Source organism: Pirellulaceae bacterium (genome assembly GCA_029243025.1).
GTDB lineage: Bacteria > Planctomycetota > Planctomycetia > Pirellulales > Pirellulaceae.
The window spans coordinates 115,343-163,542 of the sequence record JAQWSU010000053.1; the positions used below are offsets into that span (position 1 = coordinate 115,343).

The 48,200-nt window shown below is 50.5% G+C and carries 35 protein-coding genes (1 of these 35 cut by a window edge); 15 read left to right on the forward strand and 20 right to left on the reverse strand.

The window, feature by feature from the left end; all coding sequences use genetic code 11:
- A protein-coding gene (locus tag P8N76_26055; GenBank protein ID MDG2385161.1) for an alpha/beta hydrolase crosses the window boundary here: on the reverse strand, window positions 1-238 show its 5' portion. 464 nt of this gene lie to the left of the window's left edge; only the first 238 of its 702 coding nucleotides appear in the window; its start codon is at window positions 236-238; its stop codon lies beyond the left edge, outside the window.
- Between the two features lie 173 nt (window positions 239-411).
- Window positions 412-1,200, reverse strand: a complete 789-nt coding sequence (locus tag P8N76_26060; GenBank protein MDG2385162.1) for an SDR family NAD(P)-dependent oxidoreductase — start codon at window positions 1,198-1,200, stop codon at window positions 412-414.
- 369 nt (window positions 1,201-1,569) lie between these two features.
- Between P8N76_26060 and P8N76_26065 the strand changes: the two genes are divergently transcribed.
- The 5 genes from P8N76_26065 to P8N76_26085 all read left to right on the forward strand — a co-directional run bounded on the left by P8N76_26065 (window position 1,570) and on the right by P8N76_26085 (window position 7,541).
- A complete protein-coding gene (locus tag P8N76_26065; GenBank protein ID MDG2385163.1) occupies window positions 1,570-2,727 on the forward strand; it encodes a nucleotidyltransferase family protein in 1,158 nt (385 codons plus the stop codon).
- A 385-nt stretch (window positions 2,728-3,112) separates the two neighbouring features.
- Window positions 3,113-3,295: a hypothetical protein gene (locus tag P8N76_26070; GenBank protein MDG2385164.1), complete on the forward strand. Its 183-nt coding sequence runs from the start codon at window positions 3,113-3,115 to the stop codon at window positions 3,293-3,295.
- A 1,115-nt stretch (window positions 3,296-4,410) separates the two neighbouring features.
- Entirely contained in the window at window positions 4,411-5,535 is a 1,125-nt protein-coding gene (locus tag P8N76_26075) for a PqqD family peptide modification chaperone (GenBank protein MDG2385165.1), read from the forward strand.
- A 391-nt stretch (window positions 5,536-5,926) separates the two neighbouring features.
- Window positions 5,927-6,586, forward strand: coding sequence for a glycosyltransferase family A protein (locus tag P8N76_26080; protein MDG2385166.1), 660 nt, complete (start codon window positions 5,927-5,929; stop codon window positions 6,584-6,586).
- 121 nt (window positions 6,587-6,707) lie between these two features.
- A complete protein-coding gene (locus P8N76_26085; GenBank protein ID MDG2385167.1) occupies window positions 6,708-7,541 on the forward strand; it encodes a hypothetical protein in 834 nt (277 codons plus the stop codon).
- A gap of 87 nt (window positions 7,542-7,628) precedes the next feature.
- On the opposite strand, the gene P8N76_26090 is transcribed toward P8N76_26085, so the two are convergent.
- Window positions 7,629-9,623 carry a pectate lyase gene (locus P8N76_26090; GenBank protein MDG2385168.1) on the reverse strand — a complete coding sequence of 665 codons (1,995 nt, stop codon included), beginning with the start codon at window positions 9,621-9,623 and terminating at the stop codon, window positions 7,629-7,631.
- Window positions 9,624-10,064: 441 nt separating this feature from the next.
- On the opposite strand from P8N76_26090, the gene P8N76_26095 reads away from it, so the two are divergent.
- Complete coding sequence (locus P8N76_26095) at window positions 10,065-11,462, forward strand: hypothetical protein (GenBank protein MDG2385169.1); 1,398 nt, start codon at window positions 10,065-10,067, stop codon at window positions 11,460-11,462.
- 255 nt (window positions 11,463-11,717) lie between these two features.
- Window positions 11,718-12,761 (forward strand): hypothetical protein, encoded by a 1,044-nt coding sequence (locus P8N76_26100; GenBank protein MDG2385170.1) that lies wholly within the window; start codon window positions 11,718-11,720, stop codon window positions 12,759-12,761.
- A 325-nt stretch (window positions 12,762-13,086) separates the two neighbouring features.
- On the opposite strand, the gene P8N76_26105 is transcribed toward P8N76_26100, so the two are convergent.
- On the reverse strand, window positions 13,087-14,079 hold the full coding sequence (locus P8N76_26105; GenBank protein MDG2385171.1) for an SDR family NAD(P)-dependent oxidoreductase: 993 nt from the start codon (window positions 14,077-14,079) through the stop codon (window positions 13,087-13,089).
- 1,245 nt (window positions 14,080-15,324) lie between these two features.
- On the opposite strand from P8N76_26105, the gene P8N76_26110 reads away from it, so the two are divergent.
- The gene (locus P8N76_26110; protein ID MDG2385172.1) at window positions 15,325-17,862 is read left to right on the forward strand and encodes a DUF6288 domain-containing protein; all 2,538 of its coding nucleotides are present in this window, start codon (window positions 15,325-15,327) and stop codon (window positions 17,860-17,862) included.
- Between the two features lie 309 nt (window positions 17,863-18,171).
- Here P8N76_26110 and P8N76_26115 read toward each other — a convergent pair whose 3' ends face one another.
- The 4 genes from P8N76_26115 to P8N76_26130 form a co-directional block, all read right to left on the reverse strand.
- Window positions 18,172-18,993, reverse strand: coding sequence for a polysaccharide deacetylase family protein (locus P8N76_26115; protein ID MDG2385173.1), 822 nt, complete (start codon window positions 18,991-18,993; stop codon window positions 18,172-18,174).
- Window positions 18,994-19,471: 478 nt separating this feature from the next.
- Window positions 19,472-20,005, reverse strand: a complete 534-nt coding sequence (locus P8N76_26120; GenBank protein ID MDG2385174.1) for a hypothetical protein — start codon at window positions 20,003-20,005, stop codon at window positions 19,472-19,474.
- A 363-nt stretch (window positions 20,006-20,368) separates the two neighbouring features.
- Window positions 20,369-20,920, reverse strand: a complete 552-nt coding sequence (locus P8N76_26125; GenBank protein ID MDG2385175.1) for a nuclear transport factor 2 family protein — start codon at window positions 20,918-20,920, stop codon at window positions 20,369-20,371.
- A 53-nt stretch (window positions 20,921-20,973) separates the two neighbouring features.
- Entirely contained in the window at window positions 20,974-21,939 is a 966-nt protein-coding gene (locus P8N76_26130) for a hypothetical protein (GenBank protein ID MDG2385176.1), read from the reverse strand.
- Between the two features lie 270 nt (window positions 21,940-22,209).
- Between P8N76_26130 and P8N76_26135 the strand changes: the two genes are divergently transcribed.
- Entirely contained in the window at window positions 22,210-23,364 is a 1,155-nt protein-coding gene (locus P8N76_26135) for a dihydrodipicolinate synthase family protein (GenBank protein MDG2385177.1), read from the forward strand.
- A gap of 150 nt (window positions 23,365-23,514) precedes the next feature.
- Here the strand turns inward: P8N76_26135 and P8N76_26140 are convergent, their stop codons facing one another.
- Both P8N76_26140 and P8N76_26145 read right to left on the reverse strand, forming a co-directional pair.
- The gene (locus tag P8N76_26140; protein MDG2385178.1) at window positions 23,515-25,056 is read right to left on the reverse strand and encodes a PEP-CTERM sorting domain-containing protein; all 1,542 of its coding nucleotides are present in this window, start codon (window positions 25,054-25,056) and stop codon (window positions 23,515-23,517) included.
- 552 nt (window positions 25,057-25,608) lie between these two features.
- Window positions 25,609-26,502 (reverse strand): alpha/beta hydrolase, encoded by an 894-nt coding sequence (locus tag P8N76_26145; GenBank protein MDG2385179.1) that lies wholly within the window; start codon window positions 26,500-26,502, stop codon window positions 25,609-25,611.
- A gap of 449 nt (window positions 26,503-26,951) precedes the next feature.
- On the opposite strand from P8N76_26145, the gene P8N76_26150 reads away from it, so the two are divergent.
- Window positions 26,952-27,671 carry a hypothetical protein gene (locus tag P8N76_26150; GenBank protein ID MDG2385180.1) on the forward strand — a complete coding sequence of 240 codons (720 nt, stop codon included), beginning with the start codon at window positions 26,952-26,954 and terminating at the stop codon, window positions 27,669-27,671.
- 24 nt (window positions 27,672-27,695) lie between these two features.
- Here the strand turns inward: P8N76_26150 and P8N76_26155 are convergent, their stop codons facing one another.
- Both P8N76_26155 and P8N76_26160 read right to left on the reverse strand, forming a co-directional pair.
- Window positions 27,696-29,477 (reverse strand): hypothetical protein, encoded by a 1,782-nt coding sequence (locus P8N76_26155; protein ID MDG2385181.1) that lies wholly within the window; start codon window positions 29,475-29,477, stop codon window positions 27,696-27,698.
- Between the two features lie 631 nt (window positions 29,478-30,108).
- Window positions 30,109-30,975 (reverse strand): hypothetical protein, encoded by an 867-nt coding sequence (locus P8N76_26160; GenBank protein ID MDG2385182.1) that lies wholly within the window; start codon window positions 30,973-30,975, stop codon window positions 30,109-30,111.
- A gap of 578 nt (window positions 30,976-31,553) precedes the next feature.
- On the opposite strand from P8N76_26160, the gene P8N76_26165 reads away from it, so the two are divergent.
- Window positions 31,554-32,285 carry an SIMPL domain-containing protein gene (locus tag P8N76_26165; GenBank protein MDG2385183.1) on the forward strand — a complete coding sequence of 244 codons (732 nt, stop codon included), beginning with the start codon at window positions 31,554-31,556 and terminating at the stop codon, window positions 32,283-32,285.
- Between the two features lie 140 nt (window positions 32,286-32,425).
- Here the strand turns inward: P8N76_26165 and P8N76_26170 are convergent, their stop codons facing one another.
- From P8N76_26170 to P8N76_26195, 6 genes are all read right to left on the reverse strand, one after another.
- Window positions 32,426-32,800, reverse strand: a complete 375-nt coding sequence (locus P8N76_26170) for a hypothetical protein (protein MDG2385184.1) — start codon at window positions 32,798-32,800, stop codon at window positions 32,426-32,428.
- Window positions 32,782-33,666, reverse strand: a complete 885-nt coding sequence (gene speE / locus P8N76_26175; protein MDG2385185.1) for a polyamine aminopropyltransferase — start codon at window positions 33,664-33,666, stop codon at window positions 32,782-32,784. Before speE ends, P8N76_26170 begins: the two co-directional genes overlap by 19 nt.
- A 27-nt stretch (window positions 33,667-33,693) precedes the next feature.
- Window positions 33,694-34,611, reverse strand: coding sequence for an S-adenosylmethionine decarboxylase (locus tag P8N76_26180; protein ID MDG2385186.1), 918 nt, complete (start codon window positions 34,609-34,611; stop codon window positions 33,694-33,696).
- Between the two features lie 47 nt (window positions 34,612-34,658).
- The gene (locus tag P8N76_26185) at window positions 34,659-35,768 is read right to left on the reverse strand and encodes a hypothetical protein (GenBank protein ID MDG2385187.1); all 1,110 of its coding nucleotides are present in this window, start codon (window positions 35,766-35,768) and stop codon (window positions 34,659-34,661) included.
- Complete coding sequence (gene speD / locus P8N76_26190) at window positions 35,765-36,703, reverse strand: adenosylmethionine decarboxylase (protein MDG2385188.1); 939 nt, start codon at window positions 36,701-36,703, stop codon at window positions 35,765-35,767. The genes P8N76_26185 and speD overlap by 4 nt, the downstream gene beginning before the upstream one ends.
- A 387-nt stretch (window positions 36,704-37,090) precedes the next feature.
- On the reverse strand, window positions 37,091-38,068 hold the full coding sequence (locus P8N76_26195; protein ID MDG2385189.1) for a hypothetical protein: 978 nt from the start codon (window positions 38,066-38,068) through the stop codon (window positions 37,091-37,093).
- A gap of 277 nt (window positions 38,069-38,345) precedes the next feature.
- Between P8N76_26195 and P8N76_26200 the strand changes: the two genes are divergently transcribed.
- From P8N76_26200 to P8N76_26210, 3 genes are all read left to right on the forward strand, one after another.
- Window positions 38,346-39,470, forward strand: coding sequence for a hypothetical protein (locus P8N76_26200; GenBank protein MDG2385190.1), 1,125 nt, complete (start codon window positions 38,346-38,348; stop codon window positions 39,468-39,470).
- Window positions 39,463-40,530: a Gfo/Idh/MocA family oxidoreductase gene (locus P8N76_26205; GenBank protein ID MDG2385191.1), complete on the forward strand. Its 1,068-nt coding sequence runs from the start codon at window positions 39,463-39,465 to the stop codon at window positions 40,528-40,530. The genes P8N76_26200 and P8N76_26205 overlap by 8 nt, the downstream gene beginning before the upstream one ends.
- A gap of 319 nt (window positions 40,531-40,849) precedes the next feature.
- Entirely contained in the window at window positions 40,850-42,742 is a 1,893-nt protein-coding gene (locus P8N76_26210) for a sulfatase-like hydrolase/transferase (protein ID MDG2385192.1), read from the forward strand.
- 36 nt (window positions 42,743-42,778) lie between these two features.
- On the opposite strand, the gene P8N76_26215 is transcribed toward P8N76_26210, so the two are convergent.
- Together P8N76_26215 and P8N76_26220 are read right to left on the reverse strand one after the other, a co-directional pair.
- Complete coding sequence (locus tag P8N76_26215; GenBank protein ID MDG2385193.1) at window positions 42,779-44,551, reverse strand: OFA family MFS transporter; 1,773 nt, start codon at window positions 44,549-44,551, stop codon at window positions 42,779-42,781.
- Between the two features lie 205 nt (window positions 44,552-44,756).
- Entirely contained in the window at window positions 44,757-46,052 is a 1,296-nt protein-coding gene (locus tag P8N76_26220; protein MDG2385194.1) for a hypothetical protein, read from the reverse strand.
- Window positions 46,053-47,030: 978 nt separating this feature from the next.
- Between P8N76_26220 and P8N76_26225 the strand changes: the two genes are divergently transcribed.
- On the forward strand, window positions 47,031-48,200 hold a 1,170-nt coding region (locus tag P8N76_26225; GenBank protein MDG2385195.1), incomplete at its 3' end, for a hypothetical protein.

Genomic DNA, 48,200 nt, shown 5'->3' on the forward strand with positions numbered 1-48,200 from the left:
CACGATGAGGCGCTTTGATCGCGACCCACTGAGCGATCCATCCACCCAACGAGTGTCCGACTAAATGAAACGACGATTGACACTGGTCTAAGATGAGATCGGCCATCTTTTTCACGCGATTCTCAGTCGCGTTGGCGATGATGCTTGGATCTGCGATTTCTTTTAAATGTGTAGATTGATGTTCCCAGAGAGCAGCGTTTCCTCCGAACCCCGGCAGAATGATGAGTTGGTCTTTCATACTGGTGGTGCCTCTCGTGAGTATCGTTGTTTTCTAATCGGAAGTTCACGGGTACTCAAGTGCACAGGCCTTCTCAATCACCTGAAAGGTTGTCCTGCATTCACCCGACCCTAGCCGAGTCGCTGCTAGACGAGCACCGTTGTCATTCAAGATTTACCGTTGTCATTCAAGATTTAATCGCCACATTCGATTCCGCGATAGGCGTAGCCCCCGTCCACTCGTAAAATAGTTCCTGTCATATAACTAGATGCTTTCGAGGCTAGTAATAACAGCGCTCCGGTCAACTCGTGTGGATCAGCTGCTCTTCCCATTGGAATCGCCTTGCGCCACGTTGCACCCTCCGGGCCGTTTAAGATGTCTTGCACCATGGGGGTCGCCAGCCAGCCAGGGGCCAGACAATTGACCCGAATATTGTCTTTCACTAGTTCCATCGCCATGTTTCGTGTTAAGTGCTCTACTCCGGCCTTGGAAGTTGCGTAGTGAATTCGCTTTCGTTGAGCCCGTCCGCCAAGTGATGACGAAATGTTAACGATTCGCCCATCAATCTGCTTGCCAATCATGTACTTGGTGACATAAGTAGACAACTGCCAGGTGGCTTTCAAATTGACGTTCATGACTGCGTCCCAGTCGGACGCTTCGATCTCGAACATAGGGTCATCGGCACCGAGAATTCCGGCGCAATTGATGAGGGCATCCAAACGTCCGTGATCGTTGTCAATCTTGTTAATCAGCTGTTGAATTGCTTTGGCGTCGGTCACATCACATTCGTAGGCAGTCGCCTGACGTCCCTGCTTCCGAAGATCCTCTGCGAGATGTTGTAACGAGGTTGGATCCCGATCTACAAGAACGACAATTGCCTGTGCGGATGCCAGAATCTTCGCGAGTTCACTTCCTAAGCCGCCACCGGCACCTGTGACGACAGCGACTTCGTGCTTCATCAAGAATTGATCGATAACGGACATGAGTGTCTCCGATTAGTAGCAAATGTTGAATCGTCTATTCTAAGGGGGACGATGGAAGTCGGAAACGTGCAGTGGAAGTACGCGTGACGCGAATTTTCGGCAGTTGAGCCGTAGGGTTGGGCTTGGTTGCCCCAAGAAGTTCTGCTGACTGCATTCTTTTGACTCCAGTAAAAAGGTCACAGCGTTGAGGTGTAGGCAATCCTTTCGATGCGTTTTCCGAAAGGAACTGCCATGGCCTACGGGTAGACCAAACCGTTTGCAGCAAACAATTGAGTTCGTAATAGCATTGGGCCCGGTCTTTCGATTAATCTAGTGCTCTGAGAACGCTTGGTGTCGTTCGACCTCCTCAGAAACAAATGCGCGATTACGATGCACCCAGAAATTACACTCATCGAGAGTTCCCATCGGCTTTTGTTGCGGTCGGCGCTGTGTGCCAACGAGGACGCGGTTGCCGCGTGGCAGGAATGGATTGCTGACTATGGTTTCGCATCGATTGATGAAAAAACTCGTGATCTGCTGCCACTCATTCACAGCAATCTGAAACGCGCCGAGACGCAATACTCATGGCCTCAGCAGTTGGACCATCGTGGCCACCTCTGTCAGTTGGTGAATCGAGATCGAATTCGCGTGATGGCAAGCGTGGTGGGGGTGCTCGGTGATGCTGGGATTCCCTGTATGGCACTTAAAGGGGCTGCGTTGATCCTCGCCTACTACGACGAACTTGGACTTCGTCCTATGGGGGATTTCGACATTTTGGTGCCCACGGTGCAAGGCGATCAAGCGCTGAGTTTACTGCAGAACCATCAATGGGAATTTTGTGAGGCACTGACTGGCAAGGAATCGGAGATTGCGACCGATACCATGCCCGGTGTGAATTTGGTTAATGAGAATGATGACAAATGCGACCTGCATTGGCATCTCTTGCACGATTGCTGCTTTCCTGATGCCGATCTTGTTTTCTGGGACCAAGCGACTTCGCTGAAGTGTTATGGTCAGAGGGTTTGGATCCCGTCACCCACCGATATGCTTTTGCATATCTGTGTGCATGGCTCGATGCGCAACGGAGCTCCGACTACTCGCTGGATTCCCGATGCGGTGGCTGTGATGAGAAAATCCGACAGCCAGATTGACTGGGATCGTTTGTTGGCCGAGGCCAAGACAAGATCCTTTGTATTGATCCTGCAACGTGCCTTGCAGGCGATTGATGAAGTTTTGGAAGTATCGATTCCAGCAGCATTTCGTGAACGTCTAGCCAACACGTCTGTTTCCTATCGTGAACGCGTTGAATATGGCATTCGACTTCGCGATAAGAATTACAAATTCACGTTGGTGGGACGCTGGTGTCAGTTGTCTCGCTATCATCCCGATCGAAATCTTTGCTGGAAGGTCGGGTATTTTCCCTCGTTCTTGCTGAAAGTTTGGCACATTCATCGCTATCGCGATCTTTTTCCCCATCTCTTTCAATCCATTTCGATGTATTTTTGGCGGCATACTTCGCTGAAGCGTTTGAATGACGAAGATTGTTGATCAACCATTCATTGGAAGGGATGCATCTGCAGCAGTCGGGGGTTGACCCTATTTGTCAGGATGAATGGTTCGTAGGTGAATGGTCTCAAACGACCTGAAACGCGAATCGCTACGGATTTCCTAGGAGATATGGGCTTTTCCGAAAGCTATCAACGATCTTGGAAAAGGTTTGAAACTGGCTATTGAGAGCGGGTATGCTAACAAGTCACGGAAGCTATTCGGTGTGATCGTTTGATTGATGAAAATGTGATTTAGGTAGAAGAATCAAAAGCAGTGATCGAGCTTCTGCCTGGGTTCGGTTTTGTCTTGTGTCGTTTTTGCACCGTTGTTATTCGCATCGTTTTCAACAATACGCTCATTACGAAAAGCTGGAGAAAGAATTTCGATGTCAGAAAACCCAGAGTTAAATCGCCAGTCGGATTCCCACGATGCGGCAGAGCACAACTCGGTAAGTCAGATACCCGAACAGTCGCGTCGCGAATTGTTGGGCAAGCTTCGCAAGGCTGCAATCGCAGTTCCCATTGCGACGGCGTTGGCGCTCAAGACGGAAACGGCATTTCCCTACTAGTGATTACTAAATGCTTTTTGGCTAGGCCCTTTTGACGATCAAGTTTTTGGCGCTAAGCCGTTCGAATCAGCTTCGGATATTATCTTCGGCGAACGAAGTTGAGACGAAATTATCGGTTGGGATCCGGCGATGTGCACGAATGTCGTCATCCGTCGCGAGACCAATCGCTTATCACGGTCAGCAGCGAGTTAAGAATGGTTAACGCCAACAGTAACTGCTTGCAAACTAGCCTTTCAAGAAGTTAGACTAGGCCCCGTGTTGGGGCGGAGATTTTTCGGAATTGGTTCGAATCCCTCACTGGCGACGTGACCGATTACTGGTGCGTCCAACTGAGTCGTTTTTTAGTCCGAGCAAATTTTTATCTGCAGAAAAGAAATTGGAGCTGCGATTGTGATGACTGAACGCCAAGAACTAAATTTGAAATCAAGTTCATCTGATTCAACGTCATCTAGCGAGAGCGGAATTCCTCAGCAATCGCGACGTGAAATGTTGGGCAAGTTGCGGAAGGCTGCGATTGCAATACCGATCGCTACCGCTTTGGCCATCAAGCCCGGAACAGCTTTTGCTTCCTAATCGCAAACCTTGTTCATCCTAGCGTCTACTTTTGTTTTCCGTTTTTCACCGTCACCTGTTCGATCGTACCGATTTGTACAAAGGTGTTTGTGGAAAATGTCGACTCAACGAGACTTGGAGACAGCAGACTGTAATCAGGACGGAAGGCAAACGCCAAGCAACCGAATACCCGAATACCCGCACAGTCGCGTCGCGAATTGTTGGCTCATCTTCGAAAAACTGCTGTTCTGGTTCCCGTCGCGACGGCTCTAGCGCTCAAGTCGGGTACCGCCTTCGGTGAAGCCTAGTTGTTCTGGGACCGTCGCAACACGATGAACGTGATGGGTCGTAGGCGAACTGGATGTAACGGCGAAAGGTGTGATTGATCTGAATTGGAGACTCAGCATTCCCGTAATCCCCAGTCGCCTTTCGTATCCGTCTGTATCTTGGGTGCTGACAAACGACCTGCTATCAAAAGAGCTATCCAATCCGTCAGGGAATTCGGATTAGAGGTCCACGTTGGTGTCGCGGGCCAGCGGGAAGAGCTGGAATCTATCGGCGGGGTGCATCAGCACCTGATTAAATGGAAAAGTGATTTCGCTGCAGCGCGCAATAGTTTGCTGGCCCAAGTCGATTCTGAATTTGTTTTGTGGATCGATAGTGACGAAATACTTCTAAGCTTTTCTGAGCTTGATTGGAGTCACTTGCAGGGCGACTTGCATGCGGTTCGTATCTGTGATGAAGCGAATTTGACGGCCACGACTCGAGTGCGCTGTCATCGAAACAGTGCCAACGTAAGCTGGGTTGGCGCGATTCACGAACAGCTTCGCTCCACGAGTGAAGCCAATGACTGCCCCCGAACCTTGCCAGGGATCTTGATCATTCATGAAGGTTACGAAGATCCTCTCTCGTATCCAGAAAAGTATCAGCGAAATCTGACGATCGCTACGGAGCAAATTGACAAAGGGGAAGCATCGCATGGGGCGATGTCAGTCTTGGCCAGTTCAGGTGGTAACAATCGGTCGGAGGAAAACGTGCGACGGTGGCTGCAATGTTTTGAGCACCCTGATGTGCGTCCATCCAACTATGTCGACCGACGGCACGTTGCCGCCGCGGTGCTTTGTGAACTCGGCCACCCAGAATCCGCTCTATCAGTGTTGAGTCGCAATCCGCTCATTCTTTCACTTCAGTTGGCGGTCCTGGCAGACGGACTTCGTGTCACGGGAGAAATCGATGAAGAACGCCTTTGTTTTGTGGAAAAGGTTTTGCGGCACGGGGCGTTTGATCATAATTATCCATTGCCAACTGAGCTCCTGGGGCAGAGTCGTGATGGGATTTTGAGTTACCTAAATCAAATTGTTGAGGAGTGGACTGTGGACGATAATGAAGCTGAAGTTTCTTTTGGTCCGGAAACTCGGTTTGCCAGAAGTGACCGTATTGAGGAAGAGGAATTTGACGGTGACCGCGTGTTGCTGCATATGGATACTCGAAAGGTCATTGTGCTGAACGCGACCGCCGCCGTCATGTGGCAAGCGCTCGCTTGGCGAGTTACGCGTGCGGAGCTACTCGATCTATTGAAGGAAGCTCATCCTGAATCGTCTACAAGTGAGCTGGAAGAATCCCTATCACAAACATTGGCTATCCTTCACAAAGAGAGCTTTCTCGAAATCTGTGAATCAAACAAATAAAGTTGACGCGTTTGTGATTGCTTTGGGCGAGTTTTTCTGGAGCAATCAATGCGATTAACTCCAAGGATTTTGGACCGATCTGAAATTCAATCGGGAGGTCGCGTTCAATGGTATAATGGATCACAGCGATTGGCTTTTCGCGTAAATTAAATAAGTGGAAGCACGATCCGAACGGCGCGCGGGATTCCACGGCGTAGTTTGCAAGCCAGGCAGCCAGCTGAGTGGTGGTGTGACTTTCATGCCGAACGGTGGCTGGGGGCGACCTGTGATCTTCGTGGTTTTCGCTTCTTTTCGGCTTCGCCCGATTTTGCGAACGTGGAACGACAACTCATGCGTGATCACGAAATGAAATTCTTCGCACAAGAAGTTCGATGCTTGAAGGATCACGGCAATGGGTGAGCTGCTCAAAACAACAGTATGTGTCCCTTGTTATGGACCTCATTTCGAACTCGTTGAAGAATTGATTGACGCATATGAAAAGCAGACCGTTCCACCTGATGAACTGGTGATTTCTCTGTCTGAATCGCTGCTTTGTTCCGTGCCGGAAAAATATGACACACCTTTTCCTGTCAAAGTCATTCGCTCCGAGGAACGACGTTTTCCAGGAGAAAATCGGAACGTTGCAGCGGAGCATAGCAGCGGAGATATTTTGATTTTCAACGATGCGGATGATTTGCCATCTCGTGGACGCGTCGAAATCATTCGGCAAGTGTTTGCTTCCCGCCCAAATGCTTTGGGCGTTGTGCATGATTGGGTTGCGAACGTTGACGCAGCAGAGTTTTTCGAGCAATCCAACACGATTACCGTCGAAAAGTTTTCGGTGCGACCTTGGGTCAAGGGGCAAGGAGGGTATGCGAACGGTCCTGTTTCAATTCGTCGGTCGGTGATTGACCATGTTCGGTGGAGTGGGATGCGAAGGGCGCAGGATGTCGAATTCTTTCGGCAGCTGTATTATTTTTGCCGGGCGTCGAAGAAGTACATTGCCTACATCGTTGATCCAATCTATCTTTATCGGAAATCGCTTTCTTCAGAAAGAAGAGACCCGTCGTGAAGTTGCAGCCGGTGAAAAACACGCTCGCCCAGCGGCTCTGCGAGAAGGCCGTTTTTTGGGTTTGGCGTTTGAGATAAAAAAACGATGATTCTTATTGAGAATGGGGGCGTCGAAACAACCGATGAACTTTGCCTTTGAATGGGAAGATTCGGTTGTTTTCCTTTCCGTGAGCGTGCAGCAGTTTGCGGAACGCGTAGGCTTCTACCTGGATATCGTTCCCGTCGCCTGTCGCGTGGCTGGCGAGAGTGATGTCGAAGTTGAAGTTCTAAGTTCCGGCGGTTTTGATGTTTCATTTGCTGGTAGGCAGCGTCACTGCGAAAACTCCCAGGATTGCCTTGTCGCAATCTTGACATTCGTCAGCGCGAGTTTCCTGAGAAAGACTCGCCATCTCGTTTTGCACTCGGGTGCGATCTGTATTGACGATCAGGCTGTCCTCTTCGTTGGAGAGCCACGCGCCGGGAAATCACTTTTCGCGCTGACAGCCTGGTTGGCGGGGATTCCCCTGATCGGAGATGACTGGATTGCGATTGATTGTGAGCAGAGAACGGTGATTCCCTTTCCGAAGACGTTGAAGCCTCGACTAAGCTTCGATTCGCTTACGACGGCCGCCCAAAACCGGATTTCGAAAGATGACTATGTGGAAGGTCGGCTGCACGAGGAGCACCGACTGGTCATTAGTCGAAAAACAGCGGGAATGGTGGGGTACGCCGAAAGGAAGCCCGTCTCCAGGATGTTGTGGCTTGAGCGAACTACAGAGACATCGGCGATCTCGCCACTCAAGAAACAAGAAGCGATCGAGATCCTACTGTCTCAAGTTGTTCCCACCAAATCAGCATCGGTGCTTGCAATACTCGAGGTATTGCAACCTCTTGTTAATTGTGGAGCGTGTCAACGCTTGGCAATTGGTGAGAACGAATCGGCGCAAGCCGTGCATCGCCTTTTGCAGCCGGAATAATGTCATCACGATTGGGAAGGATATCGCCTTGGGTTGTCAGGCGTTGAAAGGGGTTCTCGATTCATCAGCCCAAGTGTTGCGTAGTCTTTAAGGTTGAAGAGGCGGGGAGCTGTTTTGCTGGCTCTTAACTCTCAAGTCAAAGTGGTTTTCCAATTCATGGCAAGCCATTCCCCATTCACCGAGCACATCCCAGGAATCAAGATGAGTTTGAGTGGCAACGGATTCGAGGCCGCGTCCGCCTCGGGCCGCGGCATCAGGGCTGATTTCCCCACGCGCTAACTTTGCGTCGTAGACGAGTTGCCACTGATACCAGACCACGTTATTTGAAGGATATACCTGTTGAAAGGCTTGCCCCCATTTTGAATTGCGGTTGCCGTACCAACGCCCCTTCGAACCTATGAATCTGAAATCTGACATTGTCGAGATACCGCTATAGCCCGGTCGCCCTAAGTACGGGTAGGCCAAGCGTCGGTTGCGCAAGTCCAAGACGCGATGTGCCGCATCAATGCGGGCTTGCAGGTACTGGTCAGGCGTATAACGGGTGGTGTTCGAGTAGTATTTCTGAAGTGATGCGCGACCGCCTCGCTTGTGTTCAAGTAACGCACGTCGAATTTCAGATAGTGAATTGCCCATGCCCGAATGGCAAAAGACGTACATGTTGTAATCGCGAGGCGGATTCTGACGCGATGTCGCCAGCTCTGCTAATCTTGATACGGGAGGCCAGTCGTGATCGATCAACTTGCCATATTTGTTTTTCTGCTCGACGGTCAGGGGGTTCCAAGCCATTAATTTGAAGCTGAGTACCCGTCCCCAGTTCGAACCGTCTGGCAGCCACGCATCGGGCCAACCCGGTTGATATTCCATCAAGAAATTTTCAGACAAGATGTGATGGGAGGGTGTCCAGGCTTCGCTCATCGCACGCCAGTGGCCTAGCACTTGGGGGGCGATTTCCTGTTGACGGACGTGTTCGTGCCAAGCGTAGGCACGACGCAATAAATCCATGTGGGATTCGTTCCCGTCGATCAAATAGAGCCAGATTAGCAGCGGGCCAACACCCCGCGTGAAGGCTCGTGGGTAAGGTAATTCAATTTCATATTGGCGCGCTCGGACTGGCGTGCCATTGTCATGATATTGTTCGCACCAACCGACAACATCTCCCTCGCCCAAGTTGGCCTCCGCGATGAAATCTCCCAAGCGATTTAATTTGGCGATGTATTTCCTGTCGCCAGTCAGATGATACATCATGATCATCATTTGAAAGCATGAGTTCGTGGCGTTGTCATTAAAGGAGACACCGTCTCGGACCCCTGTATGTCCTGATCCTTTTCCGCTGAACGACCATTGATCAGGCCAGCCACCGTTGTTCCGTTGCAATCTGAGCAATAAATCAGCGCATCGACGCGCGGAAGACAGGTATTTTGGGTCGCCGCTCACTTTATGAGCATAGAGCATGATCCAAAATGGTTCGTTGTTGAAACCGTCTTGGATCCGGACGAAATCAGCGCTCAGGTCGCCCCAAGGCCAATGCCCTTGTGCCCATTGAGCTTTGAGGATTACGTCTGCTGACCTTAACGCTGACTTCAAGTAGTTTTGATCGCCGAAGATTTCGTAGCCTCGTAATAGGCCAACGGTGGTTGTTCTGAGGCGTTGGACGTCGGCGCCGACGTATGAGTTGGCGATCTCGATCGCTGCTTGTTGATTCAGCCAATTTCGAACTTCCTCTTCGACTCGTGAAAGCAATTTCGGATCGGCCCACCGCTGGTTTTCACGTTCCTCGATCCTAGCCAACAAAACTTGCAAATCGTCAGTTTTTGTCTTTCGTTCTGAATCCGACAGTTCCTCGTAGTGCGCCGTTTCTCCACCAAACAGGCTGGCCCGTTGTTCCCAGCTCAGTCCTTCCTCTGACAGAGCTGCGTAGGAAAGATCTTTGTAATGTCCCAGTTGCTTGTCAAACGTCAGTTGAGCGGGGCTGTTGGTGGGCACCAGGAAGAGGCCCCACAAGAGGATGTGAGCCCAAGGCGAAAGCTTGTTGAGCTGTAGGTTGAAAATCACGTCGGTTGTTGGAAAGGATCGCTGATGCATCGCGTTGCCCTATTCATTCGCCGAGGATCGTTCGAAGTGCAGCCTGGATGCCATGATCTCAGCTGACTCTCTATCGGAAATCGTTGCCTATCGGAAACCGGAGTTCTCAGGTGTGCATTTCCGATGCTGCGATCCTAATTCTGAATTTTAATGTTTCCCAATCATACTCGGCGCAGGCAGGTCGACTCGTTTTGAACCCCTGATCAACCGTGATTCGTGCGGAAAAAGAAAAAACAAGAAATCATTGGGTGGTTAATTCGCGAATCTCGCACGAGCTCTAGAGACGGGGCGGTTTGTTGAGATAGTCGCCGCCGGCATAAGTGTGAAAAGAGGGTGCGTCTCGGCTGATGCCCTTGAATCGCTGCCAGGAACTTCGGGATTTGCAGCGGATCGATACGATGATTGTGCAATTTGTCATTCTCTTCAGAAAAAGGTAACGAGATGAATCAAATCGTAAAAACTTTGATTGGTATTCTAATTTGCCTGGTCTTTACCGGCCCCCTGTTGTCTGCTCCCCAGGAAAACGGCGAAGAAGACAACGCGAAGCAACAGTCAGGGAGGTCATTCGATGAGCGTATGAAGGAGGCACGTAGGCCCCTGCAATTTATTCTGATCGGGTATATGGACGTCCATGACGGTCAGGAGGAGGAGTACTTGGAGGTCGAAGCTGACTGGAAAAAAATTCACGATGTAATGGCCGCGCAGGGGAAGATCGTTGGTTGGGGCGTGGCGAAAGCCCGTGAAAATAAATTTGGATATGAGTACATCACCTGGACATTGCTCAATTCGCGAGAGGTCTTGGACCGTTTGTATGATATGGATGCGATCAAGAAACAGATGGGCGCAGAGAAGTTTGATGCGCTGATGGAGAAAACGGGTAAGACTCGCACGATTGTTGGTCGCGAGTTATTGTCTCTCGAGGACTACACCGTTGACCAGCTCGAAAAATCCGGAAGGGAATTAGGTGACGACAAGGAACCTCGTGCAGAGGATGTTTCGTTTTCCATGGACTACATGTATCCGGCTGAAGGGAAGGATGCCGAGTATGTTGCCATGGAAAAGGATATTTTTCAGCCTATTAAACAGTATGACGTTGATAACATTCCTCGCTTTCTCGGCTGGAGACTTCAGCAGAAACTCATGTCGAGTGGTAAGACGAATCCTGCACCGTACCGAGTCGTGAATATTTTCCGTCGAGATGTTCCCGAACTGTCTGAAGCCCAACGAGAAAAGATCAACGCAAATGCTCCTAAGCTCCCTGAAGATATGAGCTACGAAAAGGTGATGGAACTACGGAAAATGGAGCCCGTGCGGTTCGACGTTGTTTATCGAACAGATCGAAGTGAGTCCGCAGAAGCCAAGGCATGGGAAGAAATTCAAGGTTCCTGGACCCATACTTATGACGATGGATCTTACCGCGTCAAAATTATCGCACCTTATTCAGAGACGCTGCAGAATTACAACGCTGAGGGTAAATTAGTTCGCGAAGGCACCAGTCCGATGTCGATCGCGGTCAAGGGTGGAATCAAGCATTTCTCGACTCATCATCCCAACGGTACTTGGAATGGAATTTATGAGATGCACGATGGAAAATGGTATGAGCAAATGCGAGGCATTTTTCACAATGTTTCAGGTGAGCCCAATAAGTTCCTGATTTACTCCAAAGGTGATTCCTCCTCGGACGACGATTCGTCGGACAACAAGCAAACATCTGCGGCGCCATCTGATGATGCGACTGCCGATACGGAGTTGAAGTCTTCGAGTCAACCGACAACATCGTCCAGGCGATTCGGCTCTCGATTACGCGATTTGAGAAGTCGACTCAGTCGTGGTCGATAAGTCGACCGCACAAGATGTCCCACGACTGTAGCGAATTGCTTGTCTGTTTGAACTGCAGTTTAGGTGGGGCGATAGTGGCTTGATCCGATTCAGGGCAAGCGAGGTGTAATGCATCGCCCTTGCCTGATTTTTCTTCTTTTCTGTGCTTCGCTTTCAATCCGTTTTGTGCATGAAATGTTTTCTGCCAAGTACAGGGGATGAAAAACGGGAGAGCGAGAATTGGTTTTTGACAACAAATTATTAGGAGCAAAAAGCGTGCGAACGATATTCTATTTCATTCTTCTATTCGCCTGGTTAAATGTTGTTTGTTTCCATCTCCCCGCCGTTGCTGAGGATTCCAACTCCGATGCAGAATTTATCGCTCCTGCTTCGTGGTCCGAATATCTTGACAATACGATTGTCTTGGGGACCTGGGTCGGGCATGGCAAGACAGAGGAAATGTGGGTCGGCATTCCTGCAGGTGTTGAATATACCTCGACCGAAAAGCTGGAGATTGGAGATGAGGGGAGTGAAATTCAGCAGCAGCACTTAATGAAAACCAAGGATGGGAAAGTGTTCTCGACCGGAGGCGGACGTTTCTTTTGGGATGACGAGTCAGACCAAGTGAAGATTACCGTGTACGGGCTTGATAATGGGAGTGATTTTTTTTCCGGAACGTCGACTCTGATTGGAATTGACAAAGCAAACGGCAAGGAAAGATGGAAGCATATCGAGACAAGTCGAGGGGTAACCACCGAATACATCATTGAGCGATCGGCTAAAACCCAGAATGAACGCTCCATGCGATGGCAAAAGGCCGAAGGTGGAAAGCCTTGGACGATTCACAAAACGCGATTGAATCGTTTGGCTGAGGTGACGGATGTTTTCGATATGACCGGCACCTGGGAAATGAAATTGCCAACCGGGGATTCGATGATCATCAAGGGAACACTCGGGCTGGATGGTCGCGCCTTGTTTGCAGAAGAGATACAGCGAAAGGCCGATGGGACTTCAGAGAAAAATGGAACTTTTGTGATGTGCTGGGATCCTGTGAACGAAACGGTAGCTTTTCATGGCTTGGGGGCGAACGGCCTTCGTTGGCAATCCGAAATGCTTTCGTTGACAACGGATAATGATGAGGTGACGATGGTGACTCGCTTTCAAGGGGCGATGGACGGAAATCATGCCAGTGGCATTATGACCCGAGTGATCAAGGGCGATAAGATGACTCAAAAGTTTTCTGATGTGAAGATGGCGAATCGGAAGGATACGCCTGGCTGGGCTAAATTCGCACCGGTTTTTACACGTGTGAGCGACTAGAATTCGCTTGGTGATAATCGCGTTCAAAGCCGCGATCGTCTTTCACGATCGCGGCTTTTCAATTGGGTACTTGTCGCGTACTTAGAAGTTCGATGGTGGAGAGGGGAGTTTCGCCACACAAGAACACCTGGGTAAAGCTAAATTCGACACGCTGGGACAAACCTTTGTGCTCAAGAGCTAATCGCTCAACAGTCGCATCGGTTGCGTTTCTGTTCTGTGGCCGATTTACCTTACGTCCAGGGAAGCAGGTGTCGGCTCGACGCTGCATGCACATGTGTTCTCATGGAGGGCACGTCTACGCCTGTTTAAACAGCGACCCATGCGTTTAAGTAGCAGATCTTTGGTGCGCTGCGACTGAGTCGATGATGGCATCCAGATCCTTGAGCGGCTGGTAATCAATCGCTTCACGGAGACGCGTCAACACTGGCACACGCCTCCGGATGTCTTCAAATGATTCATCGTAGGCATCCGCGTAGCTTGTGAATTCGATCGTAGCAGCAGGATTGACTCTTGCCACCACGCGTTGTGCCAGTTCAAGGATTGACACAGGAACATCACTGCCAATGTTGTACACACGCCCCGCAGCTCCCGACGTGTTCACCAGATTCACAACAGCGGAGATCACGTCATCAACGTGAGCAAAGCAGCGAACCTGAGCTCCATCATCATGGACGATAAGTGAATCGCCTCGTATTGCCGCTTCAACGAATCTTGGCAAGACCATGCCATAAGCACCGGTCTGCCGCGGTCCGACAACGTTAAAGAAGCGACCGATAACGACTGGTAATCCATCATCTTTGTTATGGGCGAGGGCTAGAAACTCATCGATGGCCTTCGAGACCCCGTAGCTCCAACGCGGTCGAGTCGTAGCTCCAAACACAAGATCGTCTTCTTCGGTCCACGTTGCTTTGGGATTCTTTCCATAAACTTCACTGGTGCTGGCAATGAAAGTAGGTACGTAATCTCCTTGGGAAGCTCGCTTTCCGAGACGGTCGAGAATCAGTTGAGTCGGGTAAATGTTCCGTTCAATTGTCTGAATAGGCTGTTTGGCGATCAGAGCAACACCGACCGCAGCGGCAAGATGATAAACACGATCCGCACGTTCCACGACACTGCTGACGAGCTCATCATCCTCGACGGTGCCCTGTATATATTCCAGTCTCTTGTGCCCCATCACTGCCGATAGGTTCTCAGCCTGCCCCGTAGATAGGTCATCGACCACAATCACTCGATGCCCCTGACTCAGGAGCGTCTCAGTAAGATGTGAGCCGATGAAGCCGGCTCCTCCTGTAATCAGGCAGGTTGCGGAAGAATTCACGATGCGGGTGCTCAGGGAAAAAGTGGGTGAACTTCAAACTGGAACAAGGTTCATGATGATTCGCGGAATTATCCCAACCAGATGATGGACGCAATTCGTAGGGTCTGACGACCTACTTTTGGATCGGACGCCGGCTAGGAAGCCCCCAGATAACATCGAGCTTAACGTAACAAACCGCACACTGGTAGTTGATAATTGGCGATCGAATACGTGGGTTTGGGTGAATCACACCAACTAGCGATTTCCAGAACAGGTAACTTACCCGCCGAACTGTGATTTTTTCATGTCGCCGTTCCGATGATGATGTCCGCCATGGCCTTTGCCGACGTTGCCCCCCGGATGCGACGCGCCTTCCGACCAAGATGCGTCGCAACATGAGGACCACGCCGGCGACCAGTAGTGGCGGTTGCGCCATTTCAACCCCCACGAGCGATGAGGGGGGAACGTTGGCCGTTCTTGCATTCGCTGGCTTGGGATGGGTTGCCTTTCGACGACGTCGTTCGTAGGCGCGGCATACCAACCGACCTTCGCACTCCAATCCGCAAGTCGACCGAGCTTGGGCTCTGATCATCGAAGCTCGCACCGCAGGTGACCCGCATTGGTAAGCGGTCTACTGAAACCCACCTTGTGAAATCAGCGTCAGTTTCTGAAATCAAGGTCGGGCAGGTTGCTCACACAAAAGTTGTTGTGGAAGTAGGCGTGTTCCTTCGTTTGGACGAATATGGGAGTCTCAGGTGCTTTTAGTCTCGGATTGAACTGCCGAAGGAGCGAAAGACGGTATGAAGATCTCCGTAAAACCTGAACGCAAGCGATTAGGATAGAAGCTCAAGTTCCAACAACTACGGTGATGACCCTGTGCTTCTGATCAATCTCGAAACGCTAGGTACGCAGACGCCCGATCCTGAAAAGCAGCAGATGGAGTTGACCAATTTCCACGAGGTGATCGCAACTATTTCAAGAGCTAATCGCTCATCAGGAGCATCGGTAACGTTTCTGTTAAGGGGCCGATTTATCCATCACTTGCCGGGTCGGTAACGCAAACGCTGACCCTTCTTTTGAAGTCAACATTCGTTCAGAATCTTTACGATCGTTGGCAGAAAGTCTAGCGACTTTTGGATTACGTAATCGCCCCATAAGCTGGTAGGATGCGTCTGACGTGATGGCACCGATACCCGGGTGAGGGGAGATCAAGTATCGACGGTTTGTGGCAATGCTGGCGTGGGAAATTCGAAGCAAGGGGATTTGATGAAACAGACTTGGAATAGGGCGCATGGCAACACGAGTTGTTCCGATGGGGCCTTGGATGGTGATCGGGATGATGAGCATCCATCAATGATTTCTGGGAGTCTGCACGGCGTTGGTTGGCGGATTCGATTCTTTCGATTGAGGCCGCGGGAGTTAGGGCTTAGTTTGGCGATACTGATGGGTGTCGCTCTCCTTGGCAATTCTTCATTGCGAGGGGGGAAGATTCCCGATTTTACTGCAGGGGATGAGCTTCCTCCGACAGCGACCCACGATTGGAATCTAGGACCCACCGGAGCGCGAGGCTGGATTTACAGCGATGAAATGGAGACCCGCCAAGCAAGGCAAATCTATGTGACGGAAATCGAGCAGGGATCGCCAGCGGATTCCATTCTTCAGATAGGTGATGTTCTGTTGGGAATCGGGCAGACCCCCTTTTCTGATGATCCAAGAAGCGTATTGGGACGAGCGATTGGCCAGGCTGAGGCCAGCGATGGCAAGTTGACGCTGTTGCGTTGGCGCGAGGGTAGAGTGCAGGCGGTGTATCTGAGATTAGCCGTATTGGGCGAATATGCGGAAACGGCTCCTTTTGCCTGTGGAAAGTCGCAACGGGTTTTTGATCGGGGCGTGGAAACACTCGCTAACAAGATGAAGGCCAATCCTACTGCGGGTAATGGAATCGTCCGCTGCTTCAATGCGTTGGCCTTGTTGGCAAGTGGTCGTGAGGATTATTTGCCGTTAGTTCGTCAACAGGTCGAGTGGGCTGCGGAGTACCGTGATCCTCAACGTCGTTCGTTGCATTCGTGGTTTTACGGACCGGTCAATCTTTTGTTAGCGGAGTACATTTTGGCGACGGGGGACCAAACCTTCTTGCCCTCGTTGCGCCGAAGCACGAAAGAAATTGTTGAGGGACAGAGCGCCGTTGGGTCATGGGGGCACAAATTTGTACAGGGAGATGGGCGGCTTACCGGCTACGGGATGATGAATGCCCCCGGGCTTCCATTGACAGTGTCCTTGGTGTTAGCGCGCGAGGCTGGCATCGATGATCCGAAATTGGATGAGGCAATTGACAAAAGTGCTCGGCTGCTTCGATTTTACGTTGGCAAAGGAAGCGTGCCTTACGGAGATCATCATCCTTGGATTCAAACACACGAAGACAACGGTAAAAATGGCATTGCTGCGGTTCTGTACAACCTGCTGGGGGATTGGTCGGCAGCAGAGTACTTCTCGCGGATGAGTGTGGCATCCTATGGGGCGGAACGCGATACCGGACATACGGGAAATTTTTTCAATATGTTGTGGGCGATGCCGGGGGTAGCGTTATCCGGGCCTGAGGCATCTGGAGCTTGGATGAAAGAATTTGGTTGGTATTATGATCTTGCCCGACGATGGGATGGAAGCTTCATTCATCAGGGACCACCAGCAATCAAGTACGACAGTTATCGGCGATGGGATGCTACGGGTGCTTATTTGTTGGCGTTTGCTCAGCCACGTCGAACGATCCATTTGACGGGGAAAAAGTCGAGTCGGGTCCCTCAGGTGACGCGTTCTCAAGCCACCGCATTGATTGCTGATGGTCGCGATTGGAGCCCTTCGATTCGAAAACGCCCGTATGCGACACGGGATACCGATATGTTGTGGCAGGGTCTGACAAGTTGGTCACCGGTTGTACGAGATCGATCGGCGACGGAGTTGGCGCGCAGGGAAGGCGATTGGCTGCCGCGATTGGTAGAAATGCTCGAAGCGGAAGAGCTTGAGACACAGCTTGGCGCGGCCCAGGCCTTGGGCATGATGCGCGGTAAAGCGGCCTCTGCCGTTCCGGCTTTGCAAACCGCTTTACAAAGTGATGATTTGTGGTTGCGCATCCAAGCTGCCGATGCGTTAGCTGCAATTGGTAAACCGGCGCTAGTGGCCGCACCTGAATTGCTGGAAATGTTGACCCGTCAAGATCTTGAAAAGGATCCGCGGTCGATGCAACAGAGGTATCTTTGCTTTGCGCTGTTTGATCGTCGGCAGGGCTTGTTACGCCAATCACTCGAAGATGTCGATTCTGAGTCGTTGCGGACCGCCGTTCGAGCTGGACTGCGGAATGACGACGGACGGGCGCGAGGAGCCGTAGCCTCGGTTTATCGCAATCTGAGTTTTGAGCAATTGAGGCCTTTATTTCCAGCAATTCATGAAGCGATTGCTGAACCCGCACCGAGTGGCATTATGTTTTCCAGTGAGATCCGCATGCGAGGGTTAGAATTGTTCGCCAAGCATCACGTTGCCGAGGGGATCGACTTGTTGGTCGGATATGCTCGAAACCAAAGGAAGCATGGGAGTCAGCGGCGACTGCCGGAGGTGATGAAAATGCTCGTTGGCTATGGCGAACATGCCCAACGTGTAATTCCTGAACTGGAGGCGGTCGCAACGTACTTTGAAACTGAAGAAACAGAATTTCCACGTAAGCTAAGTCGGCAAAAATCCGCTGATATACGCTTAGCGGTTCAGCAAATCAAAGCTTCCACTGCCAAGCCGAAGTTGCTCTTTCTGAACTGATGAGTGCAGCCGAAATGGGTCTGGGTACTGAGGGGAGGCCCTGGGGATTCGCTGACTGTTCGTTGATTTTGTGCACCGTTAGAGCGGGATACAGACTTGCACGACGAAGATCTCGCCACGGAATCTTCTTCAAGTCAACGATGTGTGTCTCTGGATGAAGGCGACTCATGGGGTCCGGGATATTGTCGATCCCCAAGGACGCCGGCGAGCCCAGATGGTGAATTCCAGCAGAAAAGAATCACTTAGTTCGCTTGGGTTTTGCGAAATACCGTATCCCGCGGAATGAGTCGATAGAACGGGAGATTTGAATCATGCGAACGAATTGCGCATCAGCTGCAGAGGTTCTCGAAAACGTCTCACGAATCGATGATTCTTGATTCCAAAAGTTTGCAAGTTCACGTGATAATAGACACCAACTCGTCTGAGCGCCATCGTACCATAGGGTTCCGATTCGCCGCGAACCGTAACGACAGCTTGGGAATAGCCCGCTTTCTCTACTAATTCGGTAGTCAGTTCGTCCAGACGTCCCTCTGGATAGCAAAACGAAGTGACAGGTCGTCCCAAAGCATCTTCGAGAGTTTGCTTAGAATTTTCGATTTCCGAGATCCTCTCTGGCACAGAAAGAGTTGGTAGCAAGCGGTGAGTTGCCGTATGGGAGCCGAATTCAAAGCCATTGTCTTGCATTTCGTGGACTTGTTCCCAACTTAAGACCTCGTTCGCTTCATGCGACTCACCCGCGTCAACGCGTGCTTGGTCCCACCAAAAGATCTTTTTGGTGCCTACGCTGGTAGACACCAAAAAGATGGTGCCACGAAAGTCAAACTCTTTCATGATTGGATATGCGACTTGATAATTGTCAGCATACCCATCGTCAAATGTAAGCACAGCCAATTTGCGACGATCACCTGAGTGTTCTAGTGCCTCGTTCAGAGTTACGATCTGGTAATTGTGTTTCTTCAGCCACTCTAGCTGTGCTCTGAAGTTGTCGGCAGAAACAGCTAAGCTATCCGTTCGCAACAGACTCACGCTATGGTAGGCGAGGATGAGAGGGTGGTTTCCTCGAAGGAAACCGTGTGGCTTACATGCCTGTAGAAACATTTCGAATGCTCTTCCGAGAGTTGCCTTGGGCATACTCAACCTCTCCAATGGCGAAATAGCCAGCCTGGTAATGATCTTCTATTATAGATCTTCAACATGTCGCGCCGGTCGCTTCAGAACCGCTGTAGATGGAAATGCTGGAAAAGTATTCTGGCTGGGAATCGTTAAAGTAGGATTATTCGACAGACGTCATCCGTCATGAGCGACATTTGCCAGGGAGAGCCGCTTCCCCGCAGGACTGGATGAAAACACTTTTGTGGATCGATCGAAAGGAACGGGATCTATCTTCCCCGTGTTTTTGCCGCTTCAACATCACATTAGTGATTGGGAGTGTTCTGCGGGAAGTCATGCGACACCACGGATACGTGCAGATAGATAACCTTCCCGGTGACAACGCAAAACGCCGAGAACCTGTGGCTCTCGGCGTTTCTTTCCCGCGGAAAGATCGTCGGAATGTCGCATCCAAAGATTTGCTGAAACGTCGGCGAGCGAGCAACTCACACGTGTATGCTTAGTTTTTGACGCGTGAAAATTTGTCATGTAATGGGGCGGCTTTTTTTCCGCCGACAAAGAAATTGTCGCTGATTAAGTGGATTTTTTTTCCACCGTCTTCGAACTGCCAGAAACCACTTCCGGTCATTTTTTCCCCATTTTCCAGTGAACCGGTGAGTTTCCAGTTCCATTTTTCTGGAGACTCTTTTGAGATCACAACTCGCCAAGTTCCACCCCCATTTGAGATTCCGTTGCCAACGATTTGTTTTGCTCCCGCATCGTAAACGACCATTTCGGTCTCGATGCCAGTGCCGGCAATTGCGGTACACATCAGACCTTCACCATCGGCAATCATTCTCCCAAACCGGATACCCGTAATGATGTCTCCACGTTTTTCCTTGTGCTCTGGCCAATCGTGAATTAGCTTGATTTCGGCAGTAAAACGGCCCGACATGGCTTTCGCGAATTCGTTGAATTCATCCTTGGTAGATGTCATCTCTTGCGCTGCAACGGAACCTGCAAGGAAAATCGTGGCGATCATTAGACTTTTCATCGAAACGTTCCAATTTAATAAAGTGCGAAAAAGAGTGAGACTGCAATCAGTCGGTTCTCTTGAGTGGAAGTTTGTAAATCTGTTTCGACGTTTTGATTTGCAGCTTGGGTAGGTATCAAAATACATGCGGTTGCCTCTTGATCGACATGAGGAAAGGCGGCTCACAAGATCGAATGCTACGTCGCAAAATCAGACATTCCGAAAGACGTTCGGAATGTCTGATCATGGATCGGGGGATCCAAGGCGACGAAATTCAATCGATATGGCTGGTCCAATCGGGAAATGACAATTGAGATCGCAAGTTGATTCTTTGAGAATTGCAAACCGTCATAGGCGTCGACGGGCTGAGCGAGTTAATCTTGTTTAATTTTTTACGGCTGCGGCCTCTTCTGCCGTCAGGAAAGCGGGGTCGCAGAATATCAGCACGTTTACGACTTTATCGTCTTCCCAGCGAAAATCGATGTGAATCGGAACTCGAATAGGTTTTTTCGTGTTGCGACCTTCGGCTCGGAATGTGGTCCAGGCATTCGACCAGACAGGGGGCTTGGTGAGTCCCTCTTCGGCGAATGTTTTTCCTGACATGCCAATCGCATCGAGTCCAAAGTAATTTGTATGGACATGGTTGGGGCCAAATTCGATTTGTTCGAAGAGAACCTCTCGAATTCTTTTCAACCGATCAATGTAATTCTTCTTACCCTGAATCACCTTGGAATTAACTGCGACTTGAAGATCGTCTGCAAAAAAGTCGTTGACATAATCCATGTCACCTTCAGAAATTGCTTGAAAGTATTGCCTGACCTTTTGCGACGTTTGATCTTTTGTGCGAAGTGTCGACTGTTCGTCGGGCAGGTCGGCCGCCGACACGATGACGGTCATCAGTGTGATCGTTTTCAAAGTGAGTAGAAATCGTGTCATGCTCTTATCCAAGAAAAGGAATGAGGAATTCGGTGGACTCGCGAATCGTGTGACTATTCAGAGATTCGTCGGAATGTTTGCGTGACAACCGTACCGTCGCTAAGCACCTGGCGCCCCTTGGCAAGATCACGATTGATTTGTTTGAGCTCCAGTGTTCCGGTTACAACTTTTCCATTCGCATCACGGTTATGAATCTTTCCCTTGATTCTTTTGGGGGCGACTTCGTCAAAGATGATCTCGGAACATCGCCCTCCTGGCCCGTAACTGTTCGAAACCATCAATTTCCTGCTAGGTTGCCAGCCAACAATCTCGTGCATTTTTGATCCGTCATTGTCTTCCCATTCTCCGATGAGGTAATCCGCATTCGGATAGGGTTGACTCCAATGGACTCGCGATGAAGTTCCTGAACTTCGTTCGATGGACCAATTCCCAATTAGCCATGTCCAGGGGCACCGATTCTTTTTAGCGGCCGTCGATTCGCTGACGCGTTCTACGGTTATGCGACTTGTTGCAGGCTCCTGACTGTCCAGGTCGAATGCCTGTTCGATCACGAATTTGTCTTTGCTTTTTAAAACGTAGTTCGATTCGTGAGTGCCCTGTTCGCCATTCCACAACACCCATTTTCCAAGTCCTTGATTCTTCCATCCGGTAGAGGTTTTTGTCCACACACTTTGTCCGTATCCCCCGTAGCCTCCAAATCCCCGTTCCAAAATCCGTTTGTTCTTGGCATCCCATAAGACGACGGACATGTTCGTCATGCCCTCGGGAGAATTTTTGTTTGGGTTAATTTGCATCCGCCGCACCAAGGCGTTTTGGTCAAGGTCCCATTGCCAAGTGATGGTGCCGCTGGTTTGCTCATTGAAATCCTCACCCGAGAATTTCCATGTTCCAACAAAATAATCAAACGCCTCCAGGTGTTGATGGGTTGAGCCGGGTTCGACTTGAGCAACGAGATTGAGAGCTGAGGCTTGCACAAGACAAAATGCGAGGATTTGTACGCCTGAGAAGTTAGATTTCATTTTTCGATTTTCCATTCAGCAATTAAGACGCGACTTTTGCCAGCTGGAAATTCCATTCTCCGGGGCCGTGACGGCTCCCTGGCAACCTGTGGGCTCGAATCGCAAATAAAAATGGTGAGTAAATTGGCACTGGAGGTGGGGATTTCCATTTCCCAGAACTCAATCTGATAGTGCGAGAAAACTGATAGTGCGAGAAAAGCGGAGGAATTGCCCGATCAAAATTAGGCTGTTTTTTTGCTACGACCCGGGTTGCCTTGAATCTAGGCGGTGATGTGGGTTCGCCTTTCACTGCCAGATGGGGAGAATGGGATACGGAGTGGCGACTGTTTATCTCGTGTGGCTGAAGAAAAACAAGCCTGGAAGCCGTTGGATGACCCTATTTGCTTGCATCATTGGCTGTACAGCAGCGATGGGATTACCCGGAAATCAAGATTGATATTGGTGATGCAACCCAATACGATCACGACTCAAAATTGGCCGCAAAAAACAGATATGGCGGGAGATTTTCAATTGGCAGTGAAAAGATTGACTGGATTGGTAGCGGCAACCTATAGCCCGATGCATGATGACGGGCATGATGACGGCTCTTTGCGTGTTGACCAGATACGGTCGATGGTCGATTACTTGCTGGCGAATGGAGTCTCGGGACTTTATGTCTGCGGCAGCACAGGGGAGGGGATGTCGTTGACGAGCGACGAGCGTCGTGTCGTAGCCGAGGCGTATGTCAAGGCTGCAGCAGGACGGGTTCCCGTGATCGTACAGGTGGGCCACAACAGTATCAGTGAAGCTCGGCAACTTGCCGCGAGTGCGTCCGAAGTTGGCGCCGATATGATTTCGGCAACCTGTCCTTCCTACTTTAAGGTTGGGGGTGTGGAATCGCTCGTCGAATGCATGCGTGAGGTCGCCATGGGGGCGCCGGAATTGCCGTTTTACTATTACCACATCCCAATATTGACCGGCTCTAAGCTCGACATGGTTGAATTTCTGCAGACTGCTGCAGATCGCATTCCCAATCTTGCGGGGCTTAAATTCACTGACACGGCCTTGCATGAATTTCAGCAGTGCCTGGAACTTGAATCTGGTCGCTTCGACGTCTTGTGGGGAGTCGATGAGATGTTGCTCGCTGCTCTCGCGACGGGAGCAAAAGGTGCGATCGGAAGCACCTACAATATTGCCGCACCGTTGTATCGCGATATCATCAACGCCTTTGAGCAGGGAGACATGGCGGAGGCACGTCGGCTTCAGTCTTTATCAGTGAACATGATCAGGACGATTGCTGCCTATCCGTTTCACCCTGCAATGAAGCGTGTATTGCAGATGCTCGGTTTTGAATTCGGCGGATGTCGTTTGCCGCAGCCAGCCATTTCTTCCACTGAGACCGAAGAATTGCGGCAGCGGCTAGAGGCGATCAACGTTATCAAATAGAACTTGGTCGTATCCGATCGACGGTTCTGATTGAAGACACGGAGTTCGCAATCCATTCGGAAGGCTCGCACCCCTCACCGGGAGATGAGTGCCCGGTTTGATATTTGAGTGCCCGGTTTGATATTTGAGTGTTTGCGCCTTTCTAGAGAACTAGGGAGATCGACGAACCACAAGCAACCCAAGAAGACCTGTCAAGAGGATGCCTAGAGTTGACGGTTCAGGCACGAGTGCGCCGGTGCGAGCGCCTTGTTCGAAACCTCCGTCTTGAAAAGCTTTGACAAAGTCGGCGCTTGTGAATCGACGGTCGCCATTCCAGTCGCCTTGCGTCCAGCTTGCCGACTCACCGGTTTCGAATCGCCCCGCTTGGAAAACAGTGACGAAGTCAGATGTGTTGAAAACGCCATCGAGATCCGCATCGCCAAACCAGGTATTGGCAAGACTGACCACCCACTCCTCACGGTCTTGGCCATTCACGAATCCATCGCCTGTCAGGTCAAATGCTAGATTGTTGGTTCGATCGCTAATCTCAATTGCTTGCAAATCCAAATCGGCTGTGTCGAGTTCGCCACTATTGTCGTAGTCCCCCTCGAGGTTATTTGAGGGAGTTACGTCGGAGAGCGATTGGCCAATGCGAATTTCGTCAATGAAGAACTTGGTACCCGAAAAGTTGATTGTGTCAAACTCAGATTGCTCAAGATCCGGTTTATTTGAATCCCAATTGATACTGGAAAGTGGTGGTCGGTCCTCAATGAAATCGTCGAAGGCACTTTCGCTGATTGTGTCACTTTCCAAAAAGCGAACAACGGAAACAATATCCTCACCAGCCGTGTCAGCGTCCCATTCGATTTTTCCCACGACCAGGTTGGCGGGAGCAAATTCACCTTCGTCATCTAATTCCTCCCAAATCATGGTTTGGAAGTCAGAGTCCAGCGCGCCGTTGGAGTCTGGATTGGGCGCGATTTCATCTTGAATGCCGTCGTGCTCACCCAGTTCACCATCCTGGTAACCGCCTGGTGTGTGGTTGTTGACACCATCCTGGAAATAGGCAGGGAATACATCCCCAAAGTTTGCGCGGGTTGGACCACCTCCGCCGCCAATCCCGTTCCCGTCGTTTTCGAGAAACCTGCCGCGGGCATTGTCAGGCGACGGATCGGTGCTGATCATGAATTGCGGCGACTCTTCGTTTCGGTCCCAGCCTCGCACTGAGATAAAGCTGAACCATGTTGTGGTTCCTGAGACAAAGGTTGCCGTCACGTCAGGATGCAACGAAATGGATGCGTCCATCCAACGTCCCGGTTCGCCGCTGAACGGATCTGGATCATCCGTATCATCCGGTCCGGCGAGACCCACGTAGCCGCCCAAGGTTGCCAAGTTATCAACAACACCATCCCAAGGGTTTGGCCCTATTGGATCGTTGGAAGGATTCGCGTCCGAGAGATAGACTCCCGAAATATCTCCCTCCTGATGAACACGCCAGCCGTCTTGAGGAATTGGCCAGCTGTCTTGCAGGTAATCGAAACTGGTCCAACTGCCGACGGTTCCCAACGCACCACTTTGGTCATTCAGATTTCCATCCGCATAGGCGAATGGCTCGTAGACAAGCAGTCCTGCCTGCGCCTTGTGTGACGCATTTCCGCACGCCATTAACAAGCTGAATATGCCAATCCTCCAAACCCATTTGTCGTGTCCCATAAACCGCTTCTCCTAAGATGAAAATTGTGAAAAGGCGAGGCGTGATCTGTTGAGTAACACTGGCAAGCAGTGTTGGCAGTTACCCTAATTTGCGTCGCGAAATGGGCTGCCATTCTACACGTTTTTTTGGCAACCAGATAATAATTACGCGTGCGATACACGAAACTTATTGTGCTAAGAATTTAATCATCGACGCGTTTTCTTCTTGCCCTTGGCGGTTTGCCGGCACGAAGGCTTGACGAACTGTTCTTGATTCAATTAGGGGGAAGATGGCAAATAGCCGCCGAAATCAAGACTGGACTTCTAGCTTGGGGAGCGAACATGAGAGGCAATGATCTTAAATGCCGATTGCCGTGGAACGTTTGAGGGCGACGAGAGACAGCATTTTTTTTCTTCGCTGAGAATCCGATCACTGTCATGGCAGATTCGGATTATGGGGTGACGCAGTTTGATAAACTGTATCGTTTTCGAGGCGCTAATTTAGAGCGAATGTGCTGTCGACGCTTCGATCGGCCACAATGAAAAAACGACTTTCAAGCGATCGAACACTTGTTATTCAGAATGGGTTGGTGGTTGTCGACGCAGGAATGCGATCATTCGTTCCCACGCCATTTGGCAGCCCTCGAGTTCAAAGAACTGCATAAATCCGTGCGGCATATTGTCCATGATTTGGAACTCATGATTGATGTTTGCTTGTTTTAGCTTTACCGCTAAAGCTGCCGATTCGCCACCGACCAATTGGTCTGCACTCCCTTCCAGCAAAAAACAGGCTGGTGTTGACGGTGGAAATTGGTTCAGTAGTGGGCTGACTAGCGGATCGGACAATCCTGCTTGTCCAGCATAATTGTTGACCTGTTCAATCACCCCTGGTTGATAATCCGATCGCTCGATGGTGGCAGCCAAATCGTAAGCGCCATAGAACAATAGCAGTGATGACAATTGCTTGCGGATTGATTCCGGACTGCGGATGGCTGTGGCAAAGGCCAAATTTGCACCGGCCGAGTCACCACCGATTGATATGCGGTGACGGTCGGCGCCATAGGTTGCTGCGCTGTTGATTATCCAATCGAGGGCTTGGGAGATGTCGTCAAGCGCAGAGGGAAAAGGATGTTCCGGTGCTAAACGGTAATTGGGTGTGATCGCAAGAACCCCATGTGCGGCAAAAGTCATGCTGACCTTTCGGAAGCTTTTGGCACTACCAAATGCCCAGCCACCACCATGTAGATACAACACGATCGGGAAAGGGGGTGTTCCAAGCGGGCCCGCAATGTCGGCATGCAATTCAGGTGTTAAGTTGACCTGCTCGTGATATTCGCCGATCTGAGGTAAATCGTGATTGAGGAAATTTTCGGCGTAACGTTCCCAAGCCTCCGTTGATTCTTGGAGCGTTGCGGGTGGATCCCAAATCGGAATGTTACGCAGCCGATCAAGATCCGTTTCAGCCATTGTGTCAGTCACCTTTCAGGTAAATCACTTATTTGCAACGCATTTATTAGAACGGCATTGAATCATTATTTGCATGCAATGTCCACTCGTATGCCGCTTTGGTTGGTCGTGCGTATCTATTTAACTTGCTCCGCCTGATGCCCCATTGTGTATCGATTAAGCCGAATGACACAGCTTGGTGATGAGTAACTCGGAGTGGTGCAGTTGTTGATTTTATTATTCAGTAGAAGCGATCACCGCGCACTTGCTTGTCCTTTGGCGGAGCCTGGTTGCTTTGGGCGGCTGGTCCGTTTTAAGGACTTGCAGTATTTTTTCCGGATTGGCGAGTGAATGAATTTGTGGCAAACACTCTGAACCATTGCGGGAAACGCAATGACGGGGTTCAATAACAATAAAAGAGAATCAATCGATTCACGACAGCCCATGATTTGAAGGCCGTAGAAAAATACATGCGATCTTTTCGCCTTTCAACAGCTCTGCTCCTGATCACGATCGTTGCCCTGATTTTCGCCACTTTTGTTGCCTGGCGGCAAGTCGCTTTATCGAAAGATGAGTTGTCGCAGATTCATCGTCGTTTCGGAATCATTCGTGTCGCGGATTCAAACAAGACTTATGTGCGTCGATTCGTGAGTGAAGACTATCGGGTTGATACTCCGTTGAGTGGGCAAACGGAGTCGTTCCGTATTTTTCCGGCTGATGAAACTCGCTATGTATTGCATCTCAGCGAAGTGGCTGATTGCAAATTCGCATATCCGAGCATTGCAGGGCTTGTGCCAACAAAAACGATTCCGCTTGATTCTTGGCGACCAGGTGCGGTGGTTTCCTGTCAGGTAAGTCGCGAAGCAGGCGTGCCTCGCGTGTTGATTTCTGCTGATGGAAAACTTGTTGTCGATTATGAAACAACCGCCCGATTTTCGGACGTTGCCAGTACCACATGGGCCTGGCCAGAGATGGGCATGGGAACACAACAGGAATTTTCGCCGGACCAGTCAATTCGTCTTTTGTGGTGGTATGCCGATAACTCGAAACGCGGATTCATGTTTTGGCTAGAGCCCTATCAAGTCTGGCAAGAACGAGGAAAGGATCGAAAGTCAGATATTCCCAGCGAGGATGACCTGAAGGCAGCCATCGCCTCCTCAACCCGAATAATTTGGTTTGGCCGCTGTTAACTTGCATTCGATGATTGGTCTTAACTACTCTTTCCCCTTCACGGTTTTCGCCGCTTGGATGGCATTCTTGATCTTCAATTGTTGAGCTGAATTCAAGCGATCAAATGGTTGATTGAAGAACACTTGTGAATAAAGCACTTCTGCGGATTGCTGATCGTCAGATTCGAGCTGGTAGGCGAAATAGGGTTCCTGATCCAGACCGTATAGTTGGCAGCGTATCACGCCCGTGTCCGCGGCGTGATCGGCGAAAATCGTGGGAATGTTGTCGGTGTCTTTCCTCGATAGGATTTCTCCAGATTTCGCGTTGAAGAGTGTTTTCCCCAATTCGAAACTGCTATCTGTCGAGACGGTCAAGTGTTCCGCGTGAGCTTCCTTGACATCGCCCTTGATGCTGAAGGTTCCATTGATCTTCGCCGGCAGGAGTCCGTGCTTCCAGTCAAAGTAGTCTGTGGGCGTAAACTCATGGAAGGTGGCTGTTAAATCAAGTTTGTTCTCCTGGGTGCGAACCATTTTTCCATCGAAGAGGCTTGCATGTTGAAGAACGTCTCCTCCCTTCAGGAAACACAAGTCGATATTGAATGAGATGTCCGAAAGAATCGAGTCGTGCATGCCCGCATGCACCGTTCCGCTGAAATTATGCGAGTCCAAAGCGTCGGGATGATCGGCAAATCGTTGGCTAGGACCATCTCGGAATTCGAGAAAGTCGGCGGCAATCGTCACAGAGCCGAGGCTGGTCAGATGACTGCCCTGGTATTTCAGATCCTTGACTGAGATTTCGCTGATTGTCGCTTCAACCCCGCTGACAGAATCCAAAAACTTGATTTTCGTTAAGCTCAGTAATTCAATCTCTACTTCCTGCAACTGATTCGTTTCAGTCGCCGGCAAGTGGCCCAAGTCGTCGATCGGAGTATTCTCGTCACTCAACACATCGCTGCTCGTCCACGCGTCAGTGTAGACTTCTCCGCTGGTCACAGAAAACTGATTGATGACTAAAATTTGTGTTTCCACCAGATCAGAGATGCCATTGAATTCGAACTTGATGCCATCTAGATGAGACCAGTTGTTTCGCTTGTCCTTGAATGCGATTCGCTCGATTTGGAAGCCGGATTCTGTTGAGCCAGACAACTGGGTCAACTGGAAATCTTCGCTCGTGACGATCAGACCCGCAATTTCCACGAGGCCAATATTCTGTAGTTTGTCGTCCTCGTAGTGGAAATCCTTGATTGCGAATTTTCCCAGATCTGACTCATCACCACTGACCGTCTCGATAAACTTGAGATTGGAGACTTGGATGAGGTCGACTCGCACTTCCTTTAGCAACTTATCGCTTGTTTTTGCACTTGGATCTGTATCTCGTGACGGATCATGGTCGTCATGAGTCACTGGTGAGTTATTTTGGTGGGGCTGTTTTTTATTGGAACGCGTGTAATAAACAATGCCTTTTGTCACGCTCAGCTGGTCGATGATAAATCGCTGCTCTGAAATCAAATCCCAGACGCCGTTGAATTTAAAATCGATGTTTTCCAATGTCGACCACTTTTGCTTGTCGCTCGGATTTTTGCCCTGTGCTGCGGCTGTTTGATCCTGATTGGTTCGGAATCGTAGTTGGTCGATGTGAAAGCCGCTGGAGATCGTGCCGGCTAATCCTTCTACCTGAACATCACCACTGCTCTCGATCACTTTCTCAAGTTCTGACAGCGGATAGGAGAAGTGTGGAACACCGCGTAATAGAGACCACCGCAGGAAGCAAAGACGGCTAGGAAGCAGCAGCCAATAAAGGCGAGCGCAATCGTGAGGCAACTGCATCCCTTTCGCTCTTCTTGATCGGATTGCGGTTCCACTGGGAAGCTTTGTATAAATTCGTTACGGTCATCCGAGTTCATGGGACAGCTCATCCTTTTTTTGAAGCTTGGAATGTTTTCATGCTTTCGCAAGCCGAACAAACTTTTGAGGGAGCACGCGTTGCCGCTCATCCACAGAGAGCCGCTGCAGTTTACCATGAATTAGCCGGCTCACACCCCGGGGTGGGGCGTCGATTCGATTACGGCTGATCCAGATGTCTGGGGCGATAGATGTCTGGGTCGAATGGTGCCCTGGTGGTGAGCTTTTCGTTGTCGAAATGTGGGGTGAGACTCAACATGCTTTTGCCAATTAACTCGCAGAGATACGATTGTTTTCCGAGTCGCGATGCAGATGCTCGATCGAAAAGTGCCGAGCGGTGCGCTGGGTTCACGCGAAGTTCGATGAGTACGCTTCACGATGACTTCTTGTCAAATGATCGTGGAACAACAGGCAGCAAGACGAGAGTTACTGGATATGGGAGATCGGGGGCGCCTGCCGACCAACTGCAGGGTGTTGGTCGGCAAAACATTGGCGGAGTTGGCTGTTCGCAAAATGCGCGGATCGTGTTTCCACACCAGCCGGCATTTTTCGCCGATTACTTGAAGGGGCGGAGATTGCTAAGAGCTTCTTCGTAACCCCAAAGCTCAGTCTCGACGACTGCATTTTCTTGCATGACTTCGTTATGCTCCTGCAGAAATTGCTTCCACGCACCTTTGCCGTGTGTCTTTTCGTAGGCTGCGCGAGTCGCATTGCCACCCGGAACATCCGCCAGATTATCGAAACCGGTCGTTTCGGCGTAGATCATGAAATCTCCGCCATCGTCAAGACGTCCAATGGAGAAATTGATGGGGGCACCTGTGCTTTCCATCGCAGTAATCAGTTTTTTGTAATGGGCTTCGAGCTTTCGGTACATCCCTGGCTTCATCCGCCAGCGTCGATGTTGCATGAATTTTGTGGGACCGGAAGGGTCCGCTCCCTGATAGGCGAGACCTTGAATGGGACGCCAGAACTGGACATTGCCTACCTTTGCCTCCAAGGGTTGGATGTGCTCGGTCCAATAGACAGCTTCAGGGTCGTTTGGATTTGGATTCAGCCCCTGCGACCCATGGATGGGGTTGCTGAGGAGTTCGCGTGTGCTGATGAACCCACGAGCAAACTGATTTGTGCGGGGACCTGAGAGGATCTTCCATGTGCCCCACTGGCTTGCATCCTCGCTCGAGTTGAATTTTGCCTGCTTTTCCTCCACGGCTTTGGTCCATGCGGGTACGTTTTCTCGATCCACTTCAATGAAACGGATCACGTACACGGCGTCTGGCGTCTCCTTGGCCGAACTATTGACAGACGCATTTTCCTGTCCGTTGGCCACCGGGCTTAGGCCCGTTACCAGCAAGCCCAGGCAAAGCATGAGTCGGCTGACTAATCTTGTTGGGCAATGGTACGGCTGAAATTGTATCGACGACATTTTGTCTCAACTCCTTTGTGGGGCGGTTGTGAAATAAGGGACCTATTTCGATTGCTTGTCATCGTCTCAGTGCGAAAATCAGAGCAATAATACCTCAGATATTGTCAAACAAAGTCTGTTGAGAGGGGCCATCCTCTTTTGGGAGTCTTCCGTTGCCCGTTGGTATTGCCGATCAGCCTGTTGGTCGGACCTACGATGAAAGACCGACGTTTTTACTGAATGGCTTGGCTGAATGCCGCGTTTTTGGCTCGTTGCAGATCATTCGTCAAAAACGGCCTGTCACCCGCCGGCAAGTTGTCTGAACGTTGATGGGTGAGGGGCAACATGGGTCTCCAATTTGACTTTTCACGGCGCTGTACCGAGAGGGCGGGTCCGAAAGATTTTGGGATTTCGGTCTTGGAAGTGATGCATGCAGATGTTGCTGAGATGGTTGTACGGTAGGTTAAGAAGGGGAAGTCAAGATGATGCAGGTTGGAGGCGCCTTCTTATTCAAGTCCGATGCAAAAGGTGACGAGTAGCCTAGATGACAGGTCACTTTGAAGATCGATGATGAGCCGAGACGTAGGAGGAGACAGAAGATGCGACAATGGAAGAATCGTATTGCCCTGTTTGTATTTGGAAGTTTGATCGGGTCTTCCGTCGGAATGGGTGCTGATGATTATGATCCGCCTCGCGTGACCGTGTATGGTACGGCCACGAAGGAGGTTGTGCCGGATATCATGAACTGGCAGTTATCGGTGCAAAATAAAGAGGCTACCGTTGAGAAGGTTGCGGAGGCACACACCCAATCGGTCCAAGCAGTTCTTGACTTTCTCAAGCGAGAACAAGTGCCGGCAGATTGCGTTCAGACATCTGAGATGAGATTCGGCGAGAACTGGATCTACCAGGATCGCAACAAAAAAAGAGATGGTTATGTGGCTTCGACGAATGTGTCATTTAAGCTTCATGATTTGCAGAAGTACCAGCAATTGTGGGGCGGAATCTCACGACTGCCTGATGTTTCGTTGAACGGTGTTCAGTTAGACACTTCGAAGCGAATTGAGCATCGGGATGAGACGAGAAAGAAGGCACTTTTGGCTGCCAGAAAAAAGGCCAGCGCGCTTGCCGAGACGCTCGGGTCGGCGATTGGTAAACCGCTGCTTATTGAGGAAGAGTTGAACAGTTTTCCCATGGGGTTGGCCGCGAACAGCAACATGCTTTATCGTAACCAGGAGGATTCCGAAAACAGCGGAAGCTCGTTAGCTCCGGGGACGATTCCAATTCGAATGCGAGTGAGGGTCTCGTTTCTATTGGAGAAAGATACACCCTGATCGAAGGTCGAACCGGCAGAAGGTACATTTGCTGCGAATGATCATCCAGAGAGGGTGTACACCGAAAATCTGCCTGTGACGCGGCCGACGTTGGTAGACCTTGCGAACCGCGAGGCTTACCGGACGAGAAATCTGTGAGCTCAACCGACCTCTTTATCTGCCTTTCGTCGACGCCGGATAGCTGCGGCGCCAAGAGCGAGCGTTTCAATTCCGCCCCAGATTGCCAGGGAAGCGGGTTCAGGGACCGTTTCTGCTGTGGCGCCGGCGGCAATCGGATTTCCCGTATCATCCCAACCCCAGCCGGTGATGGTGATATAAGAAAGTGGGTATTCTACATTTGCATCGAATGACACCCAGCCGTTATCGCCGTCCGATGCATCGCTGCTGGCGTTATTATTGAACTGGAAGAGCAGATACCAAGTTTTTCCCGTGTTCTTTCTTATTGGCCCGTTGCGAAAGTTGCCTGCTTGAATGGCATCCGTTAGCAGGGCATCCGTTAGCAGGGCACTGTGCATCCGGGCGTCATGATTTGACTCGCATGGTGGATCTCAGCGGTCCAATATTTCGTGACAAGATTTCGTCGATCTTGGAGTTTCTTGAGAGATTCCACCTGAGGGCCAGACGGGGCGTGTGTTCTTGACGCCATCAAGAAAAGGTATTCTCCACAGTGGTAAGATGGAATGGTAAGTCGAAGATTGGCGATAGTTCCTAGGTTCAGTTCTATCCGTTGGCGTATTTTGTCAATGAAATCGTTGTCGAGTAGTGAGCCGGCCTGAACAGCACAAACGCCATTAGGTTTGAGGGCATGATTTACGGTTGAGTAAAATTCTTCTTCGAAGAGCACCGTGGACGGTCCAATCGCGTCATTACAATCGATAATTGCAACATCGAATGCGTTCTCATATTCTCGTAGAGCTTGGCTGGCGTCTTCGTAACGCAGTTTGACGCGAGGGTCTGAAAAAGCGCCTTGGCTGAGACTTGGTAAATGTTCGGCAGCAAGCCGGACAAATTCTTCGTCAATGTCGATCATGACAACTTCTGCTGGATTGTGCTGAAGAACCTCACGCAGTGTTCCGCCGTCGCCTCCACCAATAATCAGAACCCGTTGGGGATTGGGGTGGGTCAACATCGGCGGATGGACGAGCATCTCATGGTAAATGTGTTCATCAAAGGTCGATAGCTGCACGATTCCATCGAGCACTAGTACTCTTCCATACACGGGATTTTCAAAGATGAGACATTCTTGAAATTGTGTGCGGGTGTGGCAGAGCAATTCGGTGATCCGCAGGCCGTGATTGACATTCCCATGGCGTTGTCCGGGAACCGTTCCCTCAATGAACCACTTAGATTGGTTGTCGTCGATGATGTTGCAAGTTTGCACGAGGGGCTCCAAGAGATAACGTTGGGATTAGGCCAGCCAGCTACTTGGTGGAATGAAATCGTATAAGGTTTGTTGGTAGTCTACAAACAGCTCTTCACCGGCCTTGATGGGGCGAATTACCTGGGAGGGTACCGTCCAAATTGGCTTGTTGAATTGATGAAATTCGAGGGTCGCGTTTTGCCAATCTAAGAACGTGTTTGGATGGCTAGAATGATTCATCAGGCCTTCATAGTCGAAAACGACCACTCCCATTTGGTAGGCGTCGGTGATGCTGTTGAGCGTTTGGGCAGGTGTGGGATTATCGAGCTCAAAATGCTTTGCGATCGCGTCGCGGATCCGTTTCGGCAAATTCTTGACAAAAACCTCGTCCAATTCATATCCCAATGAATCGGCGTCGTGAACGCTTTGGCCAAGGTCGGTTTCGATGATTAGTTCTGTGTCCCACTCGAATTGTTCTCCTGTTGGTAGATGGATGATTTCACCAGGGGAAAAGTCGTGAGAGGCGAACAAGCCAAGGCCGCGATTCGGTGAGTGCCCCAGGGTCATGCCTTTGGGTAAAGTACTTTTGCGGAGATCAATCGTCCTTGATTTGACCCGTCGATGGTCCATCGCTTCAATTCTTTGTGTTTCGGACGATCCGCGTTTAATCTCGAGGACTTGGCTTTGTTTGGCACGTAATCCATCACGCAATTGCTGTTCAATAAGACGATATTCCCCATCGCACGCGATCTGGACATCGCTTGAGGCATAGGCATGTTCGGGCCAGGTGTGGATGGTGAATTGTGCTTTGGGTGTTAGCAAATAGCCGGTTATTCCGCTCGGACGGAAACGATGGAAAACACGGTCGATCGCCGTTTCACCAATTGCCCTTGCTGACTTTTGCAGAAGAGAATCAAGGGCCGTTTGGTCGTTAAGGATGAGAGTATCGCAGTCCCAACATTCCATGATCAGATGGCTGCTGCGGAGGAACAATTCTGGTGTTGTTTTTTTTATCATAGAGTCACGATGTGGGATTTTAGTTTGCTTGCCCTGACGAAGAGCCAGATTTGGTCTTGAAATGAGGGGATGACATCTTGTGTCGTTTCCACATTCTCAAATCTTTTCGAAATGGCGGCGAGAATGGGTTCTTGTTCACGGTTGTCAGCGAACTTGGTGAGTTCGGCATGCGTGCCGAGGATGCCATCCTCTGTCAGCACATGGCTCATTAGGCTTATCTGGTCATCGAGTGTGTAGTTGGCGAGCGGAGTGTCCGGAAGGTCCGATAGCACCAAATCAAATCGTTCTGTGCAATTGGCGAGGTATTTGAACGCGTCTTCGAAACGCAATTCGGCCCGAGGGTCCTTGTGCGATTCAGCAACGATCTCCGGGAAGTGCTTACGACAGAAATTAACGACCTCGCGATCCAGTTCCACCATCACAACACGTTCGACTGGATGAGTTAGAACTTCGCGAAGCACGCCGCAATCACCACCGCCTAAAATGAGCACTCGTTTTGCGTTGGCATTCATCGCATGAGACACTAAGCCGCGGCTGAAAAGCTGCTCATCTCGCTCGCCAATTTGTATTTCGTCGCCAAGTAGAAGAGCACGCCCATAAATCGGATGTTCTGACAACGTGATCCTCTGGTAAGGTGATTTTTGTCTGGCGATTTCTCGACTAAACAGATAGCCGCTATCAGAAGGGAAGAAGAAGGTGGGTTCACGTTCCGGTATTGTCTGGACTCGGCTTGTGACGCAACGACCGGTTGAAGATACGTTCTCGCAGAAACGAACGGCAGCTTCTGCGTCTCCCGTTACTTGCACCATGATCGCAACACTGTCGGCGCTGACTCGCATGTCGATCTTTGCGTCGCAGGTGTCCAGTGAAACCAACATGCGATCGTGGGAGAGTCTTCGAAAGACAATGTTCGGATTCGTCAGCAACGGCAAGGCCGCCGTCAGAAGGCGACACCGGATCGCTTTTTCAGTGGGCGAGATGATCGTGTCTTGCCAATGTAATTCCACCAGAAACCAATCTGGCTCAAAGTTGAAATCGGGTCGTGACAGAATCAGACGTTTCGACTCAACGGCTTGGCGTGGTTCCGAAGACAACTTGATGTTCATTGGATCCAATCGCTTGGCGGAATATATCCAGGTATCTCGCGGTAGTCCCAAAATAGTTCATCGCCGGGTTGAATCGTGCGAGTGGCGAATTGTCGGGTGAGAAAAACGGGAGATCCATCCTGAAAGGAAAGCCCTTCGGGCAACCATTCCATCGTTGTATTTGCCTTGCAGGAATGGTTCATTAATCCGTCGAAGCCTGAGACCAACACTTCATGCTGACGTTTGTGGGTGATGTGCTCTCGGAGGATAATGGAAGAGGGTTTGCTAAGCTTGTAGTGCCGCGCAAGCAAGGCAAGAAGTTCCGGTGGGAATGTCTCCAATTCCGCGATCGTTAATTCGCAACCAAGCTCGTCAGCGCTAAGGACTGACTCACCTGCATCCGTTTGCATGATGAAATGAGTGTCCAAGCTCGCCAATTCGACTTGATTTTCATAGATGGTTTCTCCTGGCGCAAGAGTTTTCGAGGCGAATAGGCCGAGTCCGCGACCAGGAGATCGATCGACGTATAACGTCTTTGGTAAATGGGATTTTCGACAATCCACGGCAACTCGTGTGATCGGTCGATGCCCTAAAATTCGCGCAGAACGATCTGCAGATAATCCTCGTTCTAATTCGACGATCTCTGTGTCGCTTGGATGAAGCGCGTTGGTTAACGTCTGAACTGCCGCATGAGGATCACAGTCGCCACACGTGTAAATGTCAGCGACCACTTGATTAGAATCGGGGATGGTGTAAACGGACATATGTGATTCTTGAAGGATGGCAAGAATTCGAATTCCGTTGGGAGTCTGACGATATGATTTCATCTTGACGATCAATGCACCGGCGGCCGCGATTGCTTCGTTCAGCAAAGGTTCCATGCTGTCGATGTGATCAAGAAATCCAACATTGCAGCCGGACATGTCGATGAGTAAATGGGTTCCTGATGTGTTCATGATTTTCGGCGAATTACTGACGAGATGTCCTTGGGGGGGGGACTGAACCGTAAGTTACAGCAATCAAGTGACACTTATTGAATGCCGTTCAGGCACACAATGGTTCTGAATCAACTTTCATCGTGCAAAATGAACAAATCGCATTTTCTGGGCATCGAGTCGCGCGATTTTTAACGGGCGGGATACTGGCTCGCTTGAGGGAAGTTTAGCATGAGTGTGTCGGGTGGCCACCAGGATTCGTTTTTCTAGCTGGCTGGAGAATGTGTTGAAATCGAACCAATTGGAATGTTCGTTAGTATCCAGGGTGCTGTCCTTGCACTTACTGTTCTTAGAATGACCCTGGTTCGCCGTATCGCGTTTGGTGAACACACTTGGTCGGTGGACGCTTTAAACGTCAAGGAAAGAATCTAGGCCGGACGCGAGGAAGTGCATCTCATCAACGTATTGCTGATTGCCGTGTCCTCCACCTTCCGTCTTGTTGACATCAATCAAGTAGTATTCGCCTGCGTGCTGGACATAATCGAACCGACCAAAATCAATGTTCAGTGATTTGCGCCATTGCCTTACTACGTCCGGGACAGTGGTAGAGAGGTCCTCTGTTTCGCAATTGCCAAACTTGACGATGGGGTCGGGAGCGCCAATTCGACCACAGAGTTCCTTGTCACCAAAAAAACAGTAGTAGTTTGTATGGAACAGCCCCTCCTCGTAATCCGGCAAGAATCGTTCAACGATCAGTTGGTCATTCTGCCAGACACCGCGCGGAACATTCGCGATGCTCTCGAAGATGGGGTATCTCAGAGGATTCAATGAAAAAGTTTTCTTCCAGCGGTTTGATTCATTATTTGGTAGCAGCTTATTAAACACTGACATGAATCGGTGAATGGCAGAGGATATGAACTTATGAGAGGAGAATGTCTTCCAGTCGTATTTGGCTGTCATCTTGTTGGGCATCACGCTATTCGGTATTGCTCTCATATTTGAGCATTGATGGATCTTTGTTTTCCAGCTGAATTTTCGATGCAAAACATGTTCTGGCCATCCACCGTAGTTTGCGTTGGTCTTTATAATTACCGGGCCCTTGTAATTGTCCGTCGGAGACAGCAGCAATTGGCTGAAACTTCGACGTGAAATATCTAATGCCCTCCCGTTGACGACTTTCGGATACCCTTTTTGAAGTGACCTGTATTCGGATGGAACGTCTGTCTTGTCGACATGCAGAATAATTGCGTCTGCAGCTGGGAGTGAATTTGGGCCGACATGATCGATAACTTTGTAGCCATTGGATCTCCAATAGCGAGCATACAGGTCAATCGCGTAGTACATCGGCTTGCTCGGTCGGTCGCGAACGATGACGATTGTTTTCATATTGCTACACGGATTGACTTGGCAAAGGTTTCGAGAAGTGTCTCAGACGGGGCGATGGAAACGGTTGGTCCCATAAGGAAATGTAAAATATGATTAGCGAGGATTTCTGCCTTTTGCCCTTTTTCTTTGTCTTCTATCGTAGATCGACCGGTTGGTCTGTTGATTCGCGACCGGTGGTATAGCTTTTAGGGCTGATGTCGATAAATACGGGGTTGTGAGTATCGAGCTCGATTATGGTTAAATGTACTTCAATTAATTACTCGGGAGCAGTTTTCCATTGAAGGTGGACCCTGCGAGTGATTTGTATTCCGATCAGCCATTGCTCGTCGTCGCGGGGGGCGCTCGCTGTGTCGAAATGATTTTCTTGACAACGTCATGGCGTGTCCAATTGATGAACCGATTCAGTCTTGAGCAACAACCGACCCCCGAGGAGCAGCAGGATCTGCCCGCCTTGTCGATCGTATTGGCGACACCCGATGATTTTGCGTCGATAGAAAAAACGATCAGCTATCTGCTGCGACAAACCGTGATTGCGCAGCTTGAACTCGTGATTGTCGCACGATCGGTTGAACGGTTGGGGGTGAAGCCGGATTGCCTATCGGCATTTGCATCTTTTCAAGTCATTGAGATTGGACCTTTCGATGCGATTGGTCATGCCAATGCGGAAGGGGTGCGTCACGCGAGATCGCCTTGGGTTGTGTTGGCTGAGGACCATTGTTTTCCCGAAGCTGAATGGGCGGAGCAATTTCTGGCAGTTCAGGATGGAGCTTGGGTGGCGATCGGTCCAGGTATAAAAAATGCGAATCCTGGTACGAAAATTAGTTGGGCAGATCTTTTTATTGGATATGGGGTATGGCTGTTGCCAACGTCGTCACGAGAAGTTGATTTTCTTCCAGGCCACAATAGCTGCTACCGCCGGGACGTGCTCTTGGATTATGGCGATCAGCTCGACGAAATGTTGCAAGCAGAGACGGTGTTGCATTGGGATTTGCGCGGCAAAGGATTTCGGTTGTTTCTTAATAGCGCCTGTGTGGTTGCACACACCAACTTTTCGCTCTGGTCTGCCTGGCTAAAGGCAATGCTCTACCACGGACGTGTTTTCGCGAGCAGTCGTTCAGAAGAGATGACGTTGGCGAGACGATCGCTTTACGTTTTCGGATCACCCCTGATACCGCTGGTGAGAGCGTTCAAGATTTGGGGTGCATTGACGAACTGGGAGCTGCGACGAAGGTATCTCAACTGCTTCTCGATCTTGCTCGTTGGGTTGACTGTCAACGGGTTCGGCGAATTGCTCGGTTATGCGTTTGGCCCAGGTCGGGCGCCTGAATTGGTTGGCCAATATGAGTTTCACCGAGCTCAACATATTTGCGAACAAGATCGCGGGGAGCTGTTTGATGACTGATTCTACCGGAAGCCCATCACGCGTTCGGATCGGCTTTGTGGGTGCTGGTAATGCAACTCGAAATCTTCATTTGCGCGCACTTCAGAATGTAGCGGATCTGGAAGTCGTTGCGATCGCCGATCCCGATCCTGAGGCGCTCGGATTGGCTTTGCAGCAATGTCAAACAGCGCGAGGCGTGAAAGATTATCAAGCGATGTTGGCCTCTGCTGAGGTGGATGCGATCGCAATCTGTGTGCCTGTTCGAGATCATGCGGAAATCGCCCTGGCAGCGATGGATGCGGGAAAGCATCTCTTTATTGAAAAACCGCTGGCTATGACGATCCAGGAGTGTGATCAAATGATCGCAAGGGGCGCCAATTTGCCGCTTACGATACAAGTTGGCTTCAACACACGCTGGCATCGTTTGGCCCGGAGAGCCAGGAAGCTAATCGAGCAGGGTGAAATTGGTAAGTTAGATGTTCTCCGCAGCATTTTGGTTTCGATGCACAACGAAATGTCGGGATGGCGGAAAAAGCGAGCGACCGGTGGAGGGGCCATTCTTGAAATGGGCGTTCATCATTTTGATTTGTGGCGCTTCTTAACAGGGCTTGAAGTGGAAGAGGTCTCGGCGCAAATTCGAACTGGAAGCTGGGAAGATGAGTCGGCCACTGTTTCTGCACGCTTAACCAACGGGGTGTTGGCCACTCTGACGTTGGCTGTAAAAACATCACAAAACAATGCTCTTGAACTCTACGGAGACAAGGGGTCGTTGAATTTGGCCTTTTATCGATATGATGGGTTAGAGACCTACCGTCCTGACGACATTCCAGGAAGTATGGCCGACCGGAAAACTCGCTTCGTGCAAGGTCTCGCTCAGCTTCCTCATGGAATTGCGACGATGCGTCGAGGTGGTGAATGGCAACTCTCGTATGTCGAACAATGGCGAAATTTTGTTGATCGAATTCAGCAAGGCTTACCCGCCGAAGTGGGACTGCAGGAAGGTCGTCAATCGCTGGCAATTGCTCTCGCTGCTTGGGAAGCGTCGGCGAATGGAACGACGGTCAAAGTTCCAACGACTTGAGCTTTCAGCCGGAGAGCGGACGATCGATTCAAGCAGCAAATATTTGCGGTGAAATTGCCCGCTGACCGTGGCAAGACGTTAGAATCTAGCTTGTGTCTTCACGCCCGTGGATAAGTGGGACGACGGGACCGGTTTGCTGTTTCACTTTGCAGCAACAGTGGGTTAGCGTGAATCGACTACAGGACTCCAAAGACTTTGGCTTGACTCACAGGTTGTGCTGTCGAGTCGCCGGTTAGTCTCGCCGGTTAGTCTCGCCGGTGATCAAATCACGGATCTCATCCTGATTTTGAGGGTGAGTTCAAAAGAGAGGTTGATTCCGATGAAGAAACTGTTGTTGCTCTGCGGTAGCATCGTGCTTGGTTCTCTGTTTTTCGTTGAATCACACGCGAGTGATCGGCCGAATTTCCTTTGGATCAGTACGGAAGATATTAGTCCTCATCTGAAATGTTACGGTGATTCGCAAGCGATCACACCTCATTTGGATGAGTTGGCACGTGAAGGCGTCAGGTACAGTCATGCATTTACGACGGCCGGCGTTTGCGCACCGTGTCGCTCTGGAATCATTACCGGCATGTATCAAAGCACGCTAGGTACGCAGCACATGCGTTGTACGGCCAGTTTGCCTGATTTTATCAAGCCTTTTCCTGTTTACTTGCGTGAAGCTGGCTATTACTGCACCAATCATCAGAAAACAGACTATCAATTTAAGCATCCACGTACGACTTGGGATGAAGAAGGGAAATCGCACTGGCGCAGTCGGAAGGACAAGTCCCAGCCGTTTTTTTCTGTTTTCAATTTCAAAGGGACCCACGAAGGGCCTGTCGCCAATCCAAATGCTTATCGTGCGTTCACGAAGGATTTGCCATCATCTCACCGACAAGATCCGAGCAAACTTGAGCTGCCACCGTATTATCCGGATACGCCAACTGTCCGAGCAGCATGGAAACGTTACTACGAACTGATCACGGTAATGGATGCTTGGGCGGGTGACCTAATTCAACAGCTCAAAGATGATGGGCTTTACGAGGACACGATTATCTTTTTTTGGTCCGATCACGGCGCGGGATTGCCGAGAGCGAAGCGATGGTTGTATGACTCGGGAACACACATTCCGTTGATCGTTCGCATTCCCGAAAAATGGCGTACGCAGGGACGGGGTGAGCCGGGAACGGTATCGAATCGCCTCATCAGCTCAATCGATTTCGGACCTACCGTGCTTCAGATGGCCGGGACCTCCATTCCATCCCATGTACAGGGGCAACCGTTCCTTGGCTCCTCAACCACACCTGCGCGTGATTACGTTTACGGGGCTCGTGACCGAATGGACGAACGCTATGACATTATTCGAATGGTGCGTGATCAGCGGTACAAGTATCTGCGCAATTACCTGCCGACCGAAACCTACTATCAACACATCAATACGGCTGAAAAAGGCCAAGTGATGCAGGAAATTCGGCGGTTGGCTAAGACGAATGAGCTTCCTCCTGCCGCTCAACGGTTGATGTCATCCACCAAGACCCCCGAAGAACTGTACGATACTGAGGTGGATCCTCATGAAATTCACAACTTGGCAACTGATCCAAAGTATCGGCACGTTTTAGAGCGAATGCGTCAGGCACATCTCGCTTGGGTGCACGAGACGAAGGATCTGGGTTTGATTCCGGAACCGATCATTGCAGAACGCGCAAAGCGGCTTGGAAGCGAGTATTCAATTTTGCGTCAGACAGACGGAGATGCTTACAATCGTCGATTGGCTGCGATTGCACGGGCGGCTTCCAGTGGGACGGACGCTTTGCCTGAGCTTAGCGATGCGATGGCAGATCCGGATGACGCAATTCGATATTGGGGCGCAACGGGGATTGGTAACATTGGTCTGCCTGCCAGTGATCGGGCGGCGGAGGCGATGGAAAATGCCTTGCGGGATCAGTCATCCGCTGTACGCACTGCTGCTGCCAGAGCTCTTTGTCGAATGAATCAACCTGAAATTGCACTGCCAGTGTTGATTCATGAATTGACAACGGGTACGCAATGGGAACGCCTGCACGCCGCGATCGCCCTTGATGAAATTGACGAACAGGCGCGACCTGTGATGGAAGCGATGAAGGAAGGAATGAAATATCAAGCAGGTTTCAATTCCAAAGGGAAGTATCGGGTACGCGTCACGAATCGAGCTTTGAATGATCTCAAGGGTACCGAAAATAAGGTTCCGTGACCCTGTCTCAACAGACTATCGGCGTTCCGAGAAAGATCATTCTTCCTTGAGATAGTGGACCGCTGAAACGGGACGAATCAAAAAGTTTGCCACGAGCGCAATGGCAAGTAATCCAGCCATCAAGAACATGGTGCTGTTATACAGGCTGCCGGACGGATTCGGCGTTCCAGTGGGAGCGATTTCCATCAGTTTGCCAATAGTTACGGTTTTATTTGCCACAAGGACGGATAATTGATCAATCCCGGCTCCAAAGGTTTTTTGAAATGTCTGTGGATTGACTTGTTCGGCAATCTCATGAATCGCGCTTAAGCGAGCTTTTTCCCTCAATGATGTAATTGCCAGGGGGCCCAGCACACCTGCTGTTGACCATGCAGTTAATAGACGCCCATGGATGGCACCCACGAAACGCGTTCCAAAAATGTCTGCAAGGTAAGCCGGGATCGTGGCAAATCCTCCCCCGTACATTGTGAAGATGATCATCGTTGCCGCGTAGAAATAGACGAGCCAAACCACGCTTGGCGAGGCATTTACCTCCTGCGCACAATAGGGAATCGAAACGTAAAGTGCGATCCCAAGAATGAAGAAGATGTGATAGGTGGTTTTTCGAGTAATGGTGTCGGAAAGACTTGCCCAGAAAAAACGTCCGACCATATTGAAAACGCTAATCATCAGGACATAAGTTGCGGCAAAACTGCCATCGACAATGGTGGGGAGGGCGGTGCCGAAAATCTCGGTCATCATCGTCTTGGCGACGCCGAGTACACCAATGCCTGCGGTGACATTGAAGCACAGTACGATCCAAAGCAGATAGAATTGCGGAGTTTTCAAGGCAGCATCCGCATCCACATGATGTGAGGTGATCATGCTCGTTTTGTTGCTCAAGGCCTCGCGTGGATTCCAACCTTTGGGTAGCCAATCCGATGCGGGTAATCGATAGGCAAACGCAGCGATCATCATCACCGTAAAGTAGATGATTCCGAGGGTGAAGAAAGTGCCGGCTACTCCACTGTCACCCGTGTCGGCAAGGTAGACTCCCGTTGGCCCTGGAACGATCATTTTTCCGAGATCCGCTTGACTGACAACAACGACCTCACGCAATTGACCGCTGATTTCCACGAAACGACGGCCGGCTTCTGTGACCAAATCAACTTGACCGACAGCTCCTAGATAGTCCGGTGCACGATAAAAGAGCGTCAAAAGATATTCAATCATGGGGGCCGCGATCATTGCGCCTCCACCGAAACCCATGATTGCCATTCCGGTGGCCATGCCTCGCCGATCAGGAAACCATTTGATCAACGTACTGACTGGCGAAACGTATCCGAGGCCCAGTCCACAACCTCCAATGACACCATAGCCAAGATAGAGCATCCACAACTGGTGGGTTAGGATTCCAAATCCGCCGACGACGAATCCGCCACCCCAGCAACATGCGGCGACCACGCCCACCATTCTCGGCCCAACGCGTTCTAGCCACTTACCCGCGACCGCTGCGGATAGTCCTAGGCACACAATGGCAACTGTGAAGATCCAAACGACCTGTTGCAGTGTCCAGTCATCCGGATCACTTGCCACCACGCCGCGTACTTTTACAAGTGCTGGGTTGAAAATGCTCCACGCGTAGACCGATCCAATGCAGAGGTGAATCGCAATCGATGCGGGAGGCACCTTCCAGCGATTGTAGTCGGATGATGCAATGATTCTTTCACGTGAAAGCAGATGGTCCATATTTATCGAATCGCAAGTTGTCTTGGAATGAAATTCGGTCGCGTCGTCTAGAAACGAAAAGTGCTCTTTTTCCTTTCGCACTAACGAACATCCGACGCAGCTTTTCCAGTGGATGCGCATTGGATCCGAAACCAATGCACGCATCAAGAGCCAGATCGTTCGAGGATACGGTTTTGATCGGAGCAAAAAGGCGTTGGGGCAGTGACTCGGCAGCATGACACCGCTTCTCGTGGCTCATTACCAGATGTCACCAGAAGCCTTTCTCACCTGGGGCGTTGGCGTGAGATTAACGCTGCAGAGTGCCGGTTTCTTTGATTTTGTCCGGGGACGGTAGCAGTAGTGAAGCACAGGCCGCGGCAACATTGATAACCATCAGTGCGACAATTGGTAAGATTTCATGTTGGCCGTGAGCAAGCATTCCAATGGCCAATGCGAACCAGATTGCCATGATGCTGATGATGCCGTCACTCATGGCAAGGTAGTAGGGTCGCTCTTTTTCTGGCACTGAATTCACCAAGTAAAGTTTACGTGCGGTGCTAAGCCCTTGGTCTGCTATCGATAATAAAAGGAAGACTGGAGCATAGATCATCAGCTGTTGTAAATTCGGGGCGATGCTTGTGCTAACCGCAATCGCTCCAGAAATTGCCGTCATTACGGCTCCGGCACACATGATGCCTCGCAGCGATTTGCGGCTGAAAAGGCTCCAGAGAGGGCCGCCGATGACGAGTCCTAGGCTACTAGCGATCACAAAGAAACTCAGCGCGTTGGGCTTGTTTTTATAGACGATTGATGCATGAATCGTATAGAACGGCATGGCTAATTCGACAGAAAGAAAAAGGGCTCTGGCCACCAAGAATTGCCGAAACCAACGTTGCTGGCGTATGAGTAGAATTCCTTGGGTGATCCCCGTCAAAATTTGCTCGGTTTCTTCGGATTCATCTTCGGATTCATCTTCGGATTCATCCGTTGGGCAGATGACCGCATGTTCCTTGATCGCTAACGATAATGATCCGGAAATGATCGTGACGAAGACACCTGCCCAAATGAGAGCGACGTGATCTTTCGGGGCCACATCAATCAACCCTGATGAATGTGTAATCCAGACGACGATGATTGCTAACAAGCCGCTCAATGCGGTTTGCGTGAAAAGGAGTGCGCCGCGGCGATTCTCCTCCAAGATGCTGCCAAGTAGCGATTGAAATGCAAGCCTGCTGACACCTTGTCCAAGACCGATGGTCGCAGATATCAGCAGGAAGATGCCGCCAACGATTTTCGGAGTGCCTGCGATCGCAGCCAGACTGGCCACGGTGAGAGAGGCTGCTACCGCAAAAATCCCCGCTGCCATGTGCCACTTGCGGTTACGCGCCGATGAAATGGAAGACGCAGAAGCCAGTTGTCCTGCCGTTCGCGATATCTGGACGATGGGGATTAGAAGACCTGCAAAGATGGCCGGTGCACCAACCGCCATGTAGACAAACGGTAGAACAAGTCGGGGGCTCGCAACGATCTGCGCGATGTCTAGAAGGGCTCCTTGAGCCACCAAGATCCGATAATTCCAACGTGTCAGATCAGTCTCGGCCACAACGTGATATTCACCTCTCAACTGGGCCCGCGACCACGCGGGGCGGTTTCAGATCTCGTTGGACTGGCTTACCTATCTCCAGCCAATTGGCTACCAGCAGAAGGGTCCACCCGATCAACTTTTTTGTGCCGTGACGAACGCCAAGCCAGTAGGGAGCGGGCGCGGATTACTCTTCGCAGGACAGTGAAAGGAGGCAAATCCTCGCTGACCGAACAGCGAGGTAGGACCTGTCCCGGCAGGCGTGTCGCATCCTACCAATTCGACTGGCCCGGGCAATGCCTGTTACGTACTGAAAAAGATGCATCTTTTTCGGATAAATTGTGCTCCCGGCTCTTCCCGACAGGAAGAGGCTCTTCGCGTCTTAGACAAGTTGCCAAGCTGTCGTCCATGAATGGCTAAACACTCCCTCAGAAAAATCGAAACGACTCCCCGCAACAGAATCGGCATTTCAAACGGTTCAATTCGCTGTGATGGGCGATCTGCGAGGGATGATCGATTTCCGACGTTCTGCAGCCCAGCGGGATCGCACTCTTCCTCGCATTGCCAGGCTCGATGCTTTTTGGCTGACCCGTCGCCATTGCCGACCGCCGCCCCAGCGGGACGGCTGGAATTTGTGGGCCGGTCGTTCGGCCTCCGGTGCCCGGTTTTTCCCCGTGAGATGATTTTCTGCTGGTTTTTCGTTGGTTTGCATCCCAGATTTTTCTAGACGTTTTCCCAGGCTGCTGTCTCCCAGCCGTTGGGGATGGCAGGCAAGCACGAAGACCCCCAAAAGTAGGTAGGTTTTAATCGGAGGAAAAATGGAATTCAATTGGGGAGAATTTCAGTGGATGACGCACATCTAATTGCAGGTAGTATGCCTTGGAAAACTAACAGGTCGCCTGCTTTGGAACGCGTAGGTGAGCGATGAAAGCCGTCGTCTATCAGGCTTTCTTGGACATAGCACAGGTTTGCATCCCCTCTTTGTGGCAAAGGTGAAATATGATGAGAAAAATCGACTTCGTGAAATTGTGTTGGGTGGTCACCGTCAGCGGCTGGCTGCTCGTTTCCGGGCAATCTAGCGTCGCTGCAGACGCAGCTGACGCGGGGAAAAGAGTCGAAGGCGAATGGATTATTTACCGTGGCGACCAATATGAGATCAAGCGGATTGCCAATGGCAAAGAAGAGAGCACCTTCTACAACTGGCGGGGCGAGCCGCTGTTTGAGCGTTCCGCTGATTTGAAGATGACGGCCGTGAGTGATGCTGAAAGCAAAACGCTGATCGATAAAGCTGCAACTTGGGAATATCTTGCTGGCGGTCAGGAACCTGACGATGATAGCTGGACGGGGCTTGGTTTCGACGCCGAAAAAGCGGGTTGGAAGACTGGCAAAGCCGGATTTGGCTATGGAGACAATGATGACAACACGGTGTTGTCTGACATGCAAAATAATTACACCACGATCTTCATTCGCAAAGAATTTGAGATCCCCGCAGGAACGGATCTCAAGCGTCTTGGCCTTCTGATCAACTATGACGACGGTTTTGTCATCTACGCAAATGGTCGTCGACTCTTTAACTCAAACAATATCAGTGTTGATAAGAAGACGGGTGAGTTAACGGTCAATAATCATGAGGCGGGCACTGATGATTATTTTTCGCTCAACGAATACGCCAGTGCGTTTCGAACAGGCAAAAACGTGATTGCGATTGAGGGGCATAACACGAACCTTCCGAGTACGGATTTCTCGCTTGATCCCCAGTTGGTTGTTTCGGGTTCTGGCAGTTTTGTCAAAACCAACCGCAAGGAAACACACCATTCTCAGCGATCCAATTGGTATCACAAGAATCGCACTTGGAATGGCAAGGTTGATGATGTTGCGATTTGGGAACGCAGTCTGAGTGACGATGAGATTTCTGCACTTTGGAATCGGGGGCGCGGTACCAAGAACCTTGACGACGTCAAAGAAGGAATCATTGGGCATTGGCCTTTTGACGGCAATTTGAACGATGTAAGCGGTAACGGACGACACGCCAAGGGAGTGAACGCTCCTGGCTTTGCAAAGGGCAAGCTTGGTAAAGCCGTCAACCTAAATGGCGACAATCAGTATGTAACGCTCGGTGGGAAAGCAACGGACTACACACCTGAAAGTGGTAGCATCACGATTTCTCTT

Coding starts and splice junctions, on each gene's coding strand:
- P8N76_26085 (MDG2385167.1), top strand. CDS start 6,708: ATGAACTTTGCCTTTGAATGGGAAGATTCGGTTGTTTTCCTTTCCGTG.
- P8N76_26080 (MDG2385166.1), top strand. CDS start 5,927: ATGGGTGAGCTGCTCAAAACAACAGTATGTGTCCCTTGTTATGGACCT.
- P8N76_26150 (MDG2385180.1), top strand. CDS start 26,952: ATGCGATCTTTTCGCCTTTCAACAGCTCTGCTCCTGATCACGATCGTT.
- speD (MDG2385188.1), bottom strand. CDS start 36,703: ATGAACACATCAGGAACCCATTTACTCATCGACATGTCCGGCTGCAAT.
- P8N76_26210 (MDG2385192.1), top strand. CDS start 40,850: ATGAAGAAACTGTTGTTGCTCTGCGGTAGCATCGTGCTTGGTTCTCTG.
- P8N76_26160 (MDG2385182.1), bottom strand. CDS start 30,975: ATGTCGTCGATACAATTTCAGCCGTACCATTGCCCAACAAGATTAGTC.
- P8N76_26130 (MDG2385176.1), bottom strand. CDS start 21,939: ATGAAATCTAACTTCTCAGGCGTACAAATCCTCGCATTTTGTCTTGTG.
- P8N76_26110 (MDG2385172.1), top strand. CDS start 15,325: ATGAAACAGACTTGGAATAGGGCGCATGGCAACACGAGTTGTTCCGAT.
- P8N76_26185 (MDG2385187.1), bottom strand. CDS start 35,768: ATGAACATCAAGTTGTCTTCGGAACCACGCCAAGCCGTTGAGTCGAAA.
- P8N76_26060 (MDG2385162.1), bottom strand. CDS start 1,200: ATGTCCGTTATCGATCAATTCTTGATGAAGCACGAAGTCGCTGTCGTC.
- P8N76_26115 (MDG2385173.1), bottom strand. CDS start 18,993: ATGCCCAAGGCAACTCTCGGAAGAGCATTCGAAATGTTTCTACAGGCA.
- P8N76_26125 (MDG2385175.1), bottom strand. CDS start 20,920: ATGACACGATTTCTACTCACTTTGAAAACGATCACACTGATGACCGTC.
- P8N76_26205 (MDG2385191.1), top strand. CDS start 39,463: ATGACTGATTCTACCGGAAGCCCATCACGCGTTCGGATCGGCTTTGTG.
- P8N76_26165 (MDG2385183.1), top strand. CDS start 31,554: ATGCGACAATGGAAGAATCGTATTGCCCTGTTTGTATTTGGAAGTTTG.
- P8N76_26120 (MDG2385174.1), bottom strand. CDS start 20,005: ATGAAAAGTCTAATGATCGCCACGATTTTCCTTGCAGGTTCCGTTGCA.
- P8N76_26140 (MDG2385178.1), bottom strand. CDS start 25,056: ATGGGACACGACAAATGGGTTTGGAGGATTGGCATATTCAGCTTGTTA.
- P8N76_26070 (MDG2385164.1), top strand. CDS start 3,113: ATGTCAGAAAACCCAGAGTTAAATCGCCAGTCGGATTCCCACGATGCG.
- P8N76_26170 (MDG2385184.1), bottom strand. CDS start 32,800: ATGCACAGTGCCCTGCTAACGGATGCCCTGCTAACGGATGCCATTCAA.
- P8N76_26195 (MDG2385189.1), bottom strand. CDS start 38,068: ATGAAAACAATCGTCATCGTTCGCGACCGACCGAGCAAGCCGATGTAC.
- P8N76_26145 (MDG2385179.1), bottom strand. CDS start 26,502: ATGGCTGAAACGGATCTTGATCGGCTGCGTAACATTCCGATTTGGGAT.
- P8N76_26065 (MDG2385163.1), top strand. CDS start 1,570: ATGCACCCAGAAATTACACTCATCGAGAGTTCCCATCGGCTTTTGTTG.
- P8N76_26135 (MDG2385177.1), top strand. CDS start 22,210: ATGTGGGTTCGCCTTTCACTGCCAGATGGGGAGAATGGGATACGGAGT.
- P8N76_26095 (MDG2385169.1), top strand. CDS start 10,065: ATGAATCAAATCGTAAAAACTTTGATTGGTATTCTAATTTGCCTGGTC.
- P8N76_26155 (MDG2385181.1), bottom strand. CDS start 29,477: ATGCAGTTGCCTCACGATTGCGCTCGCCTTTATTGGCTGCTGCTTCCT.
- P8N76_26090 (MDG2385168.1), bottom strand. CDS start 9,623: ATGCATCAGCGATCCTTTCCAACAACCGACGTGATTTTCAACCTACAG.
- P8N76_26180 (MDG2385186.1), bottom strand. CDS start 34,611: ATGGAATGTTGGGACTGCGATACTCTCATCCTTAACGACCAAACGGCC.